The organism is Salinarchaeum chitinilyticum (assembly GCF_055390775.1).
The window spans coordinates 57,672-114,547 of the sequence record NZ_AP043888.1 but is presented as its reverse complement, the minus strand read 5'-3'; the positions used below and the strand labels follow the sequence as shown (position 1 = coordinate 114,547).

The 56,876-nt window shown below is 66.8% G+C and carries 52 protein-coding genes (2 of these 52 cut by a window edge); 35 read left to right on the top strand and 17 right to left on the bottom strand.

What is annotated here, in order from left to right:
- Positions 1–2,629: the 3' portion of a heavy metal translocating P-type ATPase gene (locus ACZ5KP_RS00550; protein WP_460918893.1), read on the top strand. Its footprint begins 23 nt before the window's first position; only the last 2,629 of its 2,652 coding nucleotides appear in the window; its start codon lies off the left edge, out of view; its stop codon occupies positions 2,627–2,629.
- 45 nt (positions 2,630–2,674) lie between these two features.
- On the opposite strand, the gene ACZ5KP_RS00545 is transcribed toward ACZ5KP_RS00550, so the two are convergent.
- On the bottom strand, positions 2,675–3,460 hold the full coding sequence (locus tag ACZ5KP_RS00545) for an MOSC domain-containing protein (protein ID WP_460918892.1): 786 nt from the start codon (positions 3,458–3,460) through the stop codon (positions 2,675–2,677).
- A 161-nt stretch (positions 3,461–3,621) separates the two neighbouring features.
- On the opposite strand from ACZ5KP_RS00545, the gene ACZ5KP_RS00540 reads away from it, so the two are divergent.
- Entirely contained in the window at positions 3,622–3,903 is a 282-nt protein-coding gene (locus ACZ5KP_RS00540) for a DUF7967 family protein (protein ID WP_460918891.1), read from the top strand.
- An 88-nt stretch (positions 3,904–3,991) separates the two neighbouring features.
- Here the strand turns inward: ACZ5KP_RS00540 and ACZ5KP_RS00535 are convergent, their stop codons facing one another.
- Both ACZ5KP_RS00535 and ACZ5KP_RS00530 read right to left on the bottom strand, forming a co-directional pair.
- Positions 3,992–4,705 carry a TVP38/TMEM64 family protein gene (locus ACZ5KP_RS00535; protein ID WP_460918890.1) on the bottom strand — a complete coding sequence of 238 codons (714 nt, stop codon included), beginning with the start codon at positions 4,703–4,705 and terminating at the stop codon, positions 3,992–3,994.
- 111 nt (positions 4,706–4,816) lie between these two features.
- The gene (locus ACZ5KP_RS00530; protein WP_460918889.1) at positions 4,817–4,966 is read right to left on the bottom strand and encodes a DUF7557 family protein; all 150 of its coding nucleotides are present in this window, start codon (positions 4,964–4,966) and stop codon (positions 4,817–4,819) included.
- Positions 4,967–5,463: 497 nt separating this feature from the next.
- Here ACZ5KP_RS00530 and ACZ5KP_RS00525 point away from each other — a divergent pair, with 497 nt between their 5' ends.
- Together ACZ5KP_RS00525 and ACZ5KP_RS00520 are read left to right on the top strand one after the other, a co-directional pair.
- Positions 5,464–7,917 (top strand): cbb3-type cytochrome c oxidase subunit I, encoded by a 2,454-nt coding sequence (locus tag ACZ5KP_RS00525; protein ID WP_460918888.1) that lies wholly within the window; start codon positions 5,464–5,466, stop codon positions 7,915–7,917.
- A gap of 126 nt (positions 7,918–8,043) precedes the next feature.
- Positions 8,044–8,802 (top strand): glucose 1-dehydrogenase, encoded by a 759-nt coding sequence (locus ACZ5KP_RS00520; RefSeq protein ID WP_460918887.1) that lies wholly within the window; start codon positions 8,044–8,046, stop codon positions 8,800–8,802.
- A 47-nt stretch (positions 8,803–8,849) separates the two neighbouring features.
- Here ACZ5KP_RS00520 and ACZ5KP_RS00515 read toward each other — a convergent pair whose 3' ends face one another.
- A complete protein-coding gene (locus ACZ5KP_RS00515; protein WP_460918886.1) occupies positions 8,850–9,605 on the bottom strand; it encodes a sugar phosphate isomerase/epimerase family protein in 756 nt (251 codons plus the stop codon).
- Positions 9,606–9,702: 97 nt separating this feature from the next.
- On the opposite strand from ACZ5KP_RS00515, the gene ACZ5KP_RS00510 reads away from it, so the two are divergent.
- From ACZ5KP_RS00510 to ACZ5KP_RS00485, 6 genes are all read left to right on the top strand, one after another.
- Positions 9,703–12,057, top strand: a complete 2,355-nt coding sequence (locus tag ACZ5KP_RS00510) for a heavy metal translocating P-type ATPase (RefSeq protein ID WP_460918885.1) — start codon at positions 9,703–9,705, stop codon at positions 12,055–12,057.
- Between the two features lie 102 nt (positions 12,058–12,159).
- Positions 12,160–13,305, top strand: a complete 1,146-nt coding sequence (locus ACZ5KP_RS00505) for a metallophosphoesterase family protein (RefSeq protein ID WP_460918884.1) — start codon at positions 12,160–12,162, stop codon at positions 13,303–13,305.
- Between the two features lie 235 nt (positions 13,306–13,540).
- Positions 13,541–15,058, top strand: coding sequence for an HTTM domain-containing protein (locus ACZ5KP_RS00500; RefSeq protein ID WP_460918883.1), 1,518 nt, complete (start codon positions 13,541–13,543; stop codon positions 15,056–15,058).
- Positions 15,059–15,295: 237 nt separating this feature from the next.
- Positions 15,296–15,652, top strand: a complete 357-nt coding sequence (locus ACZ5KP_RS00495; RefSeq protein ID WP_460918882.1) for a four-helix bundle copper-binding protein — start codon at positions 15,296–15,298, stop codon at positions 15,650–15,652.
- A 79-nt stretch (positions 15,653–15,731) separates the two neighbouring features.
- Positions 15,732–16,232: an SRPBCC family protein gene (locus tag ACZ5KP_RS00490; RefSeq protein ID WP_460918881.1), complete on the top strand. Its 501-nt coding sequence runs from the start codon at positions 15,732–15,734 to the stop codon at positions 16,230–16,232.
- Positions 16,233–16,322: 90 nt separating this feature from the next.
- Positions 16,323–17,336, top strand: a complete 1,014-nt coding sequence (locus ACZ5KP_RS00485) for a DMT family transporter (protein WP_460918880.1) — start codon at positions 16,323–16,325, stop codon at positions 17,334–17,336.
- Positions 17,337–17,439: 103 nt separating this feature from the next.
- Here ACZ5KP_RS00485 and ACZ5KP_RS00480 read toward each other — a convergent pair whose 3' ends face one another.
- Together ACZ5KP_RS00480 and ACZ5KP_RS00475 are read right to left on the bottom strand one after the other, a co-directional pair.
- Positions 17,440–17,796, bottom strand: coding sequence for an ArsR/SmtB family transcription factor (locus ACZ5KP_RS00480; RefSeq protein WP_460918879.1), 357 nt, complete (start codon positions 17,794–17,796; stop codon positions 17,440–17,442).
- Positions 17,797–17,905: 109 nt separating this feature from the next.
- Positions 17,906–18,316, bottom strand: coding sequence for a chemotaxis protein CheW (locus tag ACZ5KP_RS00475; protein WP_460918878.1), 411 nt, complete (start codon positions 18,314–18,316; stop codon positions 17,906–17,908).
- 154 nt (positions 18,317–18,470) lie between these two features.
- Here ACZ5KP_RS00475 and ACZ5KP_RS00470 point away from each other — a divergent pair, with 154 nt between their 5' ends.
- The 12 genes from ACZ5KP_RS00470 to ACZ5KP_RS00415 all read left to right on the top strand — a co-directional run bounded on the left by ACZ5KP_RS00470 (position 18,471) and on the right by ACZ5KP_RS00415 (position 33,164).
- Positions 18,471–19,076 (top strand): chemotaxis protein CheW, encoded by a 606-nt coding sequence (locus ACZ5KP_RS00470; RefSeq protein WP_460918877.1) that lies wholly within the window; start codon positions 18,471–18,473, stop codon positions 19,074–19,076.
- Between the two features lie 390 nt (positions 19,077–19,466).
- Complete coding sequence (gene cheY, locus ACZ5KP_RS00465; protein ID WP_248515742.1) at positions 19,467–19,829, top strand: chemotaxis protein CheY; 363 nt, start codon at positions 19,467–19,469, stop codon at positions 19,827–19,829.
- Positions 19,826–21,046, top strand: coding sequence for a chemotaxis-specific protein-glutamate methyltransferase CheB (cheB, locus tag ACZ5KP_RS00460; protein ID WP_460918876.1), 1,221 nt, complete (start codon positions 19,826–19,828; stop codon positions 21,044–21,046). The genes cheY and cheB overlap by 4 nt, the downstream gene beginning before the upstream one ends.
- Complete coding sequence (locus ACZ5KP_RS00455; RefSeq protein ID WP_460918875.1) at positions 21,039–24,770, top strand: ATP-binding protein; 3,732 nt, start codon at positions 21,039–21,041, stop codon at positions 24,768–24,770. The genes cheB and ACZ5KP_RS00455 overlap by 8 nt, the downstream gene beginning before the upstream one ends.
- Positions 24,771–24,789: 19 nt before the next feature.
- Positions 24,790–25,395 (top strand): chemotaxis protein CheC, encoded by a 606-nt coding sequence (locus tag ACZ5KP_RS00450; protein WP_248515739.1) that lies wholly within the window; start codon positions 24,790–24,792, stop codon positions 25,393–25,395.
- Positions 25,392–26,702 carry a chemotaxis protein CheC gene (locus tag ACZ5KP_RS00445; RefSeq protein ID WP_460918874.1) on the top strand — a complete coding sequence of 437 codons (1,311 nt, stop codon included), beginning with the start codon at positions 25,392–25,394 and terminating at the stop codon, positions 26,700–26,702. Before ACZ5KP_RS00450 ends, ACZ5KP_RS00445 begins: the two co-directional genes overlap by 4 nt.
- Positions 26,703–26,705: 3 nt before the next feature.
- Positions 26,706–27,248, top strand: a complete 543-nt coding sequence (locus ACZ5KP_RS00440) for a chemotaxis protein CheD (RefSeq protein WP_460918873.1) — start codon at positions 26,706–26,708, stop codon at positions 27,246–27,248.
- Positions 27,245–28,057, top strand: coding sequence for a CheR family methyltransferase (locus ACZ5KP_RS00435; RefSeq protein WP_460918872.1), 813 nt, complete (start codon positions 27,245–27,247; stop codon positions 28,055–28,057). Before ACZ5KP_RS00440 ends, ACZ5KP_RS00435 begins: the two co-directional genes overlap by 4 nt.
- 87 nt (positions 28,058–28,144) lie before the next feature.
- A complete protein-coding gene (locus tag ACZ5KP_RS00430) occupies positions 28,145–28,732 on the top strand; it encodes a GNAT family N-acetyltransferase (protein ID WP_460918871.1) in 588 nt (195 codons plus the stop codon).
- A gap of 117 nt (positions 28,733–28,849) precedes the next feature.
- A complete protein-coding gene (locus ACZ5KP_RS00425) occupies positions 28,850–30,616 on the top strand; it encodes a sensor histidine kinase (RefSeq protein WP_460918870.1) in 1,767 nt (588 codons plus the stop codon).
- Positions 30,617–30,674: 58 nt separating this feature from the next.
- Positions 30,675–31,655, top strand: coding sequence for a flap endonuclease-1 (gene fen, locus ACZ5KP_RS00420; protein ID WP_460918869.1), 981 nt, complete (start codon positions 30,675–30,677; stop codon positions 31,653–31,655).
- 102 nt (positions 31,656–31,757) lie between these two features.
- A complete protein-coding gene (locus ACZ5KP_RS00415; RefSeq protein WP_460918868.1) occupies positions 31,758–33,164 on the top strand; it encodes a class II fumarate hydratase in 1,407 nt (468 codons plus the stop codon).
- A 39-nt stretch (positions 33,165–33,203) separates the two neighbouring features.
- Here the strand turns inward: ACZ5KP_RS00415 and ACZ5KP_RS00410 are convergent, their stop codons facing one another.
- From ACZ5KP_RS00410 to ACZ5KP_RS00390, 5 genes are all read right to left on the bottom strand, one after another.
- The gene (locus ACZ5KP_RS00410; protein ID WP_460918867.1) at positions 33,204–33,863 is read right to left on the bottom strand and encodes a DUF447 domain-containing protein; all 660 of its coding nucleotides are present in this window, start codon (positions 33,861–33,863) and stop codon (positions 33,204–33,206) included.
- A complete protein-coding gene (locus tag ACZ5KP_RS00405; RefSeq protein WP_460918866.1) occupies positions 33,860–34,702 on the bottom strand; it encodes a triphosphoribosyl-dephospho-CoA synthase in 843 nt (280 codons plus the stop codon). The genes ACZ5KP_RS00410 and ACZ5KP_RS00405 overlap by 4 nt, the downstream gene beginning before the upstream one ends.
- An 85-nt stretch (positions 34,703–34,787) precedes the next feature.
- Positions 34,788–35,576, bottom strand: a complete 789-nt coding sequence (locus ACZ5KP_RS00400; RefSeq protein ID WP_460918865.1) for a tRNA-dihydrouridine synthase — start codon at positions 35,574–35,576, stop codon at positions 34,788–34,790.
- A 9-nt stretch (positions 35,577–35,585) separates the two neighbouring features.
- The gene (gene cofD, locus ACZ5KP_RS00395) at positions 35,586–36,575 is read right to left on the bottom strand and encodes a 2-phospho-L-lactate transferase (RefSeq protein ID WP_460921072.1); all 990 of its coding nucleotides are present in this window, start codon (positions 36,573–36,575) and stop codon (positions 35,586–35,588) included.
- A gap of 93 nt (positions 36,576–36,668) precedes the next feature.
- Positions 36,669–38,225: a glutamate-cysteine ligase family protein gene (locus ACZ5KP_RS00390; protein ID WP_460918864.1), complete on the bottom strand. Its 1,557-nt coding sequence runs from the start codon at positions 38,223–38,225 to the stop codon at positions 36,669–36,671.
- Positions 38,226–38,385: 160 nt separating this feature from the next.
- Here ACZ5KP_RS00390 and ACZ5KP_RS00385 point away from each other — a divergent pair, with 160 nt between their 5' ends.
- On the top strand, positions 38,386–40,305 hold the full coding sequence (locus tag ACZ5KP_RS00385; RefSeq protein ID WP_460918863.1) for an ATP-dependent DNA ligase: 1,920 nt from the start codon (positions 38,386–38,388) through the stop codon (positions 40,303–40,305).
- A gap of 31 nt (positions 40,306–40,336) precedes the next feature.
- Here ACZ5KP_RS00385 and ACZ5KP_RS00380 read toward each other — a convergent pair whose 3' ends face one another.
- Positions 40,337–41,029, bottom strand: a complete 693-nt coding sequence (locus ACZ5KP_RS00380) for a type 1 glutamine amidotransferase domain-containing protein (RefSeq protein ID WP_460918862.1) — start codon at positions 41,027–41,029, stop codon at positions 40,337–40,339.
- Positions 41,030–41,202: 173 nt separating this feature from the next.
- Here ACZ5KP_RS00380 and ACZ5KP_RS00375 point away from each other — a divergent pair, with 173 nt between their 5' ends.
- A complete protein-coding gene (locus ACZ5KP_RS00375) occupies positions 41,203–42,270 on the top strand; it encodes an mRNA surveillance protein pelota (RefSeq protein WP_460918861.1) in 1,068 nt (355 codons plus the stop codon).
- A 43-nt stretch (positions 42,271–42,313) separates the two neighbouring features.
- On the opposite strand, the gene ACZ5KP_RS00370 is transcribed toward ACZ5KP_RS00375, so the two are convergent.
- Together ACZ5KP_RS00370 and ACZ5KP_RS00365 are read right to left on the bottom strand one after the other, a co-directional pair.
- Complete coding sequence (locus ACZ5KP_RS00370; protein WP_460918860.1) at positions 42,314–43,060, bottom strand: MBL fold metallo-hydrolase; 747 nt, start codon at positions 43,058–43,060, stop codon at positions 42,314–42,316.
- A gap of 95 nt (positions 43,061–43,155) precedes the next feature.
- A complete protein-coding gene (locus ACZ5KP_RS00365; protein ID WP_460918859.1) occupies positions 43,156–44,196 on the bottom strand; it encodes a hypothetical protein in 1,041 nt (346 codons plus the stop codon).
- A 415-nt stretch (positions 44,197–44,611) separates the two neighbouring features.
- On the opposite strand from ACZ5KP_RS00365, the gene ACZ5KP_RS00360 reads away from it, so the two are divergent.
- Positions 44,612–44,968, top strand: coding sequence for an ArsR family transcriptional regulator (locus ACZ5KP_RS00360; RefSeq protein ID WP_460918858.1), 357 nt, complete (start codon positions 44,612–44,614; stop codon positions 44,966–44,968).
- A gap of 197 nt (positions 44,969–45,165) precedes the next feature.
- On the opposite strand, the gene ACZ5KP_RS00355 is transcribed toward ACZ5KP_RS00360, so the two are convergent.
- Entirely contained in the window at positions 45,166–46,392 is a 1,227-nt protein-coding gene (locus ACZ5KP_RS00355; RefSeq protein ID WP_460918857.1) for a hypothetical protein, read from the bottom strand.
- A gap of 276 nt (positions 46,393–46,668) precedes the next feature.
- On the opposite strand from ACZ5KP_RS00355, the gene ACZ5KP_RS00350 reads away from it, so the two are divergent.
- A complete protein-coding gene (locus ACZ5KP_RS00350) occupies positions 46,669–46,860 on the top strand; it encodes a hypothetical protein (RefSeq protein ID WP_460918856.1) in 192 nt (63 codons plus the stop codon).
- A gap of 15 nt (positions 46,861–46,875) precedes the next feature.
- On the opposite strand, the gene ACZ5KP_RS00345 is transcribed toward ACZ5KP_RS00350, so the two are convergent.
- Positions 46,876–47,871, bottom strand: a complete 996-nt coding sequence (locus ACZ5KP_RS00345; RefSeq protein ID WP_460918855.1) for a 5,10-methylenetetrahydromethanopterin reductase — start codon at positions 47,869–47,871, stop codon at positions 46,876–46,878.
- Complete coding sequence (locus tag ACZ5KP_RS00340) at positions 47,868–48,635, bottom strand: coenzyme F420-0:L-glutamate ligase (protein ID WP_460918854.1); 768 nt, start codon at positions 48,633–48,635, stop codon at positions 47,868–47,870. The genes ACZ5KP_RS00345 and ACZ5KP_RS00340 overlap by 4 nt, the downstream gene beginning before the upstream one ends.
- Positions 48,636–48,996: 361 nt before the next feature.
- Between ACZ5KP_RS00340 and ACZ5KP_RS00335 the strand changes: the two genes are divergently transcribed.
- From ACZ5KP_RS00335 to cofG, 9 genes are all read left to right on the top strand, one after another.
- The gene (locus ACZ5KP_RS00335) at positions 48,997–49,350 is read left to right on the top strand and encodes an ArsR/SmtB family transcription factor (protein ID WP_460918853.1); all 354 of its coding nucleotides are present in this window, start codon (positions 48,997–48,999) and stop codon (positions 49,348–49,350) included.
- The gene (locus ACZ5KP_RS00330; protein ID WP_460918852.1) at positions 49,347–50,081 is read left to right on the top strand and encodes a DUF7521 family protein; all 735 of its coding nucleotides are present in this window, start codon (positions 49,347–49,349) and stop codon (positions 50,079–50,081) included. The genes ACZ5KP_RS00335 and ACZ5KP_RS00330 overlap by 4 nt, the downstream gene beginning before the upstream one ends.
- Before the next feature lie 109 nt (positions 50,082–50,190).
- Positions 50,191–50,955 carry an NAD(P)/FAD-dependent oxidoreductase gene (locus tag ACZ5KP_RS00325; RefSeq protein WP_460918851.1) on the top strand — a complete coding sequence of 255 codons (765 nt, stop codon included), beginning with the start codon at positions 50,191–50,193 and terminating at the stop codon, positions 50,953–50,955.
- 75 nt (positions 50,956–51,030) lie between these two features.
- Positions 51,031–51,642, top strand: coding sequence for a dTMP kinase (gene tmk, locus ACZ5KP_RS00320; RefSeq protein ID WP_460918850.1), 612 nt, complete (start codon positions 51,031–51,033; stop codon positions 51,640–51,642).
- Between the two features lie 158 nt (positions 51,643–51,800).
- Positions 51,801–52,724, top strand: coding sequence for a complex I NDUFA9 subunit family protein (locus ACZ5KP_RS00315; protein WP_460918849.1), 924 nt, complete (start codon positions 51,801–51,803; stop codon positions 52,722–52,724).
- A gap of 311 nt (positions 52,725–53,035) precedes the next feature.
- Positions 53,036–54,217, top strand: a complete 1,182-nt coding sequence (locus tag ACZ5KP_RS00310; RefSeq protein WP_460918848.1) for a tubulin/FtsZ family protein — start codon at positions 53,036–53,038, stop codon at positions 54,215–54,217.
- Entirely contained in the window at positions 54,195–55,184 is a 990-nt protein-coding gene (locus ACZ5KP_RS00305; RefSeq protein WP_460918847.1) for a DUF4398 domain-containing protein, read from the top strand. The genes ACZ5KP_RS00310 and ACZ5KP_RS00305 overlap by 23 nt, the downstream gene beginning before the upstream one ends.
- Before the next feature lie 43 nt (positions 55,185–55,227).
- Positions 55,228–55,836: a 2-phospho-L-lactate guanylyltransferase gene (gene cofC / locus ACZ5KP_RS00300; RefSeq protein WP_460918846.1), complete on the top strand. Its 609-nt coding sequence runs from the start codon at positions 55,228–55,230 to the stop codon at positions 55,834–55,836.
- Positions 55,837–55,949: 113 nt separating this feature from the next.
- Positions 55,950–56,876, top strand: partial view of a 7,8-didemethyl-8-hydroxy-5-deazariboflavin synthase subunit CofG gene (gene cofG, locus ACZ5KP_RS00295; protein WP_460918845.1) — the 5' portion only. 192 nt of this gene lie beyond the right edge of the window; 927 of the gene's 1,119 nt are visible here — the first part of the coding sequence; the start codon lies at positions 55,950–55,952; the stop codon falls past the right edge of the window.

The following is a 56,876-nucleotide window of genomic DNA, read 5'->3' as shown; positions in this document are numbered from 1 at the left end:
CTCGATCACCGGGATGAGCTGCGCGAACTGCTCGCAGACGATTACCGAACGGGTCGAGGCGCTCGACGGCGTCGAGCGGGCCGACGTCAACTACGCCACCGACGAGGGCTCCGTCGAGTACGACCCCGACGCGGTCTCGGTGGCTGCGATCTACGACGCGGTCGACGACGCCGGCTACGGCGCCGTCGCCGATTCGGCGACGATCGCGATCACGGACATGAGCTGTGCGAACTGCGCGGCGACGAACGAGGACGCGCTCGTGGCCGTCCCCGGCGTAATCGAGGTCGACGTCAACTACGCGACGGACGAAGCCTCGGTTCGGTACAACCCCAACGACGCCGATACCGACGACCTCTACGATGCGATCGAGAGCGCCGGCTACTCGCCGGTCAGGGAATCTGACGAAGCCGACGGCCAGAGTGACGACAGCGGGAGCGACGACGATCGGTCCAGCGCCGACGTCGCACGCGAGGCAGAGATCCGCAAACAGCTTCGCCTGACGCTCTTCGGTGCCGCGCTCTCCGCGCCCTTCCTCCTGTTCCTGTTCGATCGGTTCGTCCTCGGCGGGAGCCTGGTTCCCGAGACCGTCGTCGGTGTCCACTTCGGCTGGTTCGAGTTCGCGCTCGCGACGCCGGTGCAGCTCGTCCTCGGCCGCCCGTTCTACAGGAACTCCTACAACGCGCTGGTGAACAACCGGCGCGCCAACATGGACGTGCTGATCGCGATGGGCTCCTCGACGGCGTACCTCTACAGCGTCGTCGTCCTGCTCGACCTCGTCGCGGGCAGCCTCTACTTCGACACCGCCGCGCTCATCCTCGTGTTCATCACGCTCGGGAACTACCTCGAGGCTCGCTCGAAGGGGCAGGCCAGCGACGCCCTCCGGCAGCTCCTCGAGATGGAGGCCGACACCGCGACGCTCGTGGACGAGGACGGCAACGAGGAGGAAGTGCCCCTCGAGGACGTCGAGGTCGGCGACCGGATGAAGGTCCGCCCCGGCGAGCAGATTCCCACCGACGGCACGGTCGTCGACGGCTCCTCCGCCGTCGACCAGTCGATGGTCACCGGCGAGTCCGTACCGGTCGAGAAGTCCGAAGGTGACGAGGTGGTCGGCTCAACGATCAACGAGAACGGCGTCCTGCTCGTCGAGGCGACGAAGGTCGGCGAGGACACCGCGCTCCAGCAGATCGTCGAGACGGTCAAGGACGCCCAGTCCCGCCAGCCCGAGATCCAGAACCTCGCGGATCGCATCTCGGCGTACTTCGTCCCGATCGTCATCCTGAACGCGCTGTTCTGGGGAGTGGTCTGGTTCCTCGCGCCCGACCTGCTCGCGGGCGTGGTGGACGCCGTCCCGGTCGGCGGCCTCGTCGGTGGCGGCCCCGATTCGCTCGGGACTTTCGAGTTCGCGGTCGTGGTGTTCGCCTCCGCCGTGCTCATCGCCTGCCCCTGCGCGCTGGGTCTCGCGACGCCGGCGGCGACGATGGTCGGGAGCACGCTCGGCGCGAAGAACGGCGTCCTGTTCAAGGGCGGTGACGTGCTCGAGCGCACGAAGGACGTGGACACCGTCGTCTTCGACAAGACGGGGACGCTGACCACCGGCGAGATGCAGCTCACCGACGTGGTCGCGTTCGACGAGAACGGTACTCCCTCGGACGATGGCGGGGGCTCCGACGATGCTGCAGTCGCCGATGGCGGTGCGCTCGCCGACGAAGCCACTGACGCGAATCGATCCGGATTCGACGAAGCGACCGTCCTTCGACTCGCTGCCAGTGCCGAGCGCGGGAGCGAGCATCCACTGGGGGAGGCGATCGTCGACGGTGCACGCGAACGCGGCCTGGAGCTGACCGATCCCGACGAGTTCGAGAACGTCGCCGGCCAGGGCGTGTCGGCCACCGTGGACGGAAAGCGGGTGCTCGTCGGCAACCGACGACTGCTCGACGACGAGGACGTCGACGCCGCCGTGGCAGAAGCGACGATGGAGCGCCTCGAATCCGAGGGGAAGACGGCGATGTACGTCGCGATCGACGGCGAGATCGCTGGCGTCCTCGCCGATTCGGACACGATCAAGGACTCCGCGGCCGAAGCGGTCGCCACGCTCCAGGAGCGCGGCCTGGACGTGATGCTCATCACGGGCGACAACGAGCGGACGGCACGCGCCGTCGCGGCGGAGGTGGGAATCGACCCCGAGAACGTCCGCGCGGAAGTCCTGCCCGAGGACAAGTCCGACGCCGTCGAGGACATCCAGTCGGACGGTCGCAAGGCGATGATGGTCGGTGACGGCGTCAACGACGCACCCGCGCTCGCAGTCGCTCACGTCGGCACGGCGATCGGCTCCGGCACCGACGTCGCCATCGAGGCCGCGGACGTGACGCTCATGCGCGACGACCCGCTCGACGTCGTGAAAGCAATCCGGATCTCGGAGGCGACGCTCCAGAAGATCAAGCAGAATCTCGTCTGGGCGCTCGGCTACAACACTGCGATGATCCCCCTCGCCTCGCTCGGACTGCTCCAGCCGGTGTTTGCGGCTGCCGCGATGGCGATCTCGTCGGTGTCGGTACTGACGAACAGCCTCCTGTTCCGTCGGTACACGCCGGATCGAGACTACAGGCTACTGGACGTTCTCCGACCGTAGGTCGACCGGGGCAACCCACCCCGTTCGCGCGCGAGGAGTCGGCCGTTACTCATCGACGTCCAGAATCTCGATTTCGTCGCCGACGGCGATCGATCGACCGCGATCCGCTTCGTCCACGGCGGCGATCAGCATGACGGTGAAGTAGTGGTCGAAGGCGTCGCGATCCGCCCACTCGGGAAACGTTGCTTCACGGCGCTCGACGAATCGCGACTGGAACCCCTCGATAGCCTCGCCGGTATCGGGATCTCTGCTGGGCACGACACAGCGCCCACAGGGCGTGACGCCCTCGAACCGAACGTCCCCGATCCGGAACGCCGGCGCCCCGGCGCCCACGAACCGATCTTCCCAGAACGCCGGAACGCCGCCCACCTCGACGTTGGCGCGAAACCGCCTGCGAGCGCCGTCGAGGGTGACCGCATCGTACCAGGACGCGATCGTCTCGAGGGTCGCCGTGCTGACGATCGACGGGCCCATCTCCGGGCGATCGACGAACCCTCGCGAGGCGTTGCGCTCCAGCGTGCAGTCCACGTCGAAGTGTGCTCCAAGGTGGCTGGCCGCCCGGGCCGTTTCGTCGGGAAGATCGAACGTCGGTGGTTCCGTCCCGCCGTCACTCCCGTCGACGGTGAGCGTTCCAGATTCCGGATCGTACGTCGCGTCGACCTCGTGGACGAGCGCCGTCCGTTTGCCGTTGATTACGTCCCCGTCGGCGTCGTAGAGCGCGTACTCCCGGTCGTGTTCCAGCGTTCCACCCTCGAGGACCCGTGCGCGATCGAGTGGGCAGCGATCGAGGCCTTTCACGGGGTAGGCGTCGATCCGCTCGACGTGTGCCATCGATTCGACGCTCGCACCCGAGGCCGATTAGCGTTTGTGCCGAACCCGATTCGGTGGACGAACGTCGACCGACCGACGGTCCGGCAGAGAACGACCCGTGACTGCAGCGTGTTGGCGAGCCATCACCAGTGTAATCACGGCGCCGGTCGTTGTTCGCCACGATGACCGAGGACAGCGACGCCGTCCGCGTCTGGCTGGTCGAGCGGACGTACTCCGACGACGAGCAGAACATGGTGATCCTCACGTACGCGACGCCCGACGGCGAGCAGTATTTCCGGAAAGAGCGTGCGTTGACCTCCTTCACGGACGTCCGCGATACGTTCGCGGCCGTCGACGCGGAGCCAGCGAACCTCGGTCCCGTCGACGATCCGGACCGTCGAGCGCAGTACGCCGCGGAGGCGAAACGGATGGCCGAGCGACACGACCCCGACGACGTGATCTGACGTGGCAAGGTGAGGGGTGGTAACTCATCGTATTCCGGCAGTGTGTAGTAGTAGGAGGAGGAGGGGGAGTAGCGGTCGGCGTGCAGAATTAGGGAGGCGTCTCCTCTCGCTGGAGGACGGCCAGCAGCCGACCGCGGTAGAGATACCCGAGTGCGGACGCTCCGACGAGAACCACTGCGAGTACGGCTGCGCCACGGATATCGCCGCTTCCGAGGCGGTCGCCAAAGACGTTGATCAGGAAGAAGCCGGGGGCGCGCCCCACGAGCGCTACAGCGACGAGCTTCCGGAGCTCGATCCGCGTGATCCCGCCGACGAAACAGAGCACGTCGTCGGGCATTCCGGGCACCAGAAAGAGCACGAACAGCGTCGCGAGCACGTTGTCCTCCCCGAGCTCGTCGAAGGTCTCGATCAGCTCCGGGTGGACGATCCCCTCGACGTAGGACCGGCCGTACCGCCGCGAGAGCCAGAACGCCGCGGTGCTCCCGATCGCGATGCCGATCATGTTGTAGAAGGTTCCCCACCACGGCCCGAAGAGATAGCCCGCGACGACGGCGAGCACCTGGCCCGGGATCGGTGCGACGAGCACCTGGGCAGCCTGGAGCGCGATCAAAGCGAGCGGTGCGAACACCCCGAAATCGGAGACGAAGGCACGAGCATCTGCGGGATCGAGCAAGAACTCGAAACGATCGACCACCAGCAGGCCGGCCGCGAGGACGACGACCGCGGCGATCACGGCGTGAAAGAGAAAGCGACGCCGGGCCGTCCCGGAACGGAACACCCGGGGTGGCCGAGACAGCTCCATACACGAGGGACTCCACCCACGAGCACATGTCGGTTCTGATCGACGCCCCGATTCGCTGACAGGGGTTCGGGTCGCCTGACCGTGCTCGGCCCTACGGCTGGTACCTAATCGCTATTCCGAGTATCCTTCCTGGAGGAAGGCACCCTCCGTCTCGTAGACGGTGACGATTTCCTCGATGAACTCGGCGTGGGACTCACCTTCCTCGCGGTGATCGTCGATGCGCTCCCAGAGGTCGTCGCTGATCTCGATGGTGTGGGGCATGGTTGTTGATCGCTCCACCTCGGAGTTGGTGTTCCAGTCGTATCAATCGGTCCCCGGGAACTGCGACCGTACACGGTACGACGACGCCAGCGACGCGAGCCGTCGATCGCCGGTTGCAACGATGATGGTTTCGAACACGCCGGGGCCTATTGGATGGCGCGTCAATTGATACCATGTACGCTGTCAGGAACACGATCGGTGTAGCACTGAGGTGATCGCCTCGCGATCCTGTTGATGGTATTGCACAGTCTCGCGGTCCCGTAGGTGGCAATGTACCGTCTCGCGAATGCGGTACCCCCCGGCGGTTGGCCGTGCTTACCGGCTGGAGCCGCAGGCTACGCTACAGAGGTGGCCACAAGCTGGCAACGCCGTTATTTCACGGTTCACGTTGCAGGTGAGGCCGTGTGCAGACGAGACCGTGAACCGTTCACCGACGTAGCGGCCCACCCCTGGCGCGGCTACGAGCGTGGGAGCGGCTGCGAGCGAGGTGAACGCCCGTGACCGAGGAGCTTCCCCCGCGATCGAGTGCACGCCGCTGGCTAACCTCGACCAATCACAAAGACGTCGGCATCCTCTACCTGATCACGTCACTGTACGTGTTCGTCTTCGGCGGCGTCATGGCACTCCTCTTCCGAACGCAGCTCTGGACGTCCGGCGAGCTGTTCCTCACCGGGCTCCAGTACAACGAGGTCGTCACGGGACACGGGCTCCTGATGATCTTCTGGTTCATCACGCCCTTCGCCGCGGGGTTCGCGAACTATTTCGTCCCCCTGCAGATCGGCGCCGACGATCTCGCGTTTCCCAGGCTGAACGCGCTCTCGTTCTGGCTGTACTTCTTCTCACTGTGGCTCTATCTGAGCTCGTTCCTCGTCGGAACGACGTTTGCCACCGGCTGGACGATGTACGCGCCGCTGAACATCCCGATGTACACCCCGGCGATCGGAGGCACGATCACCGTCGCCGCGTTGGCCATGCTGATGCTCTCCTCGACGATCGCGTCGGTGAACTTCATCACCACGATCCACTACTGCCGGGCAGAGGGGCTCTCTCTGCTCAACGTCCCGCTGTTCACCTGGACGTGGCTGCTCACCGTCTGGATGATGCTGTACGCGTTCGCCACGCTGCTCGCTGCACTGATCCTCCTGGGGGCGGATCGAGTGCTCGGTACCCTCTTCTTCGTCACCGAGGGAGCGGGCGGCTCCCTGCTCTGGGGGCATCTCTTCTGGTTCTTCGGCCATCCGGAGGTCTACATCGTCTTCTTCCCGCCGCTGGGGATCATGTTCGAGCTGTTCCAGACGTTCTCCGGGCGACGGGTGGTCGGGCGCAAGTGGGTCATCCTCGCGATGATCCTCATCGCGCTGCAGAGCTTCCTCGTCTGGATGCACCACATGTTCCTGACGACGATCAACCTCGAGATGAAGACGCTGTTCATGGCGACGTCGATCGGAATCTCCCTCCCGTTCGACCTGATCGTGTTCTCTCTGATATACACGCTCGTCAAGGGGAAGATCCGCTTCTATACGCCGTTCCTGTTCGCACTCGGTGGGCTCATCCTGTTGATCCCGGGTGGGATCACGGGCGTGTTCCTCGGCGCGGTCGTCCTCGACTACGAGTTCCGGGGCACATACTGGGTCGTCGCGCACTTCCACTACATCATGCTCGGAGGCGGTGGCACGGCACTGATCGGTGGACTGTACTACTGGTTCCCGAAGATCACCGGGCGAATGTACGACGAGTTCCTCGGCAAACTCCACTTCGCGCTCTACTTCCTCGGGTTCAACCTCGCCTTCGGCGCGCAGTTCGTTGGGTGGGAGACGCCGCGTCGGGTGTACGAGTATGCCCCGTACCTGACGGAGTGGCACCAGATCATGACGATCGGTGCGTTCCTCCTCGGTGGCTCCTTCCTCCTGATGTTCTACAACTTCGCCAAAAGTCTCCGATCCGGCGATCCAGTCGAGGGAAGTCCCTGGCAGTACGTCAGGACCGCGGAGTGGGCGACGTCCTCGCCGCCGCCACTGGAGAACTGGCCCGGGCGGCCGAGCTACGCCTCTGGCCAACTCGAATTCGTCAGCCGTGCCGCTCCCGACGGCGGCACCTCGCATGCGGCTGGCGACCAGCAGAACGGCCGGGCGTCGACCGAGGAGCAGACGAACGAGTCGCAGGCGGGCGAATCGCAGGCGATCCAGCCTGGCCTCGACCATCCCGATCACAGCAGTCCCTGGCCGGTCGTCGTTGCCTTCGGCACTGGACTACTCTTTCTCGGCATTGCGCTCGCTCAGCGCACTGGCCTCGACGCAGTGGTGTTCGGGGTCACGGGCTTCGTCGTGACCGCGTATGCGGCGCTCCGGTTCGGACTCGAGGAGTTCCACGCGCCGGAGTCGCCCCACGCAGCCCGGTGGCCCTTCGACGGCGTCGGAAAGACGAAACTTGGGATGTGGGTGTTCCTCTCCTCGGACGTGATGGTCTTCGGAGCGATCGTCGGATCCTACGTGTTCGCACGTGTCAACATGGGCTGGAACGCCTGGGATACAGTCCCGCCCTCTGCGATCCCGGGGCTCGTGAACACGTTCGTCCTGCTGACGAGCAGCTTCGCCGTCGTGCTCGCCCTCGAGTACGCCAGACGCGGGAAGCAAGCCGGTGTCGTCGCCTCGCTCGGGGCCACGCTCCTCCTCGGCGTGACCTTCCTCGGCATCAAGGCCTGGGAGTACAGCGAGGAGTTCGCCCATGGCGTCTACTGGGACAGCTCGATCGAGGCCTCGACCTACTTCGTCACGACCGGACTCCACGGCGTCCACGTGATTCTCGGCATGCTCGTCGCCGGATTCCTCTTCTGGCGTGCGCGGCACGGCGCCTATCTCGACGATCCCTCCTCGCTCGAGTACTTCGGACTCTACTGGCACTTCGTCGACATCGTCTGGGTGTTCCTGTTCCCGCTGTTTTATCTGCTGTAGGGGCGGCGCAGTACCCCGAGCGTACGGATCGCACCCCACTGTTCGAGAACGGTGATCCGGTTTTATCGCGCTGGCGACCGTTCGTTCGACCATGGGGTTGTCCGCGCAGCCCCCGGAGACCAAATCATGAACGGAATCAGCGGTTCGACGGCGATCGTAACGGGCGGCGGATCAGGTATCGGCCGCGAAGCAGCGGTCCGCTTCGGCGAGGAAGGCGCGGCCGTCGTCGTCGCCGACGTCGACGTGGACGGCTCGGAACAAACCGCCGAACTGGTTCGGGACGCGGGCGGTGAGGCAACGGTGACGGAGACCGACGTCAGCGATCCCGACGACGTCCAGGCGATGGTCGATACCGCCGTCGAGACGTACGGCGGACTCGACTTCGCGTTCAACAATGCCGGGATCGAGGGCAAGTCCGACCCCGCCGGCGAACATCCGCTCGACAACTGGGAGACCGTGATCGACGTGAATCTCAAGGGCGTGTTTCTGGCGATGCGGTACGAGCTCCCGGCAATGCTCGAGTCCGGCGGCGGCTCGATCGTCAACACGTCGTCGATCGCCGGCGTCGTCGGATTCCCGAACCTGAGTCCCTACGTCGCGAGCAAGCACGGCGTCATCGGTCTGACCAAGACCGCCGCGATCGAGTACAGCGGCGAGGGCGTTCGCGTCAACGCAATCAGCCCCGGCATCATCGACACCCCGATGGTCCAGCGCTCACAGGAGGACGACCCGGAGGCGATGGAACAGACGAAGGCCGCGACCCCGATCGGTCGACTCGGCGCGCCGGACGAGATCGGCGACGCCGCCGTCTGGCTGTGCTCGGACGACGCCTCCTTCGTCACGGGCGAGACGCTCGTGATCGACGGCGGCTACACCGCGCAGTAGTCGGTCCGCTGCGCCACACTTCTCCGCCGTCCGCCGCACGCACGCCCTCAGAAATCGCCGCCGAGCGCCGAGACGGCCCGCTCGGCCGAGTCCCGGAGCAACGGCGAATCGTCACAGAACACTTCGACGGCGACCGTCCCGTCGAACCCGCCCAGCTGTTCGCCGACGATCTCGTAGTCGATCTCTCCAGCACCGATCGGAACGTGGGTGTCCCCTCGTGATCGCGCGTCGTGGACGTGGAGGTGGGAGACGAGCGCCGCGTTCCGTTCGAGGAATCGATCGATCGCGTCGTTTCCGTCTTCCATGTACGCGTGGCCGACGTCGAAACAGACCGGCACGTCGGCGTCCCGCGCGAGCTCGGCCAGCACGGAGAGCTGGACGCCCTTCTTCTGGTGGCCGACGTTCTCGACGACGACCTCGACGCCGTGCTCGGCGCCGACCGCCGCGATCCGTTCGATCTGAGTGCCGATCGTGGGGCGGAGATCCGTGTCGTAGGGGTTTCGCGCGGTCGCGTGGAGGACTGCCTTCCGCGCGTCGAGCGCCCCCGCCCAGGCGAGCAGGTTGCCGAGGTAGTCGACGATCGCGTCGTTGAGCTGGGCGACCGGCGTCGCGACGACCTGCTGGAAGGGAAGGTGCACGCAGAGGTCGCTGTCGGTCGCGGCGAGCGCCTCGCGAAGTTCCGGGGCGGCCGCGTCCCTCGGAAGTGGCTGTGCTTCGCCCACGCCAACCTCGACGAAGTCGAAGGGTTCGCCGACCCGCTCGAGCCGCTCGATCGAGTCCCCGACGGTCACGCCGACGTCCATAGTGCCGCTTCGTCCCCGGGACCCTTAACGCCCGGTTGTCGGTGTCCAGGAGCTGGCGACACGTTGAAGCCGAACTCGCGACAATCCCTGACATTGGATGGCCGACCCGACAGGAAACGAGCCCCGTGACGGGGCTGACGGTGACGGGGTCGGCCGGGCCGTCGTCGACACCGACGCTGGACGCATCGTCTTCGACCCCGACGGCAACGGATCGGTCGAACGCACGGCCCGCGAACTGAGCGAACTCAAGGCGGGGCCGCCGGCCCACTGCACGATCGAGTTCGATCCCAGCGGTGCCCGGAGCAGCGAATCCGGATCGCTGGCGCTCGAACGGCACCTCGAGCGGCAACCCGGCGTCGTCGACGCGACGGCGTCGTTCCGAACGGGCCAGGTTCGCGTGACCTACGACGGGGGCGTGACCTCGGCCACGGAGATCGAATCGGTCGTTCGCCGCCGTGGGCTCGATCGAACCGGTCGGCCGGAAGCGGCCGACGACGGACCGACTGCCACCGAAACCGAAGCGGGCCTCGACGCGGACCGGGCGAAACTCCGTCGCGAGGCGGCGTTCGTCGGGATCACGCTGCTCGGGATGGTCACCGGACTCCTCGGCAGCTGGTTCGACGCACCGGCGACCGTCGTCTGGGCCGGTTACGGCGCAGCGTACGTCTTCGGCGGCTGGTACGGGCTGCTCGGGAGTATCGACGTCCTGCGCCAGCGAGCGGTCGACATCGACCTGTTGATGATTCTCGCGGCGCTGGGCGCGCTGGCGATCGGCGCGCCGTTCGAGGGGGCGATGCTCCTCTTCCTGTTCTCGCTGTCGAACACCCTGCAGCACTACGCGACCGGCCGTTCGCGACGGGCGATTCGCTCGCTGTTGCAGATGCGTCCCGAATCCGCGGAGGTTCTCCGGGACGGCGAGGAGGTGACGGTTCCGATCGACGACGTCGCGATCGACGACACGATCGTGGTTCGGCCGGGAGATCGGATTCCGCTGGACGGGGTCGTCGAATCCGGAGAGAGCACCGTCGACCAGGCGTCGTTGACCGGGGAGTCCGTTCCGGTCCCGAAAGCGCCCGGCGACGAGGTCTTCGGCGGGACGATCACCGAGAACGGCAGCCTCGAGATCCGCGTCACGCGGCAGGCCCACGAGTCCGCGATCGCCCGACTGATCCACATGGTCGAGGAGGCCCACAGCGAGCGCGCGCCGACCCAGCGCCTCATCGATCGCCTCGAGCAACCGTACGTGCTCGCCGTGCTGGGCATGACGGTAGCCGCGATCGCCGTCCCGCTGGCCCTCGGCGCGGACCAGGGACCGACGATCTACCGGGCGATGACGCTCATGGTCGCCGCATCGCCCTGTGCCGTCGTGATTTCGACGCCTGCTGCGGTGCTCTCGGCCATCACTGCCGGTGCACGCCAGGGCGTCCTCTTCAAAGGCGGCGAGCACGTCGAGAGCGTCGCTACGGTCGACGCCGTCGCGTTCGACAAGACCGGGACGCTGACCGAGGGCGACACGAGCCTGACCGACGTCGAGGTCGCGTCGGGGGCGACACTCGACGATGCCGGGCTGACCGAGGATCGGCTCCTCGCGATCTGCGCCGCAGTCCAGAAACGTTCCGAACACCACCTCGCGGAGGCGACCGTCGAGGCTGCCGAGGAGCGGCACCTCGAGGTTCCCGACGCGAGCGGGTTCCAGGCCACCGTCGGCAAAGGCGTCAGCGCGACCGTCGACGGCCGGACGATCCACATCGGGAACCCCCGCTACTACGAGACGCTCGATGGCTCCGATCCCGAGGGGCTGGAGGCCGGGCTCGAAGCACTCGCTACGCTCCAGCAGGACGGGAAGACGAGCGTGCTCGTCACGGCCGAGGACGGAGACGAACGCGTCGTGCTCGGCTGGCTCGCCTTCAGCGACGAGATTCGCGAAGGTGCCGCCGAGATGATTCAGGACCTCCGGAACCTTGGCGTCGAGGAGATCGTCGTGCTGACTGGCGACAACCAGGCCGTGGCCGATCGCGTCGCCGAACAGCTCGGCATCGACACCGTCGGGGCAGAGCTTCTCCCCGAGCAGAAAGTCGAGCGCGTCAGTCAGCTCGTCGCCGAGCACGATACCGTCGCGATGGTCGGCGACGGCGTCAACGACGCACCCGCACTGGCGACGGCAGACGTCGGCGTCGCGATGGGCGGTGCCGGGACGGACGTCGCGCTCGAAACTGCCGACGTCGTGTTGATGTCCGACGACGTTTCGAAGCTGCCGTACGCGCTCGGGCTCGGGCGCAGGACCCAGCGCACGCTCTACGTGAACTTCGCGATCGCCTTCGGCGCGATCGCCGTGATGATCGTCGCGATCCTCACACAGGGCATCCCGTTGCCGCTCGCCGTCGTCGGTCACGAGGGATCGACGGTCCTGGTCTCGCTCAACGGCCTGCGGCTCCTCGGGTTCCGGGGCTGACTCGCGGAGCTCTTCCGAACCAGCGGCTTACTCCTCTGGAGCGTCAGCGACTGGCAAGTACGGTGTGAATGTCTTTACGCGATGACGGCGCCAAGCAGTCACATGGCCGAGACGCTGCTCCACGTGAGCGACTCGATGGCGTTCGCCAGTCGCAGTTCGAACGACGGCGCCGTGGACCTCGGTGGGCTCCCGGTCGTCGCTCGGCGGGCGATCGACCGGGACGTCGACGCCGTCGTCCACACGGGCAACCTCTTTCGCTCGCCTGCGCCCGCCGACGAGACCGTCGAGGCAGTCCACAGGACCTTCGCACAGCTCGACGACGCCGGAATCCCCGTATTCGTCCTGAGAGGCGCTCGCGAGGCGACGAGCGACGGCGATGCGATCGAGCGCCTCCGCGAGGATCCGGGCGTCCACGCGCCCGGTGCAAAGCCCACGGCGATCGGCGACGTGACGCTCTACGGCATCGACCACGTCGAGAGCGAGCAGGAACTGCGACGGGCACTGGACGCACTCGAACCGGCCGAGGGGTACACCCACAACGTCGTCGCGGTGAATCAGCGAATCTGGCCGCCGCTCGCGAACGACGACGCCGACATCTCGGCCTTCGACGCGATGGAAGCGACCGACGTGTTCGTCGACGAGATCTTCGCTGGAGGTACCGACGAGCCGGCCAGCTGGGCACACGACGACTTCGATTACCGCGTATCCTACGCCGGTTCGACGAACCCGGAACACCGGGGGGACGACGCCGTTCCGACGGCAACACTGATCACTGCCGGTACGGACGAGCACGACCACGAGCGAGTCCCGCTCACGCGGACCGCCGTGTCCGACGAAATCGAAGCGCTCCGCGCCGCACTGGATCACGAACCGTCGGATCTCGGGAACGCCGACCTCGCGACGCTCGCGGACCTCTACGGGCTCACTGCGCGAGCGAAGGAGCTGTTCGACGACCGCCGCCAGGAAATCAGGGAAGCGCTACTCGATCGCGTCCACGAAGACACCCGAATCCAGGGCGAGTACGCGACCGTGAACCGGACGACGTCACAGCGTCGCGTGACGAAGTCCGAGCGGGAAGTGTTCGACGCGCTCCGGCAGGTCGGCGTCCATCCGCTGGACGTGCTCGAGCTGGATAGCTCGGCGTTGCGGGCGCTGAGCGAGGCCGGAACGATCGAAGACGAGGCAATCTTCGATCGGGAGGAGCGCACCTACGTCCGGGTCAGCGAGACCGACGTGGAGGGTCGATAACGCGCACGCGGATTCCGCCACTCGATGCACGGTCGCGGTCCCACGATGCACGGTCACGGCTGCACCGAGCAGGCGAGCAAAGACGCAAACGGGCGTCGTTCTTACCGCAAAGATATAATGGGTCGGCGCCTCCCTTCCCGACATCACGGACTCGACGGCAGCCACCCGCGCCGAGGGGTGGAAAGCGACCGTTCTCGCTGGCGCCGACGCGGCCGGTGCCGCTCTCGAGCGACGCGTGTCGATCGATCTGCGTGCTCTCGCGGCGTTCCGCATCGGGCTCGGCTCGCTGATCGTCCTCGATCTACTGCTGCGCTCCCGGGACTTCACGGCCTTCTACACGAACGACGGGGTGCTTCCGACGAAAGCGCTCTACGCGGATTACACCGACGTCCACTCCATCCACGCGTGGTTGGGCGAGTGGTGGCTCGTCGCGCTGTTGTTCGTCGTCGCCGCGGCTTTCGGGATCGCGTTGATCCTCGGCTACAGGACGCGGACCGTCACGCTCGTCTCCTTCCTGCTCCTGTTCTCGCTCCACAACCGGAATCCGATGGTGCTCAACGGCGGTGACATTCTCCTCCGCCTCCTCGCGTTCTGGGCGATCTTCCTCCCGCTCGGCGAGCGCTGGTCGATCGACGCCCGACGGATCGATCGCGATCGGGCGAGCGTCGCGACGATGGCCACGGTCGCCGTCCTCGTCCAGATCGTGCTCATGTACGTCTCGAACTTCGTCCACAAGACCAGGGGCGAAGATTGGCTGCAGGGCGACGCCGTCGCGTACATTCTGCATCTCGGCCAGTTCAGCGTGTTCCTCGGCCCATATCTCGCGGAGTATACGAACCTGTTGACCCTGTTCACGTGGGGCTGGCTCTTCCTGATGGCACTCTCGCCGTTCCTCTTCGTGCTCACCGGCTGGCCGCGTGCAGTGATCGCGACCGGATTCGTCGGGATGCATCTTGGGATGGCCCTGACTCTGCAGATCGCGATCTTCCCGCTGGTCGTGGTCGTCGGGATCCTCCTGTTCTACCCGCCAGTCGTCTGGGACCGTGTCGAAGCGACGGCGAGGCGACTCGCCGAGCGCGACCCGATCGAGGGACTCCGTGGAAGGGTCGCTGGCGTCCGTGACAGGATCGCGAGCCAGGGGGATGCGCCCGCCGGCAACGACGACAGCGACGACGCGCCAGCCGGGATCGGCGAAAAACTCCCCGCGGTCCCGTTTCCGGGAGACATCCCCGGCGTCCGACCCATCCTCTCGACCGTGATCCCGGCCGTCTTCATCGTCCTGATCGTCATGTCGAACGCCCACGCGCTGGGCTACGCGGCGGAACCGCCCGAACGGGGACAGATCCTGCTGGACAAGACCGACACTGCCCAGAGCTGGAAACTGTTCGCACCCAATCCGCTCAAGGACACCCGGTGGTTCGTCGCCGAAGCGACCCTCGAGAACGGCGAACGCGTCGACGCGTTCACCGGCGGCAACGTAACCTGGGATCGGCCGCCGAACCCGGCCGACCGTGCGGGTACGGCGCGGTGGCGCAAGTATCTCGCCAATGTGTTCACCGCGGGGAACGACAACCACGAGTCCTACCTTTCGAACTACCTCTGCGGGAAGTGGAACCGCACCCACGACGTGCAGATGGAGAGCGTCGACCTCCACGGCCTCCACGAACAGGAGACGCCGTTCGGCCCCGATACGGAAATCCAGCGGACCCGGTTCGCGACCTACGACTGTTCGGGGCCGCTCGTCCAGGACTAGGCCTGCCGATCATCACCTGTGGCCGAGCGTTTCGAGAGTCCACTGCGGACGCCCGTCAGTCGCGATTCCCACGGCGTGGAGTTCTCCACGGCACGGACCTTACCGACTCGATCGAGATCGTACCGAACCGCTGTACGCACCTTACCGTTCAGCGGAGCGGGCGGCGGTCGATGGCCCGCACGTTACTCCGCGCTACACCGCGTATAACGAAACGGCACGACGGCGTTCGTCCACTCGATGTCCCTGGCAGAAACTGTCTCCAAGATCGACACACTGAGCGAGGAGGAACGCGAATGCATCGAGCTGTGTAACGAGGCCGTCGAGATCTGCGAGTGGTGTGCGGACGCCTGTCTCGGCGACGAGGAGATGGAGGAGTGCGCCCGGCTCTGCCGGGACGTGACGGATCTCGCGTCGCTCCACGCGCGATTCATCGCGCGGAATTCGCGGTACAGCGAACAGATCGCCGAGGCCTGCGCGGACGCCTGCGAGGCGTGTGCGGAGGAGTGCAGCAACCACGACGCCGATCACTGCCAGGCCTGTGCGGAGATCCTCCCGGAGTGCGCCGAGAGCTGTCGTTCGATGGCGTCAGCGTAGATCGTAGCACCACGACCGACGATCGTCCGTCGACCATCGCGGCGACGCTATTTTGCCCGACCGACCCCTCGAGAGAGCCGTGGCGGTCTACGAACAGGAAACGCGGGTCCGGGCACCGCTCGAGCCGGTCTGGGAGTTCCACGCGACGACCGACGGGCTCGAAGCGCTCACGCCGGAGTGGCTGGGTCTGCGGGTCGAGTCCGTCACGGGCCCCGACGGCGAGCCCGATCCGGCCGAACTCTTCGAGGGATCGACGATCGACCTCTCGGTTCGACCCTTCGGCGTCGGCCCCCGCCAGCGCGTGACGTCCGTCATCGAGCGCCGCGAGCGAAGCGACGGAGCGGGGCTCTTCTGCGATCGCATGATCGGGGGTCCATTCGCCGAGTGGAAGCACACGCACGCGTTCTACGCCGACGGCGACGGGGCAAAAGGCGGTGACGAAACGATCGTCCGGGATCACGTCGAGTACCGACTGCCGCTCGGGCCCGTCGGCAGCGTGGTGGCACGTGCGATGGTGCTCGGCTTCGCGCCCGCGTTTCGACACCGACACCGGCGAACGCGGGCGATCCTCGAGGGGTGATCGGTCGGAACGGTCACAGTTCGTCCGGCGGTGCGTACCGACCCGGCCCGGCCCACAACGTGCAAGACCTCCGGGCATCACGAACCAGACGTGTCCGCCAGCGTCACGCGTCGCTCCTGGTCGATCGCCCACCTCGCGCTCGCGGTCGCCGTGTTCGGCGTGGCCTGGAGCGCGATTCTCGTGCGCTGGAGCGACGCGCCGAGCGACGCAATCGCGTTCTATCGCGTGCTCTTTACGCTCCTCGCGGTCGGGCCGCTCGCGCTGGCGCGCCATCGGGAGGAGTTCGGTCGCATTTCTCGCCGCGATCTCGTCGTCGCGGGCGTCGCTGGCGTCGCACTCGCGGTCCACTTCGTCGCGTGGTTCGAGAGCCTCGCCTGGACGAGCGTCGCGGCCTCCGTGACGCTCGTCCAGACGCAGCCGGTGTTCGTCGCGATCGGCGCCGCGCTCGCACTCGGCGAACGCGTCGATCGACGGACGGTGCTGGGAATTCTGCTCGCGGTGTCGGGAGCAGCACTGCTGACAGTCGTCCAGAGCGGCGCCTCGGTGCCTGCGGGTGGGTCGGCCGTCGTGGGTGCCGTCCTCGCCGTCACCGGTGCGATCGCAGGCGCGGGATACGTCCTCGCGGGCCGGTCGCTCCGCCAGCGGATCTCGATTCTCCCCTACGTGAGCGTCGTCTACGCGGCCTGCGTCTGCACGCTCTGCGTCGTCGTCGCGATCGACGGCGGCGCGATGCTCGATCTGCTCGTCAATGGGCGAGCGACCGATAGTGGTACTGCGGTCGTCGACGGAGGCGCGTTCGTCGGTTACCCCGCCGAGGAGTGGCTCCTCTTCGGGGCGATGGCGCTCGGGCCCGGGCTCCTCGGTCACACCGTGGTCAACTGGACCCTCGAACACCTCCGGTCGACTGTGGTCAGCGTCGCTCTACTCGGCGAGCCAGTGGGTGCGACGCTGCTCGGCGTCGTCCTGCTGGGCGAGATCGTCGGCGTCGGCACGGTGCTCGCGATGGGGGTCGTGCTCGCTGGCATCTACGTGACGGCGACGGCTGGCCAGTCGTCCGAACGGCCTCGAGACCCGACGGGGCCGACGGAACGGTCGAAGGAGTAGTCGATCGAGAGCTCGGTCGAGCATGGGAGTGGAATGGGAGTGGAAAATGAAGCGAGAGAAAGAGAGAGTTAGTGAGTGTGGGAGAGTGAGAGAGTGAGTGTGTTCAATGCGCGCCGTTCGATCGCGTGCCGTCATCGACGTCGTCGGGCCCGTCCTCGAGGTCGAGAGTTGGTCCATCGCCGTCGAGCGAGAGGTCGACGCCGTCGATCGTCCTGCGGTAGACGCTGGTTCGCCGGCCACGGCTGGAGGTCTGCTGGCCCTCACACGTCAACAGGCCCGCCGATTCTAACTCCTCGATACGCCGGTAACAGGTCGCGATGGGGATGCCGAGGTCGTCGCTGAGCTCCTGTGCCGAGGTGGGGCGGTCGAGTGCGGCGAGGATCCGCGCGGCGTACTTGCCGCCGAGGGCAGCCAGCACTGATTCGACCACGTTCGGATCCTCGGCCGTCTCCCTCGCCATGACGGCGTTGTTCCGGGGAGGTGGGTTTGAATCTTTGGGGCGCTCGAACCGGCGGTTCGTCAGTCCGTTCCTGCGCTCTTGGGCGTCCAGACTCGAAGGAAGCCGTCGATCACGATCGGTGGATCCGGATCGGATCGATCAACACCACGTCGTCGCCGTCGATTCGGACCTTCCCGCGGACGTGGCGGATCGAACCGACGGTGGCACGGATCTCCTCGACGTTCGTTGGATCGCCGACCTCGGCGACGAGCCACCCGGGAACGTGTCCGCTGGTCCCCTTTCCGTGGAAGACGACGACGGCAGTCACTTCGCCGGATCGCTCGCCCAGTAGCGACGCCGCATCGGCGATCTCCACGGTGTGATCGGCGACGTCGATCACGGATCCGGGATCGGCGTCGTCCAGCACGCCGGTGCGGAGCACCGTGGCGACCCTGTCGAGCTTCACGGCGTAGGTCTCCTCGCCGACGAACAGGGGCAGGACGTCGATTCCACTCGTGCGATCGCCACACTGATTGCCCATTCATTTTCGATCAGAAGACCATCGTTGTAACTGCTTCTGTCAATGAATAATCTCGATCCCTCGGAAGAAACCGTCCGGCCGAGTGGTCGAGGCAGCGAGCCCGCTCGACCAGCGGGGGTCAGACTTAACAGGACGGCCGTCCTGCGGAAATGCGATGGAGCTGCCGGAGGAGCTCATCGGCATCGAAGAAGAGCTCGATATCGACGAGGAAACGGAGCCAGACGTAGCGCTGGGCGAGACCCAAGACGACGCGTCGTCGCCCGAGGAACAGGAGGAACGCGAGCAGTTCGTCCGTTTCTCGCTCGGCGACGAGGAGTATGCGCTCCACGTCAACGCCGTTCGGCGGCTCGTCGACGTCGGCGAACGAACCCGCGTACCCCGCACGTCCGAGGCGATCGACGGGATCACGGACCTCCGCGGGGAGATCACCGCGGTGATCGATCCGCGCGTCCTCTTCGACCTCCCCGAATCCGACCGCGCGATCGATCTCCAGGAACTGATCGTCTTCGCGACTGGGCCGGGTCAGGGGAACTCCGGCATTCGCGTGGACGTCGTCGAGGGCGTCGAGGCGATTCCCGTCTCCCAGGTCGTCCTGGAGCCCGACGACGTCGACGCCGACGTGGAGCACGTGACCGAACTCCTCGACGACCCACTCGTCGCTGGCGTCATTCGTGAGCAGGACGGCGACGACGGCTACACGTACGCGCCGATCGTCGACGTGAACGAGGTGCTCGACGTCGCTCGTACGGTCAGCGTCTGAGCACCGTCGCCGCTCCTTCGGTCGTCGATCCGAGTTTGCCTCGGTTGGACGTTGCTGAATCTCGGTTCGTTCTCTCTCACTCTCTCAAACTCTCACTTTCACCCATTCTCATCTACTCTCACCCATTCGCTCTTTCACAATCACTCTCTCTCTCTCTCGACAGGATGTCCCTACCACCACGATCGGCGGCCCCCGCTGGGCCGCGATCCGGGTGGCAGTTCGCGGATCCACCATCGGAGAGTAGGGCTCGGAGGCGGTCTCACGGCCGTAGCGGCCGACGTGGGACCGGTAGCGAGCGGGTACCGCGCTCCCCGACGAATGTTATCACATCCGATACTGTGGCGGTAGCATTTATGGTGCGCCTTCGCCAATCCGCTCGTGGTGTACCAAATGTCGACAGGGGTCCTCATCGTAGACGACTCTCATTTTATGCGGAACCTCCTCAGGCAGATACTCGAGGAGGAGTACCACATCGTGGGAGAGGCGTCCAACGGTGCCGAAGCGGTGAAGCTGTACAAGGAGCACGAGCCCGACATCGTGATGATGGACATCGTGATGCCGAAATGTAACGGAATCAAGGCCACGGCGGCGATCAAGAAGCTGGATTCCGACGCGCGAGTCATCATGTGCACGAGCGTCGGCCAGCGCGAGAAGATGAAACTCGCCGTCAAGGCCGGTGCCGACGGCTACGTCACGAAGCCGTTCGAAGAACCGAGCGTCAGAAAGGCTCTCAAGGACGTCGTCCCCGCATGAGTGAGGTACTCGTCGTCGACGACTCGCAGTTCATGCGTACCGTGCTCTCTGAGGTGCTGAGTGAGCACGGGTACGAGGTGGTAACCGCGAGCGACGGCGAGACAGCGATCGACGCAGTGGCCGAGCACGAACCGGACGTCGTCACGATGGACGTCGAGATGCCCGGGATGGGCGGCATCGACGCCGTCGAGGAGATCATGGCGGAGCATCCGACGCCGATCCTCATGCTCAGCGCCTACACGAAGGAGGGTGCGGACGCGACGCTCGACGCGCTCTCCCGCGGCGCGATCGACTTCCTTCCCAAACCCAGCGGCGAGATCTCGGCGGACATCGGCCAGCTCGAAGACGAGCTGATCGAGACCGTCGAAGCCGTCGAAGGCGCGGACGTTGGGACTGTGGCGACCTCGCGAGCAGCGTCGGCAGCGCGGACCGCGGCTGACGCGGAGGCGGTCGTTCGTGAAGCGAGTGCGACCGTCGAACAGGCACTCAGTAGCGGCGAATCGGCAAGCACGACTTTCGGTGGCCCGACTGCCAGCGGAGCCGGCCACGCGGACCCGTCGATCGACGGCGCAGACGAGAGCGCCGTTCCCGCGAGCTACGACGGCTCGCCGACGATCGTGATCGGCGCGTCGACGGGCGGGCCCCGAGTGCTCGAACGCATTCTCACTGAGCTCCCCGCAGAACTGAACGCTAGAGTGCTGATCGTCCAGCACATGCCGGCGAGCTTCACGGACCGACTCTCGCGCCGACTCGACGGGTTCAGCGAGTACGCGATCCGCGAGGCAGCCGACGGTGCGCGCGTGACGCCCGGTGAGGCAGTCATCGCCCGCGGCGACTACCACATGGAGGTCGCCTACTCCGGACCGGAACACTGCAAGGTACGACTCACCGAATCCGAGCGCCTCCACGGCGTTCGGCCAGCGATCGACGTGACGATGCTCTCGGCGGCGCGCGAAATCGACGGGCGGTTGATCGGCGTCGCGCTCACCGGCATGGGCCGGGACGGCGCCCAGGGCATCAGCGCGATCAAGGGCGTCGGCGGTGTGACGATCGCCCAGGACGAGGAGAGCGCGCCGGTCTACGGCATCCCGAAACAGGCGGTAGCGACCGGCGACGTCGATCGCGTCGTCGCAGACGACGACGTCGTCGAGGCGCTGGTCGAGATCGCGATCGATCAGGACGCGAGCGACCCTCCGGAGGTGAACGTGAATGGCTGATTATCTCGACGCGTTCGCACGCGAGAGCGAGGAGCAGATCACGGAGCTGAACAACGCGCTTCTCGAGTTCGAGGACGATCCGAGCGACGAGGCGGCGATGAACCAGATCTTCCGGACCGCCCACACCCTCAAGGGCAACTGCGGCGCGATGGGGTTCGAGCCCGCGGAGGACCTCGCGCACGCGATCGAGGATCTCCTCGAGGCGATCCGCTCGAACCGCGTCGCCGTTTCGCCGGAGGTCATGGACGCGATCTTCGACGGCGTCGACGAACTCGACGCGATGATCTCCGAAGCCGTCGAGCACGGCGAAGTTACCCGCTCGGCCGACGCGGAGATCGCGGCGATTCGCGAGTACGCGGACGCAGAGGGGCTCGCCGCGCCGACCGACGCCGAGGTCGAAGAGCTGCTCGAATCCACCGCGACGCCCTCGGACGACGACCACAGCGTCTACCACGTACGGCTCGACGTGGCCGGTGACCCCGCGGTACACGGCAGGGCCGTCGTCGACGCGCTCGACGACGCGTTCGAGCTGCTCGGAACGGACCCCAGCGGCGAGACGATCGACGCAGGCGACTACGACGGCACGATCGACGCGGCGTTCGCGAGCGTCGTCCAGCGCGCAGCGGTCGAAGCCGCGCTCGAACCCGTCGACGCGGTGGGCGATCAGGTCATCACCGACGTGACCGAACGGGCCGAGGCGTTCGCGGACGATTCCGCCGACGCCCACGATACTGCAGCCGCAGGCGGGACCGCGGCCGTCGATGGCGACGAAGCGGATCCCGCGGAGCTCTCAGTCGACGAACTGCTCGAGGACGAAGACGTCGACCAGTTCGACGACCTGGACGAGATGGCCGAAGACGTCGGTGACACGTCCGAGTTCGAGGACCTCGGCGACGCGGGCTCCTTCGCCGACCTCGGTATCACCGGGGACGACGTCGACATCGGGCCGGCTGCCGACGCCGGAAACGACGACGCGCCCGCAGACGACGGAGCGGCGGCCGACGCCGGCGCGACGGACGAGGGCGTCGATGCTGCCGCACCCGACGCGGGCGACGCGGCCGACGACGAGGAAGTCGAAGACGCGGCGGCGGAGTTCGCCAAGCTCAAAGAGGAGGTCGATCCCGTCGGGTTCGACGAACTCCAGGACGAGCTGGCAGACCTCGAGTTCGACGAGTACGACAGCGACGACGAGGTCGGCTTCGACGAGCTGCTGGACGACGACGAGCTCGCGGACGACGGGGCCTTCGCGGAGTCGGCCGTGACCGCTGCGGCCGCCGAGGACGCTGCGGCGGCCGTCGTCGACGATGACGACGCGACTGGCGCCGACGAACGCCTCGAGACGGAGGACGCTGGCGACGTGGCCGCGGCGGACGACGGCGGGCCGGACGCCACCGCAGAGGACCTCTTCGGTGGAGCCGACGACGCGGAATCCGCGGACGCACCGTCGCCCGAGCCGGACCCCTCGGTCGAAGCGGACGCGGCTACCGGAGCGGATTCCGATCCTACCACAGCCGAGGAGGTCGCCACGACGGAAACTGCCGTCGAGGCCGATGCAGCGGCAACCGCCGACGCCGACGAATCGGCGACTGACGACGACGTCGCTACGGAACTCGAGTCCTCTGATCCGGCTGCTGAGGAAGCGTCCGAGACAGAGACTGACGAATCCACCCCGACGGCCGACGACGAGGCCGACCCGGTGGTCGAGGACGTGACTGCCGACGACGAGACGTTCGACGCGGCAGCGATGCTCGATTCGGAGCCCCTCGACGAAAGCGCCCAGTCCTTCGGCGAAGGGGGCCTCGATCTCTCGGACGAATCCGTCGACGATCCGACGGACGAGCCCGACGAGGTGCCCGCCGGTGCCGACGAACTCGATCTCGACGACTCCTTCGGCGAGATGGAAGCCGAAGCGATCGACGAGGCTGCGACGGAATCGACTGACGATTCCACAGACGCGGAAACGACGGACGACGCGTTCGACCTCGACGAAGCGGACATCGACTTCGGAGACGGCACGATCGCCGGCGCCGAAGACGACGAGGAATCCGGCGTCGCAGCTTCTGTCGACGAGGGGCTCGACGTCGGCGAAGCCCTCGAAGACGACTCCTTTGGCGACGGATCGGCCGCTGCCGACCTCGATCCCGACGCCGGCACTGCCGCCGCGGAGACGGACGACGACGTCGAAGAAGTCGACGGATTCGGTGACGACGACAGCGTGCTCGATCTGGACGGTTCTGCCGTCGCGGGCAGCGAGGCGCCGGCCGGCGACGAGGAGACCATCGAAGCGATCGACGCCGACGAGGTCGGTTCGGGGGCACGAATCGAGAGCGAGACCGACGCAGGATTCGACGACGAATTCGACGACGAAACCGAGGCAAGCGAACGGCTCGACGCCGACGCCGCCTCGGCAGACGACCAGTCCGGCGACCACGACGCTCCGGCCGACGCGCTCGACGACCCCGGTTTCAGCGACGCAGCCGAGGCCGAAGACGACGGCCCGGACGTCGACGAGGAACGGATCGAGCGGATCCGGAGTCTCGGCGTCCCACGCCGCGAAGAAGACGCAGCGGCAGCCGCTGCGGGGACGCAGTCGATTCGCGTCGACGTCGAGGCGCTCGACAGCATGCTGAACATGGTCGAGGGGCTGGTCACCAGCCGAGCTCGACTCCGCCGCGCGCTGATCGAGAACGAGCCCCGCGAGGTGCTCGAGGACGAACTCGACGACCTGGAAGACGTGACGAGCGAGCTCCAGGACACCGTCATGGACGTCCGGCTCGTCCCGCTGCGCACGGCCGTCAACAAGCTACCGCGGATCGTCCGCGACGTCGCACGAGAGGAGGACAAGACCGTCGATCTCGAGATGATCGGCGAGGACGTCGAGCTCGACCGCTCGATCCTCGACGAGATCGGCGACCCACTCGTTCACCTGGTCCGGAACGCGGTGGACCACGGTATCGAGTCGCCCGAGGAACGCGAGGCCGCCGGCAAGCCCGCGGAAGGCTCCGTCGAACTCCGGGCCACCCGCGAGCGAGATCGCGTCACGATCACCGTCGAGGACGACGGTGCCGGCATCGACGCCGACGCCGTTCGCGACGCGGCTGTCGAGGAGGGGATCCACACCCGATCCGAGGTCGACTCGATGGACGACGACGACGTCCTCGAGTTGATCTTCCACTCGGGCTTCTCGACGGCAGCGGAGGTCACCGACGTCAGCGGGCGGGGCGTCGGGATGGACGTCGTCGCCGAGACGGTAGACCGTCTCGACGGCACCGTCTCGATCGACACCGAGCCCGGCGAGGGGACGGCGATCACGATGGAGCTTCCGGTGACGCTCGCGATCGCGGAAGTGCTGTTCGTCGACGTGGGGGGCGAGGAGTACGGTATTCCGATCAAGACCGTCGACGAGATCGGTCCGGTCGTCGACGTCGAGACCCAGGACGGGCAGGAAGTCCTGGTGAGCGACGGCGGGGAGGACCGACGCGAACTGATCCGGCTGGACGAAGCGCTGTCCACGCCGGGACGGTCCGACCCGAACGCCGGCATGCTCGTCCATCTCCGGGACGACGTTCGCGAGGCCGCGATCCACTGCGATCGCGTCCGCGAGCAACAGGAGGTCGTCGTGAAACCCTTCGAAGGGGTGCTCGGCGACGTGCCCGGACTCAGTGGTGCGAGCGTGCTCGGTGACGGGGACGTGGTAACGATCCTGGACGTTGAAACGCTATGATCGCATACGAGGTTCACAAATGACGCTAATGGTCGATATCCGGAAGTTGAGCTTCATCAACGAGATGGCAAAAGTAGGGACGAACGGCGTCGCCGAGAACATGTCCACCCTCACCGGGGAGGACGCCCAGATGGAGGTGACGACCACGAACTTCGTCGAGATCGAGGACATCAAAGCCCAGCTCGACGCCGGCAAGCGCGTGGGCGTCCGAACGCGGCTGATGGAACCCCCACACGGCCACGTCCTCATTCTCTTCCCCGAGTCGAGCGCGAAGAAGATCACCGCGCTCATGCTCTCGGACATGGTCGACGACATGTCCTCCGTCTCCGGCGAGATGGCCCGCTCCGCGGTCGAGGAGCTCGGCAACATGATGGCGTCGGGCTTCATCGACGGCTGGGCTGACGTGCTGGGCACGACGATCGACGTCGCCACGCCACAGCTCGTCTACGCACCAGCTGGCGAGATCGTTGAACGGACCGCCGGCCTCGGCGGCGACGACCTCGCGCTGTTCTTCGACTCGAGTCTCAACGTCCCCAGCTACGAGATCGAGGCGGAGATCTACGCCTTCCCCGACCTCGAGGAGTTCGTGGAAATGGTCAACAATCTCGAAACCGCCACAGCATGAGGCTCGACACGACGGCGCTGGGGACCTTCCACGAGATGGCCCGCGAGGGCGCCGGGATCGCGGCCGGCCGGCTGACAGGGATCGCCGAAGTCGAGACCCGCGTCGGCATCACGAAGCTGAACTTCGTCCGCGGGAACGAGATCCGGAAGGAACTGGCTGCCGGCGGTGAGAAGGTCGGGGTTCGCGTCGAACTCTCCGGCGCGATCGAGGGCCACTCGATGGTCGTCTTCGACGCCGACAGCGCCCGTCGCGTACTGGAGACGCTGCTCGGCGAGCAGTTCGACGACACCGCACCGGCGGTCGGTTCCGGCGGCGAAACGGCCGTCGACGCGACCGGGACCGACGCGGGTGAAACCGCCGCACCCGCCGAGTTCGACGAGCTGAGCCAGTCCGCGATGTCGGAAGTCGGCCAGATCATCAACAGCGGATTCGTCGACGGCTGGGCCGACGTCCTCGAGACGGCGATCGACATGACGACACCCACGTTCGTCCAGGGAGCCGAGCCCGACCCGTTCCTCGAGGGGCTCGAGACCTCGCCCGGCGAAGAGGACATGGCGATCATGTTCCGCAGCCAGATCGAGGCAGTCGGCGAGGCGATCGGGTTCACCCACTACCTGTTCCCCGATCACGACGACTTCGCCGACCTCCTCGACCGGCTCCGAGAGACGGAGGGCATCGAGTACGACAAGCTGGTCGGCTTTGACCGGATGGCCCAGCGCGGGGCCGAGGAGGTCGCGGACAACATCTCGACGATGACGGGCTTCGACACGGAGATCGAACTCCGTCGGCTGAACTTCGTCCCGATGTCGGCGATCCCACAGGAGCTCGGGAACCGACAGCTGATCGCCGTCGCCTTCGAGTTCGAGGGCACGCCGAGTGGCTACCTCGTCTTCTGCTTCGAGGAGAGCTCCGCGGAGACCGTCGTCGAGGGAATGCTCCCGAGTGCGCCGGACGACGCCTTCGGCGAGATGGGCCAGAGCGCGATCAAGGAGCTCTCGAACATCATGGCGAGTGGCTTCCTCGACGGCTGGGCGAACGTGCTCGACACCAACATCGACCACACGCCACCGGAGTACTCCCACGACCTCGGCGCGGCGGTCATGGACCCGATCGTCCTTCAGTTCGGTGACTCCCAGGAGTTCGCGTTCGTCTTCGACACGCACGTCCGCGCGGCCGACCGCGAGTTCGACGTCGAGATCTACGCGATTCCCGACGAAGACGATCTCGAACGCGCACTCTCACAGCTCGACGTCGATCGCATCGACGACGAACCGATCGAAGCCGAGTTCCCGATCGACGAGGCCTGACCAATGAAAACGTATGGAAGTGAACCCGGTGCACCGACCCCGCAGCAGGTCCAGGTCGGCATCTCCGAGTTCGTCGTCACCGACGCCGATACGACGCTCAAGTCATACGGGCTGGGCTCGTGTCTGGCCGTCGCGCTCTACGACGGCGAGGCCGAGGTCGGCGGGCTCGCACACGTCATGCTTCCCAGTGGCGACGAAGCCGGGTCCGAGCCGACGAACCCCGGGAAGTTTGCCGACACGGCGATCCGGGCGTTGCTCCGGCGCATGGTGGAGGAGGGTGCGACCTACACCGACGTGGAAGCCAAGATCGCCGGCGGAAGCGACATGTTCGAGTTCGAGAGCTTCGGCGAAGGCGTCGGCATCCGGAACGTCGAGGCCGCCAAAGCCGAACTCGAGAAGCTCGGCGTCCCGCTCGTCGCCGAAGACGTCGGCGGGAAGAAGGGTCGCACGGTCGAGTTCGATCCGACCACTGGCGTGCTTCGTATCACCGTTGCCGACGGCGAGGTCGACGGCGATGCGGAGCACGACGGAGTGACTGAACTGTGAGCGAGGTCGACACCGACGCCGGCTTCGAGGAGCTCGCGGCGTTCGTCGAAGACGAGATGGCGTTCGCGACGAGTCACTACAACGACAGCTACCTCAAACGTCGGTTCACGTCCCGGATTCGCCGGAAAGACGTGGATACCTTCGACGAGTACCACGACCTCCTCGTCGGGAACCCCGAGGAACAGCAGGCACTCCTCGACGCGCTCTCGATCAACGTCACCGGCTTCTTCCGCAACCCCGACGTCTGGGAGGGGACCCGCGAGCGGCTCCGCGAACTTATGGAGGACCGGACGATCGTCCGCGCGTGGAGTGCAGCGTGTGCCGACGGCCGCGAACCGTACTCGCTGTCGATGCTCGCCCACGACGACGCGCGGTGTGAAGCCGAGCGGCTCCGGATCCGCGCGACGGACATCAACGAGGCCTCCCTCGAACACGCCCGCAACGGCATCTACGAGAACACCCGCACGATCGACGTCGACGAACAGCTCCAGTTTCTCTCGAACTACCTCAGCTACGTGGAGCGCTCCGGCGACCGGTTCCGGATGCGCCAGAACGTCCGCGCACCGATTCGCTTCGAGAAACACGACCTCATCAACGACGAGTCGAAGTCGGAGTTCGACCTCGTGATGTGCCGGAACCTCTTCATCTACATCGACAACGAGTACAAGCAGCCAGTGCTCTCGACGATCGCGGAGTCGATGCGTTCGGGCAGCTACCTCGTCATCGGCAAGGCCGAGACGATTCCGCCGGCGCTCCAGTCGGCGTTCGAGGTCGTCGACAGCACGCTCCGGATCTACGAGCGCGCCTGAGCGTCGCTGCCCCCAGCGGAGCCGCCTGGACGCCGGCAGGCACGCTTCGTCGAAGCCCATACGGTGGAGCGCCGCGTTCGGTCGCCCGTGGAGCTGCACTTACTCGGCTGGGCGAGCGACTCGCCACGAGTCACGCTGGACCACGAGCGGTTCGCCTACGCGGGGAACTTCGCGACCGGCCGGACGGGGATCGCGGTCGCAGTGGATGACGAGGTCGAGGTCGTAGTTCCGGCGGACGAGGACTGGTCGCCGTCGAGCGACGACGTGCTCGCAGCGGCGTCCTTCGACGAGGACCGTGCCGCCGAGAACGCGCTCCGGATCCGGTACGTCTCCGTCCGCGAGGATCGTCGCGGCGAGGGGCTCGGACCCGCTCTGCTCGCGTACGTCACCGACCGAGCCATCGAACGGGGGTTCGACCGGGTCAGGATCGGCGTGAACAATCCGATCGCGTACCAGGCCTGCTACCGTGCGGGGTTCGCGTTCACCGGCGAGGAAAGCGGGATGGGAGAGCTCGTACTCGAAGCGCCGGCGAAGGAAGGACGATCCACGGATCGATACCGCGAGGGACTCGACCGATTCGCGGATCGGGAGTTGCCACCGGAGCAGCGAGCGGTTCTGGAACGACACAGCGGCGGAACGCCGCCACCAACAGTCGAGGCGTCGCCGCAGTCCTGAAACGGCGGGTACGTCGTGCTCGGCCCTTCTTTTCCCCGCTCCACCACCGCGACGGCCATCAGCGTTAACCTTACTTCCTGAATGTGATAGGGATGGTCGAACGCGTGATCAGTTCATATGGGAACGGAATCTTCGAACGAGTCTGACCGCGGACCTGCACCGCGGGCAACCGCCGGCCGTCGATCGCCGACGACGACCGGTTCCAACGGCGATTCCCCCAGTTCGTCGGCGACCACCTGGCCGCGGTGGTATCTCGGTGCCTGGGTCGCTGCCCTGGCGGGGCTGGTCCTCGCAGTCACCTGGGTGCAGACGTCGTTCGGTGGCGAGCGCGCGACCCAACTGTTCACGGACGGGATCGTCGCTCTCGGCGCGGTGCTGGCCGCATTCGCGCTGACGAGGCTCGCCAGGCGCGCCGACGCTGCAGAGTACCGCGGCTGGCGATTACTGGCGGCGGGACTGTGGTTGACTGCCATCGCCGAGATCGTCTGGTTCGGCTTCAACCTCCTCACTGGATCGGTGCCATATCCCGGCGTCCCCGACGTGTTTTATCTCGCTGCCTATCCCTGCATCGTGGCTGGCCTGGGTATGCTGGCTGTCGATCCCAGGGACGCACGCCCGTGGATTCGATTCACGCTCGATGGTATCGTGATCGCGGGCGGGCTGCTGCTGGTGACCTGGCATTTCGTTCTCGGTCCGCTGCTCGCCTCGAGTACGCTGGGATCGCTCGAGACGTGGTTCAATTTGGGCTACCCGATTCTCGACGTCGGCGTCGCATCGATCGCGCTGGTGCTGGCGATCAACGCCCGCGGCCCGAAGCGGCAGTCGCTCCTCCTGATCGCCGTGGGGATGTTCGCCTGGGTAGTCGGCGACATCGGGTTCGCTTCGGCCGACTTCGCCGGTGGCTACGTGTACGACGTCACCGGGCTCTTCTGGTTGCTCGGCGACCTCTCGATCGCGCTCGGAGCGCTCCACCCCGACGCCGGCACGCAGCGCACTCCCAGCCAGTCCCGTCGGTACGAGTACCACGAACTCGTCTACCCATTCGTCCCGCTCGTGGTGGCGGCCGCCGTGGCCGGCGTCCTCGGCTACCGTGGAACGCTCGACGTTGGTGACGCCGTCCTCTTCGGAGTCGTGATCGTCGCATTCGCCGTGCGGCAGGCGTACGTGTTCCGCGACGTGGTCCGCCTCCAGCGGGATCTCGAGGCGAGCGAGCGGCGTCTCGCGGACGTGAACGAGGAGCTCCTGTTGATCAATCGGATCGTCCGACACGACATCCGGAACGACATGGCCGTCGCGAACGGCTGGGCCGGCGAACTCCAGCCCCACGTCGACGAGGAGCGCCAGCCCATGCTCGAGAGCATTCAGTACAGTACGCAGCACGCGATCGATCTCACCGAGACGCTCCGGGACTTCGTGGACGCCCTGGAACCGGGCGAGGAGGCGAAGATCGGTCCGACGGAGCTCCGGCCGATCCTGCGAACTACCCTCGAGACTGCGCGCGAGACGCATCCGAGCGCGACGTTCGTGGCCGAGGATATTCCCGCCGTCACCGTCGAGGCGAATCCGTTGCTGGGCACCGTCTTCCACAATCTCCTCAACAATGCCGTCCTGCACCACGACCGCGACGAGCCGACCGTAACTGTCACGACCGTCGTTTCGGACGAGACCGTGCGGGTCCGTATCGTCGACGACGGGCCGGGAATCCCAGACGACAGCAAGGATGTCGTCTTCGGGCGAGGGTACAAGGGCCTCGACAGTCCCGGGAGCGGCATCGGGCTCTATCTCGTCGACACGCTCGTCGAGCAGTACGGCGGAACGGTTACGATCGAAGATAACGATCCCCGTGGAGCGGTGTTCGACCTCGAACTCCGTCGGGCCGACTGAGGGGACGCCAACCGGGAACACCCGGGATTCAAGCGCCCCTACGACCTACGACGACCCAATGGGGAACGCCGCACTGCGGGATCTCGCTGCGATCGAGTCGGTCCAGATCGACACGCTTGCCGGCGACGTGGTCGCTATCGACGCCCACAACTGGCTCTACCGGTATCTGACGACGGTCGTTCGGTTCACGCGCGACGACGCCTACACCACGCCCAACGGCGAGGAGGTCGCGAACCTGATCGGCATCTGCCAGGGAGTCCCGCGATTCCTCGAGAACGACGTGACGCCGGTGTTCGTCTTCGACGGCGCCGTCACGGATCTCAAAGACGACGAGGTCGAGGAGCGCCGGGAGGCGAGAGAGAAACGCGAGGAGCAACTCGAGGCGGCCAGGGAGGAGGGGGATGCCACGGAGATCGCGCGACTCGAATCCCAGACCCAGCGGCTCACCGAGACGATCCAGTCGACCTCTCGCGAGCTCCTGAAACGCCTCGATCTACCCGTGATCGAAGCGCCCGCCGAGGGAGAGGCCCAGTGTGCGCACATGGCGAACGTCGGCGACGTCGACGCCGCAGGCACGGAGGACTACGACGCACTCCTGTTCGGCTCGCCGGTCACGTACCGAGATCTGACGAGCAGCGGCGACGTCGAACGCATGGAACTGCAGGCCACGCTCGACCAGCACGAGATCACCTACGAGCAGCTCGTCGACGCTGGAATCCTCTGTGGCACGGACTTCAACGACGGCGTCCACGGCATCGGGCCGAAGACGGCGATCTCGGCGATCAAAGAGCACGGCGACCTCTACGGCGTGCTCGAGGACCGCGGGGAAGAGCTCCCACACGCCGACCGCATCCGGAGTTTGTTCTTCGATCCGCCAGTGACCGACGACTACGACCTCGACCTGACGGTGGCGCCCGACGTCGACGCCGCGCGGGAGTTCGTCGTCGACGGCTGGGGCGTCGCACCCGACGAAGTCGATCGCGGCTTCGAGCGGATTCAAGAGGCGACACAGCAGACCGGCCTCGATCGCTGGAGTTAGAGGACGCCCACGATGCGTTTCTGCCCGTTCGTCGAGCCGTTCGAGCGGCGGCCTCGCCAGGAGATCCGGTGCGTTTTACTCGCGGCCCGTGAACGCCTACCCATGACAGACGAGTACCGCACGGAGCGGGACAGTCTCGGCGAGATGCAGGTTCCGGCCGACGCCTACTGGGGCGCACAGACTCAGCGGGCAGTCGAGAACTTCCCGATCTCGGATCGGACCTTCGGCCGTCGGTTCGTCCGGGCGCTGGGCGTCGTCAAGAAGTCCGCCGCGCAGGCGAACCTCGATCTCGGCCTGATCCCGGAGGAGAAGGGCGAAGCGATCGTCGCCGCAGCGAACGAGGTCATCGTCGGTGACCACGACGACCAGTTCCCCGTCGACGTGTTCCAGACTGGCTCGGGGACCTCCTCGAACATGAACGCCAACGAGGTCATCGCGAACCGTGCGACGGAGATCGTCGGCGGCGAGATCGGCTCCCGTGAGGTCCACCCCAACGATCACGTCAACTTCGGCCAGTCCAGCAACGACGTGATCCCGACGGCGATGCACGTCGCTGCGCTCGAGGCCGTCGAGAAGGATCTGGTCCCCGCGCTCGTGATGCTCCAGGAGGAGCTGGCAGCGAAGGAAGACGAATTCGACGGCGTCGTCAAGACCGGCCGCACACATCTCCAGGACGCTACTCCGGTCCGCCTCGGCCAGGAGTTCGGCGGCTACCGCACACAGGTCGAACGCGGTCTCGAGCGCCTCGACACGGCCGGCGACCACCTCGAAGAGCTCGCCCTGGGCGGGACCGCGGTCGGAACGGGGCTCAACACGCACGAGGAGTTTGCCGAGCGCGCCGCCGAGTACATCTCCGAGGAGACGGGCCTGCCCTTCCACGAGGCGGAGAACCACTTCGAGGCACAGGCCGCCCACGACGCGATGGGTGCCGCTCATGGCGCGCTTCGTACGGTCGCCGGCTCGCTGAACAAGATGGCAAACGACCTCCGGCTCCTCGCCTCCGGCCCACGTAACGGGCTCGGCGAGATCGAACAGCCAGAGAACCAGCCCGGCTCGTCGATCATGCCGGGGAAGATCAACCCCGTCGTCGCCGAGTCGGTCAACCAGGTCCACAAGCAGGTCGTCGGCAACGACGCCGCGGTCTCCGCCGGGTCGGCCCGGGGAGAGCTCGACCTCAACCTCTACAAGCCGGTGCTCGCGAGCAACTTCCTCGAATCCACGGAGCTGCTGGCCAACGCCAGCGGCGCCTTCGCCGAGAAGTTCGTTGCGAAACTCGAGGCCAACGAGGCTCACTGCGAGGCCCAGGTCGAGCAGTCCATGGCGCTCGCGACGGCGCTGAACCCTCACATCGGCTACGACAAGGCGAGCAAGGCCGCGAAGCAGGCACTCGCGGAGGACAAGACGGTCCGGGAGGTCGTCGTCGGGGAAGGCTACCTCACCGAAGAAGAGGCCGACGAAGTCCTCGATCCCGAGTCGATGACCCGACCGGGGATCCTCGGCGAGGACTGATCGCAACTGGTCGTCGACGGTTCTGCTGTCCCGACGGTCTCACTCGAGCCGCTCTTTCCAGCCGACGTGCTCGTCGATCCGGTCGAACGCAGCAGTGCTTCGCTCGTCCCCAGCTCGTTGCACGACCTCGGCGAGCATCGAGAGCCGCTGGAGGAGGTCCCGATCGTCGTATCCCTCGATGCCCAGCCGTGAGGCGGGCACGGTGGCCTCGATGACGGCGGCTCGCCCGCGGTTCGTTGTGGGGACCGTCCGTTCACGAACGCTCGATTCGACTGGTTCGAGTGACCACTCGACGACCTCCGTGTCGTGGTCTCGGGTCGACCCAGTATCCGTCGACGACACGCGAGTCCAGGCGTCCGCGGACGAGAGGACCGGCCGGTCGGTCTCGAAGACGCCGAGTGCGGCCTCGACGAAATCCAGCGGATCCCTGGTGAACTGGACGATCGCCTCCCGTCCCGCTGCGAGGTTCCGCCGCGTTCGAGTCCGACCGTAGGTGTGTGCAGCGACGGCAACGCTCGACCCCTGCTCCACGGCGTCCTCGTCCGTCCCCGCTGGAGCGATACCAAGCGCTGCCTGGTTCCACCTGCCGTTCGGCCCCTTCGTCGCGACGATCGTCTCCGTTACGCCGGCGATGCTCGCTGGCCAGCCGTCGATTCGGTCGCCGTCGGGATCGACGCCGGCGCTCGGCTGGTGGGTCACGACGACACCTCCTCGCGAACGAGCGCGACGAACAGGCCGCCCGCGAGTAGATCCGCCGTAGTTCCGGGGTTGATCCCGCGGTCGATAAGCTCCTCGGCGAAGGTCCGAACGGCGTCAGCGTCGTCGGGAGCGATCGCAGCGGCCCGTTCTCGCACGTCCTCGGCCGTCGCAACGTCGTGTTTCGTCGCGACGAGTGTGTCCGGTTCCCGGGCGAGGAGTTCGAGGTGGACCCTCGAGGCCCGCTGCCCGATCGGTTCGTTGCCTTCCGCGAGGCGGTCGGCTGCGTCGAACGTCCGCTCGAACTCGCCGACCCACTCCGCTGCGATGCCGTCGCGATCCGCGGCGGACGCCATCACATCGGCGAGCGTAACGCCCCGGTCGCGAACCGCCGGCACGGCGTCGGCACCGCGCCGAACGTCGAGTGGCTCCATGTCCGCGGGAGGATCGTCCACGCGGACGTCCACGTACTCGAAGCACCGGTAGAAGGCAGCGGCGTCATCGACGGTCGTGGCCGCCACGACGTCGGTCGCAGTCGCAGGCGTCAGTGCGTCGTCGCTCGCCGCCGCGCGGACCAACGGGGCGAGCAACAACAGCGAGCCGAATTGCGTGTTCGTTCCGGCAGCCCTGGCCATGCCGCCGACTGCAGTCTCAAGCCCTTCGCCCAGTGGACTCCCGAGAGCGAGCTCGTCGAGCCCGGCTCGTGCACCAGAGGCACCAGCGAGAAACTGGTCGAAGTGGAGATCGGGGAGATCACGCTCCCGATCGACGTTGCCCGGCGTCGGCGTGGCTGCGACCTCGAGGAGGAGGGCGCGCTCGGCCAGGGCCGCCGACGTGTCCATACACGGCCGCAAGCCCCGGCAGACAATAAGGTCGGTGTCACCGGCGGACGTCACCGGTCGGCGCTCGCACGACGATATCTGCCGTTCATGGCGTGAGGCGTTCGGATTCGAACCACGCGTCGGTCGCACGGCGGACCCGTTCGAGAACGGCGGGCTCCGTGCTCGGCCGGCCGACGCTCACGGCGTCCGCGCCGTACTCGAGATACTCCCGAACGCTGGCGTCGTCCCGGACCTCGTTGTTCGCGATCACGAAGGCGTCCGTCGCTTCGACGACCTCCCTCACGACTGGTTCGGAGTCCATCGCGTCGACGTGGACGACGTCGGCGCCGGCCTCGACCGCTCGGCGAGCGACGCAGGGGAGGTCGACGCCCTCGACCTCGGCACGGACTTTCACCGACACCGTCGCCCTGGTGCTCGCAGCCGCATCGACGTAGGCCGCGAGCCGAGCCGGATCCTCCAGCAGCGTCTCGCCCGTCCCGGCAGCGCACAGCTCCGGCTGGCGGCAGTGTGCGTTCACCTCGAGCATCGCGTCGTGGCCAGCACAGACGGCCGCGGCGGTGGCTACCGGCTCCGGCGACGCGGCGCGGACGTTCACCGCGGGAAGCAACGGCTCGCCGTCGAGAGCGTCGAGCTGTTCGTCGATCCACTCGAACGGATCGGTGGGGAGGAACTCCTCGCGATCGCGTTCGACGAGCGCTCCTGCTGCGTCGCGGGTCGGCTCGTCGAGTGCGATGCCACCGAGGAACGCCGCGTCGACGTGGGGAAGCGCACGCCTGGCCCACTCGGCGTCGGAGTTGCCGCTCAGGCTCGCTGCTGCGACGCGGGGAACCGACGATCGGGCGTTCACAGCGCCGAAGCCTCGGTCGCTCGTCATCGCCGGTGATCAGACCTCGTCAAGGGCGCGATCGACGGCCTGGACGACGCGGGCAGCGTCCTCGCGGCCGTCGATCTCGATGTCGGTTCGGACGACCGGGCGATCGAAGCTCGCGTCGTCGTCCTCGTCGACGACGAACGCGTCCGCGAACGGGTAGGCAGTCGCCATCCCGGCCGTCGAGGGTTCGGCGCCGACGGCCTCCATCAGCTCGGCGACCGGTCCGGAGAAGGCTTCGTCCCCGCGGAACGGCGAGACGGCGACGACGGTGGATTCGGCGAGCGCGTCGCCGACCCCATCGAGTGCGAGCATCGGGCCGATGCTGGTGACCGGGTTCGACGGACCGATCACGACGTCGTCTTCGAGCGCGTCAAGGACGCCTGGAGCGGGATCCGCCGTCGAAGAGCCGCGGAACTCGACGTTCTGGACGTCCGGTTCGCCGTCGCGGGCGACCCAGTACTCCTGAAAGTGCATGACCTCCTCTGGCGTGTGGACGAGGCTCGCGACGGGATCGTCACTCATCGGGAGGAGGTCGAGCGTGACGCCGAAGGCCTCGCAGAGCCGTTCGGTGACCTCCGAGAGCGTGTGGCCCTCGTCGATGAGACTGGTCCGCGTGACGTGGACAGAGCGGTCCCGATCGCCGATTTCCATGAACTCGACGGCGCCGGAGAAGCGCCGCCAGTCCGCGATCGACCGGCCCGCGGTCTGCGCGTCGTCCTCGAGATAGCGAGGACCGGGTTCGAGCCCCATCGCTTTCCCGATGTCGTGGAGTCCGTCGTGAGTGCGGGTCGTATCACCGCCGATCCCCCACCAGCGGTCGCGGTTCAGGACGCCCCCACCCTGGTAGAGCAGCGTGTCGAGATCCGGACAGACCAGCAGCCCACCCAGCTCGATGTCGTCCCCCGTGTTCGCGATCACGGTCGTCTCCTCGGGGTCGTAAGCGACGGCAGCTCCGTCCAACAGCTTCGGCGTTCCGGTCCCGCCGGAGAGGAACGTTACCATGTCCTGATCCATCGAAGTACAGCCCTATAACGATGTTCACCGTTGCAAACACGTCGGGCAGTGGATCGAGGGAGCAGCCGGGAGCGGTGCGGATCAGCCCTCGAGCCAGTCGACGAACGACCCCTCCAGCAGCGTGTCGCGCTGTCGTTCGAAGTAAGCGTGCTGGGCGGACTCGATGGCATCCGTGAGACCGGCGCCGTCGTCGGCTGCCTCACGAGCGCGATCCCGCTTCCAGGACGCGGGCGTCACCCGCCGATCGACGCGCTCGCGAAGCGGCCGTAGATACGCCTCAACCTGCGATTCGGAGAGATCCTTCGCACGGAGTCCCTCCGCCGCCTGCCCCAGCAGATCGTCGTAGATGCCGTCGACGCGACGCGTTTCGTGTCCGTCCTCGGTGATCCAGCAGAGATCGGCGTCCAGCCCATCGCGCATCGCCGCGTAGAAGTTGTCGTAGGCCGTCTCCCACCCCAGCCGATCGGCAGGGTGATCGGAGCGCGGGAGCTGGACCATCAGGCCAGCGAACGCCGCGAGGACGGCGATCGAGTCGTGGACCGTCGGCTGGCCAGCGATCGGTCGGAACTCGATCCGGGCGTTCGCGGCGGACTTCGACGGGCCGTCGAACACCGGGCGGACCCAGCGCCAGAAACTGCCGTGTTTGTGTCGGAAGTGCGCGAACTCGTCGTCGTACCGGCCTTTCTTCTCGACGTCGACGGGAACGAGCAGCTCGTCGTCGGCGACGCGATCGACGGCCTGTTCGGCAGTCTCGATCTCACGTGGGAACCGGACCTTTCCAGCGGTGTCGGACGGCGCGTTGAGCACCGTCTCGAAGACGGCGATGCGATGGGCGTCCCAGCCGTCCTCGATCGCGTCGTCGACCGTGGTGCCCTCGGCGTAGCAATCCGGTGGGAAGAACGGACTGTTCGCACACAGTGCCAGTAGCGGCGCCGCGACCCGGAGCGCGTACGCGAAGTAGTTCGGAAGGTCCCTCGCCTGCGGAACCTGGTAGTGGGGCTGGATCGACGTGATGAGACTCTCCGGCATCACCGTGTCCGCGTCGAGGGAGACGTGGGGCGCGTCGAGCACCAGACCCACGTTCGCGGCCTCACTGTTGGCCATCGCGTGGTACCGGACGGCGTCGCTCATATTCGTCGCGATGCTCACGTTCTCTTCGGTCGCGGCGGCGGTGAGGTACTCGCGTGCACTTTCGCCGTGGGGCGGGATCGTCCAGATACCGTCGCTGACGAGGCGCATTCCCTCGGTCTGCGTGACGTCGAGCGCAGCGGCGAGCCGGCTCTGGACCTCCGCCTCCTGTGAGCCGAGTCCGTACTCGTTGAGCGGCTGCGGACTCGTGCTCATCTCCGCGTTGTGGAGGCCGAGCTCCTTCTCGAAGCCGATCATCGAGAGCAGCCGGCGTGGCACGCGCATGAGGTGGCCGGCGTCGCTCGCCGGCGTGCGTCCCGCCGCGACGTCGGGTTCTGCGACCGCGTAGAACTCGTATTCGAGCCCGATGCTCCCCTGTGGATTGTCGAAGACGCCGTCGCCGATAGCCTCCTTCAGCTGGGCGCGCTCGTCCTCGACGGCTTCGATGAACGCCTCGTGGTCGACGTCCCGGAGCGAGGCGACGTCGTCCACGAGATCCACGTCTGCCATGCCCGGCTGTGCAACGTCGACGGCCTTGAAGGTGGGGAAGTGGCCGAACGTCCGAGAGCGTCTCACAGACCGATCGGTGCCGCAGGGCTGCCCGGGTCCGGAAGGAGCGTCGGACACCGACCCGAGGCGCTTAACAGCGATCACCCGAAACCCCTCACCGATGCAGTTCGAGGCGTTCGCCGAGCGCGCCCGCGAGATCGAGGCGACCGACGCCGATCTCGACGTCATTGCGCTGACGGCGGAGCTGTTCGAGGCCGCGGAGGACGACCTCCCGATCGTGGCCAGATTCGTCCAGGGCCGAGTGTTCCCGGCCTGGCAGTCCCGAACGCACGACGTCGGTCCCAGTCGCTGCTACGCGGCGCTCGCCCGGGCCGCGACGCCCGGCGTTACCGCCGAGACGATCGAGGACAGGCTCGCGGAACTGGGCGACGTCGGCGAGGTCGCCGCGCAGCTAGAGCTCGGCGGGCAGACTGGACTCGACGCGTTCGCCGCTACGGAGAGCGACGGAGACGACGCACCGGACGCCGAGAGCGGCCGAACCGTGATCGAGGTGTTCGAGACGTTCGAGGCGATCGCCGACGCGGCTGGGAGCGGCAGCGAGGAGACGAAGGAGAACCTGCTCTTTTCGCTGTTCAGCGACAGCTCCCAGGAGGAAGCCCGCTATCTCGCGCGGATCGTCCTCGGAGAGATGCGGATCGGCGTCGGACAGGGCACCGTCCGGGACGCGATCGCGGAGGCGTTCGAGGCCCCTGTCGAGGCCGTCGCTCGCGCGCTCCAGGTCACGAACGACTACGGGCTCGTCGCCGAGCGTGCTCGCGAGCGCGGTGACGACGGGCTCGCGGAACTCGGACTCGAAGTCGGTCGTCCCGTCCAGGCGATGCTCGCCCAGGCCGGCACGGTCACGGAGGCGCTGGAGGACTGGGACGACGCACTCGTCGAGACGAAACTCGACGGCGCACGGGTCCAGGTCCACGTCGAAGCGCCCGCGGAAGCCGAAGGGAACGACACCGACACGTCGCCGGCGGATCGCGTCAGCCTCTTCTCGCGAAACATGGAGGACGTGACCGATCCGCTGCCGGAGATCGTCGAGTTCGTCGCCGAGCACTGCGAGGCACCGGCGATCCTCGACGGCGAGGTCGTCGCGATCGACGAGGACGGCGATCCGTTGCCGTTCCAAGAAGTGCTCCGACGGTTCCGGCGGAAACACGACGTCGCAGCTGCCCGCGAGAACGTCGCCACGGAGCTCCACGTCTTCGACTGTCTGCACGCGCCACGGAGCGTCCACGAGGACCTGGAGTACGAGACGGTGCCATTGGCGCCGAGCGAGGTAACAGAGGAGGAATCGGTCGCCAGCGATGAGAAGGCACCCCAGAATCGTGAGGACGGCCAGGCCGGTCTGGGCGACTGGTCCGAGGAATCCGCGGAGGCCGAGCGATCGAAGGCGAGCGATCACGCCGAAGAGACGAGCGGTCCGGGCATCGACCTTCTCGACGCACCGATCGCGGTCCGTCGGGAGTACCTCGAGGCGACCGTCGAGTCGGGCGTCGTCGAGGCCACCGTCACCGACGACGCAGCGGAGATCGAGTCGCTGGAGCGCAGCTCGCTGGAGGCCGGCCACGAGGGGATCATGCTCAAAAACCCCGAGTCGGCGTACACCCCCGGCCGCCGCGGGAAGGACTGGCGCAAACGCAAGCCCGACGTCGAGACCCTGGATCTCGTCGTCACAGGGGCGGAGTGGGGTGAGGGGCGCCGGGCGTCGCTGCTCGGAACGTTCGAACTCTCCGCTCGGACCGACGACGGGTTCGCGAGAGTCGGGAACGTCGCAACCGGGATCACCGACGAGGAGCTCGCTGACCTCCACGAACTGATCGAACCCCACGTCCGCTCTGAAGAGGGTCAGTCCGTCGACGTCGAGCCCGCGATCGTCTTCGAGGTCGGCTACGAGGAGATCCAGCGGTCGCCGACCTACGATTCGGGCTACGCGCTCCGATTCCCCCGGTTCGTCACGGTACGGGACGATCTGGACGCCGGCGGGGCGGACGCGCTGGAGCGAGTCGAACGGCTCGCTGACGCACAGTAACCATTGCCTCGGCTGTCGAAACGGGGGCTTCCTATGCAGGCTGCTCGATGCCCAGCTCGTCGAGCAGCGTTTGTGCGGCTGCCGCGGAGGAGCTCGGTCCGCGGCCGGTGATCAGGTCCCCATCCACCGTAACGGACGTGTCCTGGTCGAGTTCGGCGTCCCAGTTCCCGCCGGCGGCCTTCACCTCGTCTTCCACCCAGTAGGGGAGCTTCCGTCCATCGGGCATCAGGTCCTGGTCGTCGACGATCCCCTCCTCCCAGGCGTTCGGGAATCCAGTGACCGACCGACCGTCGACGAGGAACCCGCCGTCGGCGTCGCGCGTGAACGCGAGGAGTCCGGCGGCGTGACAGACGACGAGCGCTTTACCCTCGTCGCCGGCGACGGCTTCGCGGAGCAGCGCTCTCGCGTGCTTGTCCTGGTTGACGTCCCACGCTGTGCCGTGCCCGCCCGGGAACACGACCGCGTCGAACTCGTCGGCGGAGACCTCCGTGAGCTGGACGGGGTTCTGCAGTCGCTCGTCGGAATGAGCGACCTCGGTGACGTGCTCGGCCTGTTCCTCCCCGACGTTCTCGGGGTCGACGGAGCGTTCGTCCGGCTCCGGCACTGCGCCCGTCGGCGTCGCGATCGTGACCTCGATGCCGGCCTCGGAGAGCCGCTCGAGGGGTTCGATGCACTCCTCTGCCCAGTAGCCGTGCTCGCTGACGACGAACAGTGCGGATGTCATCGTGTACGGTAGGGCCCGGATCGGAAAAACGCTGATGCTACCCCACAGAGCGGTGGGACGATCGATCCCCAATCTGTCCGGAGCGGACGTCCGGGAACCAGACCGATCGGCAAGAGCGTGGACGTTCCGTCCCGAACGCAGGACATTTCCCCCACGGGATCGGACCGCGAGGTATGCGAATCCAGGATCGGTACCACGTCGAAGGTGGTGCCGAGCGGATCACCCTCGTGCCCGACAGCCTCGACGACCTCTGGCACCTCCAGTACGTCGTCGAGCCGGGCGATCGCGTCGCCGGCGACACGACGCGCAGGATCACGCGGGACGACGAGGAGCTCAGGGACACCGGCGGCGAACGCGAGCATCTCTGGGTCGAGATCGCCGTCGACTCCGTCGAGTTCCACAAGTTCGCGAACCGCCTGCGGATCGGCGGCGAGATCGCCGATTGCTCCCGGGAGGACCAGCTCGGGCTCCACCACACGCTCAACGTCGAGGTGCACGACGAGATCGAGATCGAGAAACACTTCGCCCCTGACCAGATCGAGCGCATCGAGGAGGCAGAGGCCGCCACGGACGAGCCCGACGTCGCGATCGCGACCGTCGAGGAGGGCGAGGCAGCAGTCTACACCGTCGAGGCCTACGGCACCGAGGAACGCGCGACGATCACCTCGACGACGGGGAAAGGGGAGTTCGCGCGGGATCGCGACGAACTGTTCGAGGAACTCGCGACGGTCCTCGGACGGATGGACGCCGACGCGATCGTCCTCGCCGGCCCGGGATTCACGAAGCAGGACGCGCTGAAGTACGTCGAGAACGACGATCCCGAACTGGCGGAACGGATCCGGACTGTAGACACGAGCTCCGGTGGCGACCGGGGCGTCCACGAAGTGCTCAAGCGCGGCGCAGTCGATGAGCTCCGCGAGGAGACTCGAATCGCGGAGGAGGCCGAGCTGATCGACGAGCTGACCGCGAGGATCGGGAGCGACGAGCCGGTCGCCTACGGTCCTGACGCGGTCGCGGAGGCGACGGAGTTCGGCGCTGTGGAGACGTTGCTCGTCCTCGACGACCGGTTGCGCGTCGAGCGCGCGGGCGAGGGCGAGTGGTCGATCGACGCGGACCACGTCGTGGAACGCGTCGAGCAACAGGGCGGGGACGTCGTCGTATTCTCCGGGGAGTTCGACCCCGGTCAGCAGCTCGCGAACCTCGGCGGAATCGCAGCACTGCTCCGGTATCGGATCGACTGAAACGCAGTCGTGTCCGTGGACGCCTGTGGCTGCGATCCCGACGTTACCGTTCGTCGATCGTCACCGAGAGCCCGTCCTCGGCCATTCGCGCGTCGACGTCGTACGCGGCGGTGAGCGAGTCGAGCATCTCCTCCTCGTGGCCGTCGGTGTGGGGGTAGCGATGCGTGAGATAGAGGCGCCCGATCTCGGCGTCGGCCGCCGCGAACGCGTTGCCGAGCTGTGACGGCGTCGGGTGGTTCGAGACGTCGATGCCGTCGGGGAACGAGCAGTCGTGCGCGACGACTGCGGTCCCATCGAGGAACGTCGCCAGCTCCTCGAACGCTTCCGAATCCCCGCTAAAGGCGAACCGATCGTCGAACCGATAGGCCAGACAGGGCATCGAGTGCTGCGTCCACGTCGCTTCGAGGTCGAAGCCGGCGACGGACGCAGACCCCGGCTCGATATCGCGGACGGTCAGCTCGGCTCCGTCCCGTAGCTGATCGTGGACGTCCAGGAGGTCGTCGACCAGGGACTCGGTTCCCTCGGGACCGACCACGGTGAGCTGTTCCTCGCCAGCGAGATAGCGTGCGTTCACCAGAGACGGGAGATCCGAAATGTGATCCAGGTGATGGTGTGTCAGTAGCACCGTATCGATCGCCTCGTAGCCGGGTCCGTGGGTCTGGAGACGGTGGAGAACCCCGCTGCCGCAGTCGACCAGGAGCCGGTTTCCAGCGTCCTCGACGAGGATGCCGGTCTGATAGCGCTCGCCGGTGGGCATCGCGCTGCCGGTTCCGAGAAACGTGACGCGCATACCCAGGCGGAGGTGGCGGAGTGGTTTAGGTCCGGCGACGGTCGGTCGACTCGCTGGAGGTCGGAGCTGTAGCGGAATCGCGTCGCGTCGGAGCCTCAGTCGTCCGCGGTGGACGATTGGGCCGACTCGACGACGGGGACGGTAACCTGGATTCGGCAAGTGGGGTCGTTCTCGACGCGGAGACGTCCGCCAGCCGCCCGGACGGCCCAGCGGGCGATCCAGGGCGAGATGCCGGTGGCGTGTCGGAGCTTCGTCTCGTCGAGCCCTTCCAGGGCAGCCCGCTCCTGTTCGGACAGGGGCCCGTTCGCGTTGACCGAAATCGTCACGCGATCGTCGGTGACGGATGGATCGACGCGGATGGTGGTCACGTCGCTGTGGTCGGCCAGCGTCCTGCAGACCTCCTCGACGGCGATCCCGGTGCGGCGATCGATCGAGACCGTGGGAACAGGCCCGTCGACGTGGAACTCGCCAGAGAAGGCGTCTGCGACGGAGCGCCTGACGTGCGTCGTCGCGTCCCGGAGCTTCGTCGGCGTGGCCGAGTCGGTGACACACTGCATCCGACCGGCGGACGTGGCGACGTTCCGGAGGTCCGACGCCGCCTCGACCATCGTCGCTGCCTGTTCCCGGGACTTCGCGTCGTCGGACGATTCCGCGATGGTCTCTGCGTAGCCGAGCAGGACGGTCAGGTCGTTCCGGAGGTCGTGTCGAAGGATCCGTCGCAACACGGCGAGTTGCTGGTTTCGAACCCGCTGTGTCGTGACGTCTCGAAACTGGAGGTAGGCGTCGACGTCGGCGCCCGGCGCGGGAATCCCGCGGACGGAGAACTGTCGTAACCCATCGGTCGTCTCTTTCGTCGCGACGGTCTCCGTGCTCGTCCCACCGATGGCGGTCCGTGCCACTTCGCGTTCGGCCTGGGACAGGGACGACCGTCGATCGAAGGACCCCCGCTCGCTCTGGCCGGCCGATCGGCCGTCGAACTGCTCGAGGAAGGCACGGTTGACGACTTCGACCCGCGGCGTCTCGGCGTTGCGAACTACCGCCAGTGGCTGCGGGGCGTGTTCGAACAGCGCAGCAAAGCTGTCGATCGACGGACCACGGGCGGACGCTCGCTGATCCTCGCTGCTCGCGTCACTCATCGGTTCTCCCTCCGTCCGCGACGGACCCCGCGAGCGTCGACTCTGGAAATCGATCGCCCGTCGATCGCTCGCGTCTCCATTCGCGTACGAAAAGCGTGACGAAGCCCGGGCTGGGTGGGACCCGGGGGCCGTCACCTGCATCGGGAACGTCAACTGTGGTTGGATCCGGCATCGTGGGGGGAGAGGGGTGGGCGCGGCCGATTCGCCGGCCCGGTCAACGGTTCGTGGTGGAGGGTAATAAGATTACCGTTGGCAATTGTCTTTGGAGTAGCCGCCGGTTACTCGAGAGGTCCCCGATACGGGAGTCTCGGCGGAGACGGGCCCGCGGCGCGAGCACCGGAGAGTAGCCACCGATGATGGTGGCTGTGGCGAAGGGGAGGATATTTACTCGCCCGACCCCTACGTCGTTGCAATTGTGCGATTGAGGCAACCAACTGACTTCCTGGTCCTGGAGGCGTTACACTCCTACGGCAGGAACGTCGCTCCGAACGTGGCAGAGATCACAGGCAAGAGCCGAAAGAACGTCAACAACCGACTCCCCGTACTCGACGACTACGGACTCGTTCGCAAGATCGGGCCCGCCGAGCGATCCGGTCTCTACGAGATCACCGAGCGTGGGCGAGTGACGCTCCAGCTTCGAGACCAGTACGACGCCGCGGAGGACTTCGACGCACTCGTCGATCGGCGGCTGGACTCACAGAGCGCGAGCGGGGCAAGCGCCGAGGCCACCGTGCGCGGTGGCGAGTCCGAAGACCCCCAGGACGAAGACTGACCGTTCCCGGGCGCCAACACCCAATTTCTCCCTTCTCTTGCGTACCAGCCCCCAGCAGTGACGTCTCGACGGCGAGCTACAACTGCGACTGATTGTCCGAAGCGTCGACTGCCTACCGTAGCGGTGGCGTCACCAGCAATCGAGACACAGCCTATGAGACAGGCAGCGGGCGGACGAACCAGAAACGAAGCGCCCGCTCACTCCTCGTCGAGACTCGAAAACAGCTCCGAAGCGGTGAGGTCCGCTGCGTCCTGGGGGACGTCGTCGCGCTCCTCGCTCGTCGGGGATCCCTCCTCGACGCCCTCGACGAGATCGGCGACGCTGGCCTCCCGTCCTGCGTCGGCGTTCTCGCCGGTCTCGGGCTCCGTGTCGGCAATGTCACGTTTGAGTTCGTCGAACAGATCGTCCATCGGATCGTCGGCGTCCGTCGCGGTTGTCGCACCGCCGTCGATCGCCAGCGTGCCGCCGCCGGAGCCGCCGGCCGGTTCGGGATCCGGATCCTCCGGGTCGAGCGACACGTCGGAGAGATCGCCGAACACGGACTGGACCTGATCGTCGCTTGCCTCGACGTCGTCGCCCGTAGCTGCCGCGGTCGTCCCGGAGCCGGCGTCGTCGCCCTCGACGGACTCGAGGATCGACTCCGGCGATTCCTCGGCGTCGAAGCCGAGCTCGGCGTCCGACGGTTCGAGGTCGTCGAGTGACTCGGTTGCGGGGACGTCCAGCGAGAGCTCCGCATCGCTCGCTGGCTCCTCGGCGTCCGTCGCGTCGTACCAGCCGGGGACCGGCGGGTGCTCGTTGGCGAACGCTGATGGCTGGTCAGCAGCGAGGAGCGGTGCGCCGAAGATCCGGAGCCGCTCCCCGTACCGGTTTTCGAGCGCCGAGAGCTGGTCGATGCTCATCATCGCGAACCGCCAGCGGCCGCGCGGCGCGACGAGTCGAACGATCCGGAGACCGGCCGGAGCGAGGAGCTGCTCCTCGACGTGATGCAGGAGCGCCGGGTAGTTGTCCGATCCCAGCTCGCTATCGGGGTAGTCGAAGCGCGTCCAGAACTCCGTCCCCTCCGCGTCCGTCAGCCGGACGACGAACTTCCCCTCCGCGAGGGTGTCGGCCAGCTTCGAGGGATGGATCTCGACCGAACAGCCATACGGTGCGAGCAGTTCGTCGAGGTGGACCTCTGGGGCGTGGTTCCAGTACTCGGCGGGTGCGTCGATACCGCGCGCAGAGTCGGCGATCGCGTCACCGAGCGCGTCGTTGAGTTCCGCGTCCTCCGTGCCCGGCAACACGTCGGCGAGATACGCATCCAGTGGACCGTCCGGTCGCTCGCGGTCCCCGTGGGCGTCGACGATTGCGGACTCCGTCAGTCCGATCCCGCGGAGAACGGCGACGTACTCCTCGATGCGTTCCGTTGACGACCGCTCGGGCATGTGCTCTACTACGTGAGCAGGTGTGCCGCACGAATATAACTTTTGACCACCCAGAGAATATTGGGGGACCCACTAGCCGGCGGGGAATCAGCGATTTCGGCGACGTGGCCGGAGCGACGATCGAACGACGCCATCGGCCAGATCCGCTCGTCGAACGATTCGCTGACCGATTCGCCGACAGACTCGCCGACGGACTCGCCTCGTACATTTGGCCACTTCACTACACTCGGCCGGTATCGGGCGCCCAACAATGCCCTCACAGGCCCAACGGAGAGCGTGCTCCCTCACCTTGCCACGGTCCTCCAGACGACCGATCCAGTCGAACTGTTCGTTGAAATCACGACGGCCGACGTGGTCGCGCTCCCATTGCTCGTCGTCGGAATCGGGCTGCTCGGCGTCACCGTCGGGTTCGTCGGCTTCCTCGCTCTCGGTGCCGTGCTGGACGCGATCGGCGATTCGATCGCGTGACCCGACCGGGACTGCTCACTCGAGCGATCGGTCCAGCGCGTCGGCCGCGAGGTCGATCGCAGTCTCCAGGTCGGGACCGAGCGGCGATCCCACGACGACGCCGTCGACCACGTCGACGATGGCCGCGAGCCGCTGTGCGACCTGTTCCGGGGTCCCGGCGACGGACAGCGCGTCGATCATCGCAGGCGAGACGGCGTCGAACGCTTCCCCGAAAGATCCCGCCTCGAGCGCTGCGCCGATCCGATCCGCCCGCGCCTCGTCGAGTCCGTGTCGCTCCAGCACCGGTGGTTCGGCCCCCGCAGCGATGAATGCCACCGGACGGCGCGCGAGCTCGCGAGCCGCCGCCCCGTCCTCGGCAATCGAGACACTTGCGTAGGCTAGTACTTCCGGATCGACGCCGTCCTCGCGCTGGGATCGTCCTTCCGCGACGCGGTCGGCCGCCCACGCCAGATCCGCAGGATGCGCGGCGTTGACCAGGAGTCCGTCGCCGTACTTCGCACCCATGCGGAGCATATCGGGCCCCTGCGCCGCGACGTAGGCTGGAACCGACTCGACGTCGTACTCCAGACCGGCGTCGGTCGCTTCGAACGTGCCGTCGATGCTCACGCGCTCGCCGTTCCAGAGGTCCCGCGACACCTGGACCGTCTCGAGGACCCGCCGGAGCGGTCGCTCGCGTTCGATCCCCAGGGAGTTCAGCGCGGATGCGTCGCCCGGGCCGACGCCGAAGACGGCCCGACCGTCGCTCGCCTCCTGCAGCGTCGCCATCCTCGACGCGAGGACGACGGGGTGGGTGTCGTAGGGGTTCGCTCCCGCGGTCCCGACGCCGACGTCCGTCGTCGCCGCTGCGACGCGTGCCAGCGCAGTGAATGGATCGCGATTGAAGTAATGATTCGCGACAAACACCGAATCGAAGCCCGCGGCTTCGGCGTGGCTCGCCAGGTCAGCGGCACGTTCCACTGGGTATTCGGGCGTCAACTCGAGACCCGCCGGCCCCACGCGATCGCGGCTCATGCCGATTCCTCCTCGAACTCCCACTGCTGGAGCGCGTCGCGAACGAGGTCGTCGGCAGCGTCCCGGAAGAGGTTCTCGCTGCCGTCGTGGTCGCCGAACTCGAAGTCGCGAACGACGACCACCGGGACGCCGTCGTCGCCCTCACCGGTGAGCAGGTTCGCGGTGCCGGCGAGCTCGTCGACGATCGACTCGTTGGTCACTTCGAGCTCGTGGCCGTCCCGATCCGTCTCGCCGCGCCAGTCTCGCGTGGCCGAAATGCCGTCGTAGCCGATGGCGACGCCGGTCTGGCCGTGTCGGAACGAGCGGCCGCAGGTGTCGGTCACGATCACGCCCACGTCGGCGTCCAGCTCCGAACGGATGCGTGCGGCACTCGCGTCGGGATCCTTCGGGAGGAGCAGGATATCCGCGGAGGGGACGTTCGAGCGGTCGATGCCTGCGTTCGGTGCGACGTGGCCGAACGTAGTCGCTGCGAGGAGGAAGGGGGCCTCGAGGACCAGCTCGTCGCTCTCCTCGAGTACGGCCTGCGCGAACCGGGGATCCTTGTCGTCGCCAGCGATCGCGCTCAGTCGCTTCGCGATCGATCGGGCTCGCTCGCTCGCGGGAAAGTCGGAGAGGTCGAACGCCCTGTCTTCCGCCTTCGAGACGATCGTGCTCGCGACGCAGACGACGTCGCCGTCGCGAAGCGTCACCCGATCGTCGATCATCGCCGCGACGTCGTCCCCCGGCCGGACTTCCGGGAGCCCCTCGATCCCGAACGCGTTCATACCAGCGCGGTCGGCGCGGGAGGTGAAAAGGTATCCGCTACCGGTGCCAGTGCCAAAGCTGGACCAGTGCCGAAGCCTGGACCAGTGCCTAGGCCGGGATCAGTGCCGACGCCGAGATCGATGCCGACGCCTGGATCAGTACAGGCGTCGGTAGATGCATGGGTTGATCGCGGTGGTCGGGTCGGTCGATGCCTCGATTCGTCGCGTCGATCGATGCTCGGGTTGGTCGCTTCGGCCGATGCACGGGTTGGTCGCGTCGATCGCTCACGCCGGTCGGCCACACCTGTCGGCAACGATCGCTATCCCGAGCGAGCCGCCGTGTCGGGAGCTTTTTGCCCCGCGGATGCACTGGTCGAAATCGATGGCAGCTGCGGCGACAGAGTGGGAGCAGGCAGTCCTCTCCCTGCTCGACGACGAGTACGCCCGGCGAATCCTCGTCGCGACCAGCGGCGAGGCCAGATCCGCTGGCGAGCTCGCGGACATTTGCAACGCCTCCGAGCCCACGATCTACCGCCGCCTCGATCGGCTTTCCGAGCACGATCTGATCGAGGACGAGCAGGCCCTGGATCCGGACGGACACCACTACAAGACCTATCTGGCGAGCGTCGAGCGAGTGACCGTCGAGATCGACGCGGACGGCGTCGTGATCGAGATCGTCGAGCGGGAGCGCGATCCAGCCGATCGCTTCACCGAACTCTACGAGGGCTTGCGATGATCGGACCAGCAATCGCGCCGGCGCTCGCCACGATCGAAGCGCGGACTGGCGCAGCTTCTACCTCGGCAACGGCCCCGGTCCAGAGCACCGGGGCGCAGACCGAGGGCGGTTCCGCCTTCGTCGTCGGCCTCGTGCTGATCACATTCGTCGTCGCGGCGGTGCTCTCGACCGCGATCGCGTACAGACTCTACGTCGGCTACCGCGGATCCGGCGACCGATCGATGCTGGCGATCGCCGTCGGGCTCCTGTTGATAACCACGGTGCCGACGGTGGTTCGCATCGTCGTTCCGACGGTGCTCGGTGGCGCCGACGAAGTTCGCATCTTCACAGCGACGGCCTCCGAGCTGGCCGGATTACTGGCGATCGTGCTGGCCGTCCGGACGCCCACGCGGACTCGCCGGCGGGTGCGGAGGGAACGGGCGACGGTCCTTCCGCTCGCACTCCTCGCGATCGCCGTGACGGTGGACCACGTCGTCTGGCTCGCCTACCGCATCACGCCCCTGGTCGGTAGCTACGTCACGTGGCTCGCCTACCGGGGCTACCGACGGAACGACAGTGCCCCGATGGCGTTCCTCGCACTCGGGATTTTCCTCCTGACGGTGGTCCCGACGGCCGCGGCCATCGGACTCGGCCCGCTCCTCGGCGTCAACGACGCTGGCTCGCTCCTCGCGGCTTCGCTCTCCCAGCTCGGCGGGCTACTCTCCGTCTACTACTCGCTCACGCGGGCGTAAGGAGGAACGTCTTGAGTGGCTACTGCGACCCTACGCTCGCCTGATGCTCGAGTGAGGCTGGAGACTCCGATTCCGGTGCGTTCATTGCGCGAATCGACGAGGAGTCACTATGAACGACGCCGATCGCGATGGCGAAGCCGCGGGTCGCGTCGACGCGGACGTCTGCATCGTCGGGGCCGGGCCGGCTGGACTGACTGCAGCGATCTACGCCGCCCGTGCGGACCTCGACACCGTCGTCGTCGACGGCGGGCCATCGATACTCGAACGCAACGCACATCTCGAGAACGTTCCGGGATTCCCGGGCGGCGTCGACGCTCGACGCTTCCTCCGAGGGACGCGAACGCAGGCCGAGGACGCAGGCGCCCGGATCGTCGACGGTCGCGTCGAGGGCGTACGACGCGAGGGCGACGACCGGCTGCTTGCGACGACTGCCGATCGGTCGATCACCGCGGGCGCCCTCCTCGCAGCGTCCTGGTCGGACTGTTCCTACCTCGACGCGCTCGAACCGGACACGATCGATCGCGGGACGAAGACGTTCCTGAAGACGGACGGGGACGGGCGGACGACGGTCGATGGCGTCTACGCCGCGGGTCGACTCGCCGGCAAGCCACACCAGACGGTCGTGGCTGCCGGTCACGCGGCGGAGGTCGCGATGACGATCGTCCACGACGCCGAGGTTCCCTTCTACCACGACTGGGTCACCCCGGACGGGTATTTCACCGATCGGGACAGGGACCTTCCGCCGGGCTGTGAGGAGATCGACGACGCGGAGCGGCGGAAACGCGAGACTGCCAGCCGCGATCGACAGCGCGAGCTGCTCGACGATCCGCCCGAGGACCCACTCACGCATCCGAGTCTCCGCGACGAGGAGTGACATACCGGAGTGCGGACCGCGTCGTTTCCCACCCGACCGTAACGGCCAAACCCCGGCCGGGCGAACCGCGAGTCGATGACCGAGGGTCTGTTCGTGGCGTTCGAGGGGCTCGACGGCGCTGGCACGACGACGCAAGCCGAACGGGCCACGGCGTACGTCGACGACGAGACTGGCCGCGACGCCGCCCTCTCTGCAGAACCAACCGACGGACCGGTCGGGACGCAGATCCGTCGGTGTCTCGAGGGCGAGCTCGATCTGGACGCCGAGACGCTCGCACTCCTGTTCGCCGCCGACAGGCTCGATCACCTCGACAGCGAGATCGAGCCACGCCTCGCCGCTGGCGACGTCGTCCTCGTCGATCGCTACTCGCTGTCGTCCTTCGCCTATCAGCACGCCGACGGCGTCGAGGCCAGCTGGCTTCGCACGATCAACGACCGGGCGCGCGCCCCAGACGTGACGATCTATCTCGACGTGCCGCCATCGGTCTGCGTCGAGCGGCTCGCCGCGGACGACAGGGGAACCGACCGCTTCGAGCGCGTGGAAACGCTCGAGCGCGTCGAAGCAGCGTACAGGGAGGCGATCGCCGCCGAGCGTGAGGCGGGGAACGACGTTCGCGTGCTCGACGGTACCCAGTCGGAAACGGCGGTCGCGGAGGAGATTGAAGCGATTCTCGACTCGTTTCTGTAGCCCCCGGTGAACTGTCGAACTCACTCCACTAGCCGCGAGCGTGCTGGCGACCATTCCTGTAGTCGCCGGAAACCACCGTGCAACGTCTTCGCCCCGACCGCCAGCCGTGACCTACCGGCTCGCAGACCTTTTTCAGTGATCCGCCCCTACACCGAGCCATGAAGGTTCTCGTCACCGGCGGCACCGGCTTCATCGGGACGGCACTCGCCGCGGAACTGGTCGATCGCGAGCACGACGTGACCGTACTCGCGAGAGACCCCGATCCGGAGGAGGTTCCCGACGGGGCCGAAAGCGCCGTCGGCGACGTGACGGCGTACGACTCCATCGAACCGGTTTTCGAGGGGATCGACGTCGTCGTCAATCTGGTCGCGCTGTCGCCGCTGTTCAAGACGCCGAAGGGACTCACGCACGAAGCGGTGCACCTCGGCGGGACGAACCACGTCGTCGACGCTGCCGAATCACACGACGTCGATCGAATCGTCCAGATGAGCGCGCTCGGCGCCGATCCCGAAGCACCGACGGAGTATCTCCGCACGAAGGGCGAGGCCGAGACCGTCGTCCGAGAGTCCGCTCTCGATTACGTGTTCGTTCGCCCGTCGATCGTCTTCGGTGAGGACGCCGAGATCGTTCCCTTCACCAAGCGAGCCAAACAGATGTTCGCTCCGCTGCTGCCCGTGGCCCCGCTCCCGGGTGGCGGAACGACGCCGTTCCAGCCGATCTTCATCGGCGACCTCGCACCGATGCTCGCAGACTGTGCGGACGAACCGGACCACGCGAATCAGACCTACGAGATCGGCGGACCGGACGTACTGACGCTCGCGGAGATCACCCGGCTGGTCTACCGTGCAGAGGGGAAGAACATGCGAGTCGTCCCGATCCCGATGCCGCTGGCGGGCCTCGGACTGACGGTACTCGGCGCGGTTCCACCGTTCCCCTTCGGACCGGAGCAGTACCGCTCGCTGAAGGTCGACAATACCGTGTCGGAGAACGACGTGAGCGCGTTCGGACGCTCGCCGGAAGAGCTGACCACGTTCGCGTCCTTCCTCGGCATCGAGGACGACGTGGACGGTTCCACGGTGTAGCGGCGGTCGCGCCGATCGTAGCGGCGGCTTTCCTGTAGTAACGCGTTGGTAGGAATTCGCCGTAGGGCACGACCCTGCGATTATGAGGTGAGCGCCGCTGGGTCCTCCTGCAGTGGGGGCGATCGGGCGCTAGAACTTAAATCGCGAACCCCCGGTGAAAAAAATCTGAGCGTCGGCGAGCACGTTCGAAAGGACGAAGCCCGCACCGTAGTGCGATTTTTTGACACGGACGGGCCGCACGTGTCATACGGACCAACACAAGGTTTATCACTCTAATCCTGCTTTCCTACCGTTACGAGGCCAATTTCAAGATGAAACTGGCGATGATCGGATTCGGCCAGGCCGGCGGGAAGATCGTCGACAAGTTCCTGGATTACGACCAGGCTACTGGGAGCGGAATCGTCCGCTCGGCGATCGCTGTGAACACGGCCAAGGCCGACCTAATGGGACTGGAGAACGTCCCGCAGGAGAATCGCGTTCTGATCGGGCAGTCCCGCGTGAAGGGGCACGGCGTAGGTGCCGACAACGAGCTCGGCGCCGAGATCGCCGAAGAGGACATCGACGAGGTCCAGGGCGCCGTCGACCAGGTGCCCGTTCACGAGATCGACGCGTTCCTGATCGTCGCCGGGATGGGCGGAGGCACCGGCTCCGGTGGTGCGCCCGTCCTCGCGAAGCATCTCAAGCGCATCTACACGGAACCCGTCTACGGCCTGGGCGTTCTCCCCGGCTCCGACGAGGGAGGCATCTACACGCTCAACGCGGCGCGGTCCTTCCAGACGTTCGTTCGCGAGGTCGACAATCTGCTCGTCTTCGACAACGACGCGTGGCGACAGGCCGGCGAGTCCGTCGAGGGCGGCTACGCGGAGATCAACGACGAGATCGTCACGCGCTTCGGAATTCTCTTCGGCGCAGGCGAGGTCGAGGCTGGCGACGAGGTCGCCGAATCCGTCGTCGACTCCAGCGAGATCATCAACACGCTCGACGGCGGCGGCGTCTCGACGGTCGGCTACGCGGCCGAGGACGTCGAGCCCCAGGGCGGCGACGGCGGACTCCTCTCGCGGTTCACCGGTGACGAGCCCACGGACAACCTCGACACCGCTCACACGACCAACCGCATCACGAGCCTGGTCCGGAAGGCCGCACTCGGTCGCCTCACGCTCCCCTGTGAGATCGAAGGCGCCGAGCGTGCGCTCCTCGTCATGAGCGGCCCGCCGATGCACCTGAACCGGAAAGGCATCGAGCGCGGTCGGAAGTGGCTCGAGGAGCAGACCGGCTCCATGGAGGTCCGCGGCGGTGACTACCCCGTACCGCACTCCGGGAAGGTCGCTGGCGTCGTTCTCCTCTCCGGCGTGAACAACGTCCCACGGATCAAGGAGCTCCAGCAAGTCGCCATCGAGGCACAGGACAACATCGAGGAGATCAAGCAAGAGAGCGAGCAGAACCTCGAAGAGCTGGTCGAAGACGACGAGGATGAACTGGAGCCACTCTTCTAGGCTCGCGCTCGTCGCTGTCGCACTCCTCGTGCTCGTCGCCACCGTTGGGGTGGCGAGTGCCGTCTCCGTGAGTCAGGAGAGTGCACCCGAGCAATCCGAGGTCGGGACGTCGGCGACGGTCACCATCGAGCTACAGGACCTGTTCGCGGACGCGAGTTCGTGGCAAGTCAACGGTATCACCGACCTCGAAGACGCACAGTGGACGATCGAGCTCTATCAGGGTGACACGCTACTCGACACCTACGAGAGCTCCGGTGAGCAGCCCGAACCGGTGGCTCTCGAAGAGAGTACGACGAACGCGGATCGGGTCGTCGTCAAAATCACCGGCACGACGCCGTCCGTCTCGTCGTACTCCTACGAAAATCCCGCGACCTTCGAGGTTGGCGAAGTCGTGCAAGTGATCGGCGGTGGCGATCAGGTGAACAAACTCTCAGAACTGCAGATCCACCACTACACGACGGGCGATCCCGGTAGTCAGGAGGCCCGAACGGCGCTCGACGACGCGAGCGCAGCCATCCAGTCCGCCGCCGACGACGGCAACGACGTCTCCGACGCCCAGTCGACCTTCGACGAGGCCGTGAGTGCCTACAACGAGGGATCGTTCGCCGACGCCGTCTCGCTGGCCGAAGAAGCCCAGTCACAGGCGTCGTCCTCCGGATCGGGCAGTGACGGCTCCGGAGACGGTGCGGGCGGCTCCGACGGCAGTGGGTCGGACGGCTCGACCGACGGTTCGGGTGACGGATCCGGTTCCGGAGATTCGAACCAGACCGATCCCGGCGGTAACACTACCCAGGACGGTGCCGACGGCGGGAACGGGAGCGACGGTTCGAGTAACTCCGACGACGGTGGCCTGCTCTGGCCGATCCTCTACGGTCTCTTCGGCCTCGTGATCCTCGGCGGTATCCTCGGTGGCGTCTACTGGTACCAGCAACAGAGCCAGGGTCCGAACCGCGACCCGCTCGGGTAGCGGACGACACGCCTTTCTCGCGGCGCTGGCAACACAGCCCCGTATGGACGTCTCCGTCCCCTTCGACGCCGCCGATCCGAAGACCCGCCTCGCCGACGCGTTCGACGACGGTGCGCGGGCGGCGTTCGCTCGGGTACTCCTCGACGACGTGCTCGACGCCATCCGCCGTGCCGGCCACGATCCGACGGTGTACGCCACTGCGTCGGTCACTGTCGACGCGACGGTCGTCGTCGACGAGCGGGGACTCGACGCCCTCTGTGACGAGCTGTTCGAATCCCCGCCGATTGCGGTCGTCATGGCGGACCTCGGCCTCGCGACGCCCGCCGCGCTGGAGCGACTGTTCGCTGCAGAGGGAGACGTCGTCGCGGCACCGGGGCTCGGTGGCGGCACGAACGCGCTCCTCGTTCGCGATGGGAACTTCTCGACGGATTACCACGGCGTATCCTTCCGGGATCATCGACGCATCGCGGACGACGCCGGACTCGACTGGACGGAGTTCGACTCGTTGCGGCTCGGCGTCGACGTCGACGAACGGGCCGACCTCGTCGAGGTGCTCCTCCACGGGGAGGGCGACGCCCCGTCGTGGCTCAGGGCGCGGGGATTCTCTGTTGCGGTCAGAGACGGGCGTGCGACGGTCGTACGCGACGACTGATCGGACAGACGACGGCGTCAATCGCCGAAACGGCGGGTCCAGTGGCGTCGTCGAGTCCGGCGACGGGTGCCCCGAACCGAACGCATTTGCCCGCGGAGCGGCGACCGGCAAGTGTGATTCCCGGGGCCGACGAGTACGGCATCGAGGTCGACGTCCAGGCGGACGACGTAGCGCGGCTGCTGGAGATCGACCCCACTGACGTCGAGGCTGCCGAGGAACTCTCGTTCGCACGGAACGTCTTCATCCCCCTGACGACCGCCTGCCGCTACACCTGCACCTACTGCACCTACTTCGATCCGCCGGGCGAGGCGACGCTCATGTCGCCGGAGGAGATCCGGGAGGTCTGTGAACGCGGCGCCGACGCCGGCTGCACGGAGGCGCTGTTCACCTTCGGCGACGACCCCGACGATCGCTACGACGCGATCTACGACCAGCTCGCGGAGTACGGCCACGAGTCGATCCACGAGTATCTGCGTGAAGCCTGCGAGATCGCGCTCGATGCGGGATTGCTACCCCACGCGAATCCGGGCGATCAGACCCGGGAGCAGATGGAGACCGTCGCCGACGTCAACGCGAGCATGGGCGTGATGCTCGAGACGACCGCGGACGTCGACGCCCACGCTGGCCCGCGGACGAAATCGCCTGGTCAGCGCCTGCACACGATTCGGACCGCTGGAGAGCTCGGCGTTCCCTTCACCACCGGCATCCTGCTGGGCATCGGGGACGACTGGGAGGATCGCGCGGAGAGCTTGCTCGCGATCCGGGAGCTCCACGAGCGGTACGACCACGTCCAGGAGATCATCGTCCAGCCGGTTCGAGAGAACGAGCGCTGGCACGGCGACTCGCCCGGTCTGGAGACCCTTCGACGAGCGACGGCGATGGCCCGGGCTGCGATGCCCGAGGAGGTCTCGATCCAGGTGCCGCCGAATCTCGCCCCGGCTGGCGAGGTCGTCGACTGCGGTATCGACGATCTCGGTGGGGTCTCACCCGTCACGGACGATCACGTGAACCCGGACTACGCGTGGCCCGCTCTGGACCAC

What these genes read in the sequence shown, in the direction of transcription:
- ACZ5KP_RS00545 (WP_460918892.1), bottom strand. Translation starts at nt 3,460, where the DNA reads ATGGCACACGTCGAGCGGATCGACGCCTACCCCGTGAAAGGCCTCGAT.
- ACZ5KP_RS00540 (WP_460918891.1), top strand. Translation starts at nt 3,622, where the DNA reads ATGACCGAGGACAGCGACGCCGTCCGCGTCTGGCTGGTCGAGCGGACG.
- ACZ5KP_RS00535 (WP_460918890.1), bottom strand. Translation starts at nt 4,705, where the DNA reads ATGGAGCTGTCTCGGCCACCCCGGGTGTTCCGTTCCGGGACGGCCCGG.
- ACZ5KP_RS00530 (WP_460918889.1), bottom strand. Translation starts at nt 4,966, where the DNA reads ATGCCCCACACCATCGAGATCAGCGACGACCTCTGGGAGCGCATCGAC.
- ACZ5KP_RS00520 (WP_460918887.1), top strand. Translation starts at nt 8,044, where the DNA reads ATGAACGGAATCAGCGGTTCGACGGCGATCGTAACGGGCGGCGGATCA.
- ACZ5KP_RS00515 (WP_460918886.1), bottom strand. Translation starts at nt 9,605, where the DNA reads ATGGACGTCGGCGTGACCGTCGGGGACTCGATCGAGCGGCTCGAGCGG.
- ACZ5KP_RS00510 (WP_460918885.1), top strand. Translation starts at nt 9,703, where the DNA reads ATGGCCGACCCGACAGGAAACGAGCCCCGTGACGGGGCTGACGGTGAC.
- ACZ5KP_RS00505 (WP_460918884.1), top strand. Translation starts at nt 12,160, where the DNA reads ATGGCCGAGACGCTGCTCCACGTGAGCGACTCGATGGCGTTCGCCAGT.
- ACZ5KP_RS00495 (WP_460918882.1), top strand. Translation starts at nt 15,296, where the DNA reads ATGTCCCTGGCAGAAACTGTCTCCAAGATCGACACACTGAGCGAGGAG.
- ACZ5KP_RS00480 (WP_460918879.1), bottom strand. Translation starts at nt 17,796, where the DNA reads ATGGCGAGGGAGACGGCCGAGGATCCGAACGTGGTCGAATCAGTGCTG.
- ACZ5KP_RS00475 (WP_460918878.1), bottom strand. Translation starts at nt 18,316, where the DNA reads ATGGGCAATCAGTGTGGCGATCGCACGAGTGGAATCGACGTCCTGCCC.
- ACZ5KP_RS00470 (WP_460918877.1), top strand. Translation starts at nt 18,471, where the DNA reads ATGGAGCTGCCGGAGGAGCTCATCGGCATCGAAGAAGAGCTCGATATC.
- cheY (WP_248515742.1), top strand. Translation starts at nt 19,467, where the DNA reads ATGTCGACAGGGGTCCTCATCGTAGACGACTCTCATTTTATGCGGAAC.
- cheB (WP_460918876.1), top strand. Translation starts at nt 19,826, where the DNA reads ATGAGTGAGGTACTCGTCGTCGACGACTCGCAGTTCATGCGTACCGTG.
- ACZ5KP_RS00455 (WP_460918875.1), top strand. Translation starts at nt 21,039, where the DNA reads ATGGCTGATTATCTCGACGCGTTCGCACGCGAGAGCGAGGAGCAGATC.
- ACZ5KP_RS00450 (WP_248515739.1), top strand. Translation starts at nt 24,790, where the DNA reads ATGACGCTAATGGTCGATATCCGGAAGTTGAGCTTCATCAACGAGATG.
- ACZ5KP_RS00445 (WP_460918874.1), top strand. Translation starts at nt 25,392, where the DNA reads ATGAGGCTCGACACGACGGCGCTGGGGACCTTCCACGAGATGGCCCGC.
- ACZ5KP_RS00440 (WP_460918873.1), top strand. Translation starts at nt 26,706, where the DNA reads ATGAAAACGTATGGAAGTGAACCCGGTGCACCGACCCCGCAGCAGGTC.
- ACZ5KP_RS00425 (WP_460918870.1), top strand. Translation starts at nt 28,850, where the DNA reads ATGGGAACGGAATCTTCGAACGAGTCTGACCGCGGACCTGCACCGCGG.
- fen (WP_460918869.1), top strand. Translation starts at nt 30,675, where the DNA reads ATGGGGAACGCCGCACTGCGGGATCTCGCTGCGATCGAGTCGGTCCAG.
- ACZ5KP_RS00415 (WP_460918868.1), top strand. Translation starts at nt 31,758, where the DNA reads ATGACAGACGAGTACCGCACGGAGCGGGACAGTCTCGGCGAGATGCAG.
- ACZ5KP_RS00405 (WP_460918866.1), bottom strand. Translation starts at nt 34,702, where the DNA reads ATGGACACGTCGGCGGCCCTGGCCGAGCGCGCCCTCCTCCTCGAGGTC.
- ACZ5KP_RS00400 (WP_460918865.1), bottom strand. Translation starts at nt 35,576, where the DNA reads ATGACGAGCGACCGAGGCTTCGGCGCTGTGAACGCCCGATCGTCGGTT.
- cofD (WP_460921072.1), bottom strand. Translation starts at nt 36,575, where the DNA reads ATGGTAACGTTCCTCTCCGGCGGGACCGGAACGCCGAAGCTGTTGGAC.
- ACZ5KP_RS00390 (WP_460918864.1), bottom strand. Translation starts at nt 38,225, where the DNA reads ATGGCAGACGTGGATCTCGTGGACGACGTCGCCTCGCTCCGGGACGTC.
- ACZ5KP_RS00385 (WP_460918863.1), top strand. Translation starts at nt 38,386, where the DNA reads ATGCAGTTCGAGGCGTTCGCCGAGCGCGCCCGCGAGATCGAGGCGACC.
- ACZ5KP_RS00380 (WP_460918862.1), bottom strand. Translation starts at nt 41,029, where the DNA reads ATGACATCCGCACTGTTCGTCGTCAGCGAGCACGGCTACTGGGCAGAG.
- ACZ5KP_RS00375 (WP_460918861.1), top strand. Translation starts at nt 41,203, where the DNA reads ATGCGAATCCAGGATCGGTACCACGTCGAAGGTGGTGCCGAGCGGATC.
- ACZ5KP_RS00370 (WP_460918860.1), bottom strand. Translation starts at nt 43,060, where the DNA reads ATGCGCGTCACGTTTCTCGGAACCGGCAGCGCGATGCCCACCGGCGAG.
- ACZ5KP_RS00365 (WP_460918859.1), bottom strand. Translation starts at nt 44,196, where the DNA reads ATGAGTGACGCGAGCAGCGAGGATCAGCGAGCGTCCGCCCGTGGTCCG.
- ACZ5KP_RS00355 (WP_460918857.1), bottom strand. Translation starts at nt 46,392, where the DNA reads ATGCCCGAGCGGTCGTCAACGGAACGCATCGAGGAGTACGTCGCCGTT.
- ACZ5KP_RS00345 (WP_460918855.1), bottom strand. Translation starts at nt 47,871, where the DNA reads ATGAGCCGCGATCGCGTGGGGCCGGCGGGTCTCGAGTTGACGCCCGAA.
- ACZ5KP_RS00340 (WP_460918854.1), bottom strand. Translation starts at nt 48,635, where the DNA reads ATGAACGCGTTCGGGATCGAGGGGCTCCCGGAAGTCCGGCCGGGGGAC.
- ACZ5KP_RS00335 (WP_460918853.1), top strand. Translation starts at nt 48,997, where the DNA reads ATGGCAGCTGCGGCGACAGAGTGGGAGCAGGCAGTCCTCTCCCTGCTC.
- ACZ5KP_RS00330 (WP_460918852.1), top strand. Translation starts at nt 49,347, where the DNA reads ATGATCGGACCAGCAATCGCGCCGGCGCTCGCCACGATCGAAGCGCGG.
- ACZ5KP_RS00325 (WP_460918851.1), top strand. Translation starts at nt 50,191, where the DNA reads ATGAACGACGCCGATCGCGATGGCGAAGCCGCGGGTCGCGTCGACGCG.
- tmk (WP_460918850.1), top strand. Translation starts at nt 51,031, where the DNA reads ATGACCGAGGGTCTGTTCGTGGCGTTCGAGGGGCTCGACGGCGCTGGC.
- ACZ5KP_RS00315 (WP_460918849.1), top strand. Translation starts at nt 51,801, where the DNA reads ATGAAGGTTCTCGTCACCGGCGGCACCGGCTTCATCGGGACGGCACTC.
- ACZ5KP_RS00310 (WP_460918848.1), top strand. Translation starts at nt 53,036, where the DNA reads ATGAAACTGGCGATGATCGGATTCGGCCAGGCCGGCGGGAAGATCGTC.
- ACZ5KP_RS00305 (WP_460918847.1), top strand. Translation starts at nt 54,195, where the DNA reads ATGAACTGGAGCCACTCTTCTAGGCTCGCGCTCGTCGCTGTCGCACTC.
- cofC (WP_460918846.1), top strand. Translation starts at nt 55,228, where the DNA reads ATGGACGTCTCCGTCCCCTTCGACGCCGCCGATCCGAAGACCCGCCTC.